Below are 57671 nucleotides of genomic sequence, written 5' to 3' on the forward strand. Positions count from 1 at the left end.
TTCGTCATTTTTATTTTAATGATAAGCATCTATTTAAGAAGCTTGCAAATTGAGCACGTGTAATTTGTGCATCTGGTCTAAATGTGTTATCTGGGAAGCCTCCAGTTAAATCATTTGCGACAAGTGCTTGGATATGGCTGTATGCCCAATGTGTTGATTTCACATCTGAGAAGCTTACTTTGCTTGTACCTGTTAATTTATAGGCTCTTGTTAAAATGGCAGACATTTCAGCACGTGAAAGCTGTCCGTTTGGATTAAACTTTCCTGCCTCTTGCCCTTTAATAATGCCAGCCTGCTCAACTGCGGCAATGGCACTGTATGCATAATGACTCTTACTTACATCTTTAAAGCTAGAATCCTTCGTAGTCGTTAGATTCAGCGCTCTGGCAATAATCGTAGCTGCCTCTGCACGTGTAATGGATGCCTCTGGTTTGAACGTTCCATTTGAGTATCCTTTAATAAGGGATTGATCGTATAGACTTTGGATTTCTGAAAATGCCCAATGCCCTTTTGTCACATCTGTATAAACTAATTCCTCATGATTGTCTTTATAAACTGCTTGTAACTGATCGAAATACAGCTGACCTTTCTTCTGAAGAGAAGCTGTTGGCTGAGCAACATACATACGCTCGAATTTCAATGGCAGAGGTAAGTCACTCGGAATATTCGCCGTTACGTACTTCCAACCACTCCAGTCTAAACCACCCTGGCTTGTAAAATCAATTGTATGCTTAGCTCCAGTACCATCAATGACAACGCCTCTTAGCCAATGCTTACCAGCATCGCCAAATACCCAAAGACCGATATTTTTAGGCTGCCCTGAAATAGCAATTGGTGTTTTCGTAACCATATAGGCTGCTTTTGTGCCTGTGCCTGCTGTTGTGAAATCATAGTTTAATTGTAAGCTAGCAGCTCCCTGTCTTGCATACTCTTTAGAGCTTGCTAATGAAGCATTAGCTTTCGCCACTTCTGTTGTCCAAGATGACGTATTATCAAAGCTATCTAGTACAATAGGTTTTTCTGCTAGATCTACTACTTTCACAGCTGTAGACGTACGAATACCTTCATACTCTCCAATAATTTTCCCTTCACCCTTTTGTGTTGCTGTGAAGGTTGCACCGTCCATCTTGCCAATATTACCTTCAACTGACCAGTTCATATTTGCTGGGTTGATGGTCATTGGATTCAAGTATTGATCATAGGCACTTACAACCTGCATATCTACAGAAGAACCTTTCATTACTTGACCAACGCTACTTAACGTAATGGATTTTACTTTCCCTGGTGGCGCTGTATTCACAACCTGTAAAATCGCTGACACACGACGCTCACTGCCCTCTGATGGTCTATTTACGAGATTGGCGAAATAACCCCCTGGATTACGCACGACCATTGCTGTAGAGCCGCCTCCATCTAGGTTAATAGCCGACGTAGCACCCACCGAAATTAAATGAGCAGCTAAATCTGATAAATTAACACCATTACTATGACCACTTATGCGACCATCAATAGTTACAAGAGATACCTTTGTACCTGTAGCATCGATAGCTACTGCTGTACGTGGGCTACGTGTGGAAGCAAACCCTGAATTCGTTGGCATAGAAATATCCACTTTGCCGTTACGCACAAGCATTGGTCCAGCAGCTAAAATGAACTGTGCATCCATCCATTTTTGATCGATCGATAAGCTGACATCCACGCTTGTACCTGCTGTAATACTACTTAATTCAGCAGCTAATTCTTTATTTTGTACAGAGATAACAAAGCCATCTGCTGGTACAGTCGAGTTACCTTCTGCTCCATAGGCTGTTACATGAGATACTGTGCCTGAGAACTGGTCACCAAAATGCAAGGTGCTTGTATCTTGGCTAGCGCCCGACACAACAAGTTCTACACCCCATGTATTTGTCCCTGTTGATCTTTTATCAGGTGTATATAAAACGTTTTTATTTGTTCCTCGTTCACTATTAATAAGATCAATAGGATAGCTTTTGCCATTCACTTGGAAAGTTAGATTCGTAGAATAATAGTCTGCTATCGCTTTCCCTGATTTCGATAAACCAAATGCAACTGGCTTTTGTGTTGGGCTATCATATGTATCTCCCAAAATACCATAGTTCACAATTTCATTATTTTCTGCTAACAAGTTCGCAGGCATACCATTTCCTAAAAAGTAAGAGGCATTAACAGCTCCAACAACGCGGTGCCCATCAAAGGTGTTTTGCTTAGCCATCGCTGATGTTGTCTTTAATGAATTAATAGGATTAGGCATACCAATTTCTAGTTTTGTATATGTATTATTTAAATTGACATCTAAAACATTTACAAACTGACGTATAGAACCTGACGTATAGTTTTGCTGTGAATGGATTACCTGTGGTGAAACCTCTGTTTTAACTTCACTGACTTTATTGCCTAAACCAGCAGCTTGTCCATTAATGGGGCTAACTGTTAGTGTAAGCATGAATAGGACAACAATAATCGTTATTAGTTTTCTTGCCATTTTTCACTCCGAATTAATTCAAAGTATGGCACGTACCATGTCACAAGGCCCGTGCCAGTGACTTTTTTATTTTGTTTCTACATAGATCGCTACTGGAAGATTGACACCACCAGCATGCATTAGTTCTAATTCAATCGTATCTTTCGAACCCTTCATCTTGAAATCTGGTAATTCAACATACTCTGCCCCTACTCTTAAAGAAGGCACTAAATACACTTTGCCATTCACCTTAATCGCTCCGCTGTATAATCCTCCTCGACCAGCTAGTTTCAGCTTAATCGTTTTTGTAGAGCCTGTTGGATTGACAACTGGAATGGAAACTTTGTAGTTCATACCGAAGTGACCTGGGTTTCCTACAGCACCATTAATCTGAGAAAGTGAATTTTCAGCCGTTTGTAGATGGTCTGTACGGCCATTAGAAATGTTATAGCCTACCTCAGGAGTATCTACTGTATAGGCTGGTAGCTCTGCTAGAATTGTAGCACTTGGCCACGCACCTCTTGGATGTTTCGCATACTCATCCACCGCAACCTGGTCCGATTTGATTGTTGTTAAATCCGTATTATCCTTTGAAAGCACTGTACGTATTGTATACTCAGGTTTTCCACCATTGACTGCTTGAATATCTAAATCATGTAAAAAGCCGATAATATAATCATAGTGTAGGTCATATGTTTCAATTAGCTTCGTTTCACCTGGTGCGATAACAATGCCACTACTCTCTGATTTTTTTAGTTTATTATTTAATACAGCATCCGCAATTGTTAAACCAATATCATGACCTACCCAGCTATTACCAGTTTTTTGGTTAATGCCTTTCGAGTCAGTCACTTTAATGCTCTCTGTCATAGACTTGTTTTGGACAGTAATGCCAATATTGACATCTGTTCCTAGCGTGTTATAGTGCCAGCCAAAGACACGGTGCTTATTCATTGCTGTCGTTGGTTTTACGTCGTATTGTGCAAGTGTTACATTATTTATTGGTACAAGCTTGCGTGTTAATGTTTCTGGATTATCACTAATAAATAGATCACGATCCCCTTCTAAACGAGCAGAAGGAACAACCTCTGGCGATGACGTAGTGCCGTATGATTTTTCAAGGAAAGAGCTTGTATACATATAACGATATACATAAATATACATTTCTTTCTTTTCTGTGATATAACGCAAATTCCCGCCTAATGCATCCACAAGAAACTTAGCAGGAACATACATTTTGCCCTTTTGTATAAATGGCTTTTCGATCATTGTCACTGCCTCATTGTTAATCAGAGCCTGATTGCTGTTATCATTGAAAATAAAGCTCATCCCACCAATTAACAATTCAAAGGAACCATCAGGTTGCCAAGTGCCAGATGAATCATCTAAATAATCATAAATATAGCTAGCAGGTAAATAGGTTCTTCCATCCTTTGAAACAATCGGATCTTTCATGACAATACGTTTATTATTGATATGTAAGATATATGGGTCTTCCTGCGGTGGTGCTGTTGTTTCATCTGATAATGTAATATCTACCGATTGGGTAGCCTCATCCCAATTCACAACACCATCAAAGTTTTCACTGACGAAACGTAATGGCATATAAGTACGATCCTTATACATAAATGGCGCAACATCCATTGCTACCTCTTGACCATCTACTAAAGCCGTCTTTGAATCGATCGTTAAATCAACCATCTTACCATTGCGAATCGCCGATGCAGTCAACGTTTCCTTATCCCAATCCACACTTGCACCAACCGCTTCATATAATGCACGCATTGGTAATAATAAGAAGTCCGACTTGTTTAAAATAGGATCATTAACATTGATTGCTTCTCCATTAATCGTAATCGAAACATTATTTTTTATCTGAATTCCCTTGTTACTAGTAGCTGATGCAGACGCTTGTCCTGGCAAAATCGTAGCCAACGCAACTGCTGATACAATACATGTAGTCTTTAGTTTTCTAAACATCTCAATCTCCTTTTTTCCTCTTAAAATCGTCTCTACCATCTTAACATGAACAAAGCCCAAAATGTGGGATTTTTATCGAATAAAGTAGAATTCGGTACTAGAGTGCTAGCCTTTCTCCTTCAAAAGCTTCATGTAGAACAAATGATATTCTAAAATACCATGAATATTTTCTATAAAACTTATTGTGGTTGGTTTCACACTATTAGAACATCCCTTTTAAGTAGACTTGTCATCCCCTCAATAAGTTACATAATTATTAATTTCCTTTTAAGAAATTAAAGATTGCGTCTTATTGCAGTGTTTAAAATACCATCTTCTGAATACTTCAAACGACTGTAAACTACAAGCTCATTACATAAAAAAATAAGAACTTCGTGACTCATTCGGCCACGAAACTCTTATTTTTGTTCTCTCTTAATTCAATCATTTTTGATAGTTAAATTGTAAATGGATGCCTTTATCCAACGTTTGATTATTTACGTTTTTCAATTTTGAATTGATGACAAGCGTGTAGGGGATACCTTCTATATAATTGTTTGTTGGCGTCACCGTAATCTTTTTGCCATCTACCCGAACAGAAATATCTATTGAGTCGCCAAACATATCAAGTAATACAATGTGCTTTAGGTTTTCAGGTGTGTTTAACACTTCTTGACTTAACTGAATTGTCCAAGGCTTCTTGACATCATTCACCTTCGGCACAGATGTCCAAGCTGTTGAGTCATTAAAGGTAAGTGACTCCATTTTTTGATATTTCTCTCGTATGAGCTTAATGTGCTGCTGTACTCCATTTGATAGTCGTAATTGCTCAGCTAGTGAGAGACTATCAAATAATGAAAATAGTTGCTCTGCCTTCGATTTAAAATCTTTACTTAGAAATACGACTTGATTCGACAATTCTGTAACTTGGTTAATTTTCGTATCATCAATAGGATTCTCTTGAAGAGTTTCACGATAGATTTCAACATTGTTATTATAAGCTACTAAATCGCTACCCTCTCGTGTGATCTTTGTCACTCGTTTGTTTGCAAGCATCGTACTATTTGAGCCATTAGCCTTCATTTTATAGAGATATCCACCATTCGAATAGTTACTAAAATATAACCAGTCATTTGCATAAAACAAATGTTGTACACGCGTATCGGATACCTTCTCTTCTTGTAAATTCATATTCCTTAAATCGAGCTTATATAATTTCTGGTTGTCAGAGCCATTTGGATAATATAAAACTTTATTAATTTGTATTGGGCTTTCCACGTTTCTCATTGCCACAAAACGCTCACTTGTTGCATTTGGATAGCCTAGATCATCAATTTGATGGTCTTGAAAAATAGCATTATCTGAAATTAAAAAGTATTTATAGCTAACATAATCAGACATGTCTCCCGCACTTGCAGAGAATACTGGATCATTCCAAGTTGTATCTAGATGATACCATTGGCCATCTACCTTTACGATATTCCATGCATGTGCCTCGCCAGCCCAGCCAGTAACATAGCGTACTTCCATTCCAGCCTCTTGCAATAAACGATAGGCTAGTAGAGCATATGCCTGACATACCCCTTTTCCTTCATTAAGAATGGCATAGGCTGCATGCGGTGTTGTTGATGAATTATAGGAGTATGTGGAGTTTAACACAATATAATCATTGATAGCCTTTACTTTTTCAAAATCAGACATTGACGGATTAATTTCTTCTTGTACAATCCGTCTCACCTCTGACTGAATAAAGGCCTCCTGCTCTGCTGTCGTATGATAGTTGAAATTTATACTAATGACTACATTATTAGCAGTTCCCTTATAGCCATATTTCCAACTTGCAACTGTTCCATTTAAATAATCATTGTTACGTAGGTTGTTTTTTATAATGCTATTGATTTGTTCCATAATGATTGAGCTATCGCCTGTGTATTGGATAGACATATTTGTCTGAAATTGATTCATTCCACTCTCAATAAGTGCGCTTAGTTCCTGAACTGTCGTTGCTGTTAAAGTCGGTACACTTTCAGCTAATACTTGTACATCGCTATAAACATTAACGTTAACACCATTCATGTCAGGATTTGCGATTACTTCACTTTCTTCATTAACCCAATCCTGATTTTCCGCAAGACTCTCTATAGGATGAACAACTGATACTGCTACAATTGGTACAGTCATAAAGGCAGACAATGCTAATTTTCGTTTGTTCAATGGAAGATCCTCCTTTTAAGTTACAAAGCTGAATTTTCTGAAATTTGATAATGATTGATCTATCTATTCTTACTTTTATTATCGGTAAATCTATTAAGTAATTAAAATGATTCACCAGCTTATTTAATCAGAGTTGTATGATAAGTAATATTAAGGTACTTATAACAAATTACTAAAAGGGTGGCAATTTAAATATGCACACCCTTCATTGACTTTACACTATTCTGCCAATTAATCTAACTCTACACTTGTGATTTCTTTTCCATCACGGATAATGGTAATGACTACTGAGAGATTGGGATATTCTTTTTTCAATTGTTCCGAATATTTTTCTGCAAGATGTTTTGCCTCGTCGTCTTTTACTTCTTTCCCTACAACAAATTTCCCACCTGCTATATCTAATTTTTCCATAATAAATAGCTGGTGCTCTATTATCGCCTTTTCATTCTCCACTTGCGATTCAAGTGTTTCATTTTTAGTAGTTTCTAATTGTTCTAGAAACTCTTCAGCTTCTTTTTCCTGCTTCTGTGGTGTTTTATCATCTGTGCATCCTACTGTTAATAGGACCACCATCATGAGGGCACTCATCAATTTCAATTTCACTTTTAAAACTTCCTATCTCTATATGGTCTACATCAATTCATTTCACCAAGATGAAATAACCAGTTGAAGATTTTCTCCTCAACTGGTCTCAAATTATTACTCAATTGATTCTACTTTAAATTCTGAGGTCTGCCCTCCGCCAATTATGTTTAAATATTCGGCTACAGTAATTTTAGAACTTTCTAACTGCTTATCATTCATTGTAAAAATATTTTTGGCTTCAACAAGTTGTTTCCCTAAAGAAACATAAACCCCATTCTTCATAAGTAACTTAGCTTTATCAGCAGTCTTTAACTTTTTAAAGTCTGCAAATTTAATATGATACTTCCCATCAACGTAAATACCAACCTCTAACGTATCACTTGCAGCAGAAGCGGTATTACTAGTAGGTAAAAGAATCGTAGTAAGCATGAAAATCGCTAAAAATAGTACACCTATATTTTTCTTCATACGTATCCTCCTGCTAATCTATTTCTTACTGATATTGTATATTTTAAACGATATTCTCTCTCTCCACAAGAACAGTATTGGCTAAATAATGAAATAACATTAAATTATGGTTGGTATATTAGTGTAAAAAATATACCATTTCAAAAAGGAATGATTGAGAGATTAACAAGCAACCTTATTCTTCTACTTTAATCGTAAAGTAATGGTAGACGTAAGGGTCCCAATAGTAAGATACACTTATACTTTGCTCTCCTGCCTTATTACCAGTGATATTGCCCATTTCATCGATAGAAATGATATTTTTCTTAGCGTAATCGGAATAGGTATAACTTAAGCCAATTTCGGAATACGTTAAATTGGAATCTATTGGAGTGTCAAAGGCAAATTGAACTTGTTCACCCTTTTTAATCTTGATAACTTTGTTGGTATCTTCATATGCGATATATTTACCTGTAGTTGGATCAATCACATAAACTTTCTTTATGGGCTGATCCGTTACAAAGTTGTAATCATCATTTTTAGGATACCAATGAAAATCCCTAGAGGTATTGATAGTATCATAACCATCACCATAAAAATTTTTCCAACTTAGAAAAGGTACACTCCAATAGCCAACTTGTAAGTTAGGATATTTATAACCACCCTGATAATAGCCACCCTCGATTGCTGCATTTGGAAAAACAGCCATCGCAATTGTCGCTACTTCTCGTTGGAAGTCTCGCAACTGCTTCTTCACCAAGGTAGCTTCTTCATTAGTGATCGGTCTGCCATACTCCAAAGCTTCTAGCTCATCATCATCATCATAATGCAAGGTATAAGGTGAACCACCTTGCCAACTCGTGACAATCCTTAATTTACTGTTCGGTGATCCTGATGATGTAAATTTCATTCCCCATTTTCCTACCGTAGTATCGAGCACTGAATAATGAGCATTTAGATAATTAGACAATTCTTCAGCTGTATGTATATTACCTATTTCACCTATGGTTGGATTGTCTATCGTTTTAAATTTTAAGACGGTAGGTTTATTCAGACTATTTCCGTTCTTGTCTTTTAGATTCTGTGTGAGATGCAATAAGTATTCAGTGGAATAGGTATATCCACTGGTACTAGATATCTTCACTTGATTTTTAGGTGTATTCATTTCATTCCCGAAAAAAGTACTGATTTTATTCCCGTAACGATCCGTTACATAAATGTTTTCGTTATTGACTGTCGAAAAATCAACCTCTTGATTAAACGTAATGGTCCACACTTTATCTAATGGAACATTCTCTTTTATAAAGGTCGGTTCACTTGCAAAAATAGTATGCGGATTCATAACAAAGAACAAGAACAAGCAACTTAATAACACAAATTTCCTCAAACACTCACCTCATTGATCATTTCTATTTGACAACATTATATGTAATTTTTACATAATCATAATTAAAATACAATCAGTTCCATGTAATATATAGTAAATTAATTAATTATTATACTTTTCAATCTTGCAATAAGAGATACATAAATTAGTTTTGTATATAAAAGGAGAAATTCATAAGTGATATCTTTTATTGTTTAACCTCTATCATTCCTTTTTCTACGGACTTCTTTCTATACTATAAATTCATTTACTATCTCAGACATCACCAGTTAATTTCTAAATTAAATAATAATTCAAAATGTGTTTGCAAAATAAAAAAAGCTCAATTGACCATTAGTAAATCATTTGAGCTAATTCAAGAAACGAGAAATATTTTTTGGATTCTAACCATTATATTATTTTTGTACATCTATCTCTGTCCTATCACCATTTACTAACTTCTTTACAAAAAAGTATGCTCAACACCACCTACTTTAAGTGAACATTTTATCATGAACAAAAGAAGTATCTACATTTATTCTAAAGACAGATTTGAATATATAAAGACTAGTCTTTCATTGACTCTTTGTATATTCCAACAAATCATTCAAAGAAGTAATCAAATCTATAACTAATTCTACCATCCTTTCGTACAATAAACATTTACCTACAATCTTTATTGGTAATAAGAACCTATAAGACCAACATTTACGCGGTTACAGATTCAAAAAATTATATTAAAATATAATAAGATATATAGAAGAACGTTTTAATTAAATTTATATATTGGATACTAAATGTTCATTAATACATTATTGCTCTACTATACATCTTATTTAATATTGTATTTCTATATTAATCGAAGATTTTGTATCGATACCTTAATAATATCATAATATTTTTGGAGTACGGCATATTTGAGAATTGAATAGTATAAAGAAAAAGCATCGAGGTTAACCTCAATGCTTTCAATAAATAATATATAATTATTTAGTAACTATAATATCTTTAAAGTCTAAGTCGTTGCCTGCTACATCTTTTACAGTGTTAGTTGATCCTTTTTTAACTGTAATAGTTTTAGCAAGATCGGCTTCTGTTAATTCTGTTGTTAATGTAACAACTACTTTTTTAGCTCCAGGAGAAGCTACAGCCGCTGTAGTATGAGCTGCTGTCGTTGTAGCATCACCAATGAAAATACCAAATTCATTAGCTCCACCAGTAATTTCAACATTTTCAGAGAATGTAATTTCAATTTTATCTGTTTCAATTACTTTTGCTGCTGTAACAGTAGGTTTAACGTTTTCTGTTAAGTTTACTACATCGTTAAACTCATCCATTGCAACTCCAGCTTTTGATTTAACTCCAGAAATTGAAATTGCGCGAGCACCTGATTGTTCATTTTTACCAATTGTTAATGTAACAGATTGTTTACCAGCAGTTACTGGTGATAGAACTGCCTTTTCAACTGTTAAGCCTGCAATTTTATAGTTTGCTACATTAGTAGCTGATGCACCATCAAGCTCTTTATCAAATTCTAGAGTAATAGTGTCCTGACCAGTACCAGTAATTGAAACTGGAGTTACTAAAGCAGGTTTGTCAGAGTTTGCTGCTGCATTGTATGTGAAGTTTACACTAATTGCATCAGATTTATTATTAGCTGCGTCTGTTGCTTCTACTTTGAATGTATATTCAGTACCATCTTTTAAAGCAGCTGCATCAAATTGAACTTCAGATAATTTCGCTTTAATACCTTTTTTATCCTCAGTAAGTGCTACAGAAGCCCCTAATGTAATATTTTTATTATTTACTGTTACATAATCTTTGAAAGAAGTTGCAGATCCGACAACTGGAGCCACCGCTGTTCCAACAGTTGCATGTAGTTCCTCGTCAAAGCCTAATACTAACCACTGCACACCAGCTTCTTCAATTATTTTAGTAGATACATGTTTTGGTGCTACTGTATCCTTCTTAATTGTTACAATTGCAGTATAGTCATCTGCCATTGCTTCGCCAGAAAGGTCAGTAATATTCGTTTTTACAATTTTTAAATTTGCAACTGCTGAATTAACACCAGCTTTTAATGCTGACTTATCTAATTTAATGATATATTTCTTTTTATCTTTTTTATCTTGAGTAATTGTATCAGCAACAGCGCCATCAAGTAAAGCTGCATCACCTGTCAAAGTAATATCCGCTTTATTTGCTGTGTTAAATCCTTGTACTTCTTCTGAGAAAACTACTTCAATTTCCGTGTCACTATTTGCCTTTACTGATGCAATAGTAGGTGCTACGCCATCTTTATCACCAACTTGGAATTCAAATGTTGATGGATTTGGACTGATAAGGTTACCAGCATGATCTTTTGCACCTAGTACTGTTGCTGTGATTTTCTTACCTGCGTATTTAGCTGTAGGAGCTTCAACAGTAATTGATTTATTATCAGTACCTGGAGTTACAGTAATATCACTAGAAGGAACTACTGTGCCATCTGCTAATTTATATGTGAATGTCACTTCAGATGCTGTACCTAAGTTTGCAATTGCTTCTGAGAAAGTCACTTTACTTGCTGACGCATTAACTTTTTCAACTGATACAATTGTAGGTGCAGTTTTATCTTTACCTAAGTTCAATACTTCATCATATTTAGGTAATTTTACTGATTTTGTTGATTCAACGTTATTAATTATTACTTGATAACGACCTTGGAATATTTCAGTAGTTTGAGGTGTAATTGTTAGAGTCTTACCATCTTCACTTAATACTGCATCAGCAGAAGCACCTGTGATAGTTTGTGCAGGATCTTCTAGAGTGTTGAATACAACATTAGTTGCATTTAATTTCCCTCCAGTTACTACAGTTGATTCTTTTACAGGCTGTGTAAATTTCACAACTGCCGTTTTACCATTAATCGCATTTACAGATTCTACTTTAAGTTCCCCAGTTTGATTTTCTCCACCAATTGGTTGACCTGAAACTAATTTGTTATCATTAGCTGCATTATAAGCATCAACAGTAACTGCAGAAGCATCTAATTGTGTATCATTTAGGCTAAGTACGTTAGCACCAGTGTAAACTTTACCAGCAACAACGATTACTGCACCTTCAGATGTTAAAGCTGCTGCTTTAGCTGTGCCTGAAAGTTTTTTGAAAGCGTCAAGTGAGTAAAAGTTTGTAGTTGTATAAACACCGTTTTCTACAGTGTTTTCTGCTGCGAATGCTGCAACTGGCGTTAATGCCGAGATAGCTAATGCTGCAGCTGTTACCGCTTTAAATCCTTTTTTCATTACTATGTCCTCCTATAATTAGGCAATTTTTATTAAAAATAAAGATATAAACCTAAAGTGGTTTATATCTTTATTCAATTATGATAATTAAGGTTGTACTTTTACTGTAACAGCTTTGTCAGCAGTAGCTTTGCCACCAACTTGAGCTTTTACTGATTTAACAGTACCAGTTGATACTGGTAATGCATCAGTGAATGCACCGTTTGTTACTGTTACTGTACGAGCTGGAACAGTAGTACCATCTTCTAATGTGTAAACAAGTTCAACAGAAGTGATAGCAGCGTCAGCTACAGTACCTGCTACAGCGTACTCAGAGTAGATACCTAATGCAGCAGCAACTGAGTTAGCAGCTTTTGCTTCGAATGAAGTAATTACTACTGATGTTAATTCACCTGTTTGTACAGTTAAGTTAGCACGTGCAGTGTTTAAAGCATCTTTAGCAGCAAGTTTTTGTGCGTCAGTTGAAGCACTGTTGCTAGCGATTGCTTTAGCATTTGTTAATGCAGCTTGGAATGCATCCCAAGAAGCTTGAGTGTATCCAGTGTTTGTTACAGCATCAGCAGCTTGGATAGCTTTTGCTAATTCTGAAGTTGCTGTAGCACCAGTTTCAACTGGTTTGTTACCTGTTGTAGCAATGCTGTAGATGTAGAATGTAGTTACGCCATCTTTTACTTCATAAGTAACTTGAACAGTACCAGTAGCGTTTTCTAATGCTTTTACGAAGTCATCAGCAGTTGCGATTGGTGTGTTGTTAAGACCGCGGTAGTATACTTTCTCACCAACATAAGATACTGAATCTTTACCAGCAAATTTAAGAGTTTGTTTGATAGAATCAAATGATTCTACTACACCAGTGTAAAGTGCAGGAACAACTGTTGAATTTGTGAATGAAACAGAAGCAGTTTGAGTTGGTAGGATGTTGCTAGCACCTGTTACGTTTACACTTACTGTATCAGCAGTGTCAGATGTAACACGTACAATTGCTTTACCATATGCATCTGATTTCACTTGGTAAGTTTTAGTGTTACCTAAGTTTTGAGATGGGTTTAATACTGTACCAGCAGCATTTGTTACTTTTGCATTACCGAATGTAGAAGTTACATCGAATGCTAAAGCATATTCGTAAACAGTGTTACCTGGGTTAGTGATAACTTCTTGTACCCATACGATTGTACCATCTGGTTGAGTAACTGGTTTCCAAACGATTTGAGTTGTTTGACCAGTTGAGTTGTAACCATTTGGACGGTAGTCGAATCCGTTTTGATCTACAGATTGGTAAGTGAAGATTGCATCTTTACCAGCAGTTGTAGATGTAATTGTACGGCCATACTCATCAGTAACTTTTAATGTTGCATTTGTTACTTCTGGAGCTTTGAAGTAAGTTACTTCAGCTACAGCTTGAACGTCAGCTTTGTCAAGCTCTACAGGAGCAGTTTTACCAGCTGTGTTTAAGAATACTGTTGGTTTTGCGAAAGCAGTAGAACCTTTACCAGCTACGCGGAATTGAGCTTTACCTTCTTTACCTACAGTTACTTTGTAAACTGTACCAGCTGTTACTTTAACAAAGTTTTCTTTAGCTGTTGAGAAGTAAACTGCATCAGTAGTGATAGAAGAAAGGTTTTCTTTATCAAATGTTACATAAGCAGCTGTACCTTCTGGAGCTAATTTACCATCTTTGTCAGTTACAGTTACAGTATAGTTACGTCCACCAACAGAGTTTTGGTCGTAAGCTACTGGTGTGTTTAAGAATTCTGCAGAATCTGCTTTACCTTCAGCAGCAACAGTAATCGCTAATTTATCGATTTTTGAGAATTTAACTGCTGGTGCTTCAGCTTGTAATGCAAGCTTAGAGTAAGAGAAATCAGTTGCAGTTTTGTTTACTGATGATGGTAAGTAAACGATTGGTGTTGCAGTTAAGTCAGAACCGTAAACAGTAAATGTTGCTTCACCGTTAGCGTTTGTTTGAACTTTTGCAAATTTCTCAGAACCAGTTGTTAATTCGTAAGGAATTACAAAGTTGTTTGAGTTTGCATGATCTTGTACATAAAGGTTTGTGATTTTATCTGGGTTTACATCAATGTTTTCTTTAACTGCTACATAGTAAGTTGTGTTTTTAGCGCCAACTACTTTGTATGATTTTTTAGTATTGTTAGCTAATTCATTACCAGTTGTGATTTCAGAAACTGCTAATTGAATTTTGTTAGCCCAGTATACTTTACCAGTAGAAGAAACTGAAGATTTGCTAGTAGCGTAAGCTGCTACGTTATCGTTGTGCTCGTAGTAACGAGTGTAAGAGTAAGTAGCTACACCATTTTCATCAGTTAAAGCTTCAACTTCGATTTTAGCGTTAACGTTAGCGTTATCGCTTACGATGTTGAATGTTACTGGGATACCAGCTTTAGATTGACCGTCAGCTACAGTAACTTGAGCTTTAAGAGTTACTTCTTTACCAATAACTCCTTGTACTGATGCAGTTGTTACATCGATTTTCGTAGGGATTACAGCTGCAATACCTTTGAATTTACCGATTTCTTCATCTTTGTAAGATAAAACGTATTCTTTATCAGCAGTTTGAGCTTCAGTAGTTAAAACAACCACTTTTTTGTTTGTTTGTTTAACAGAAGCGTTTTTCACTTCTAAACCAGCGATTTTGAAGTTAGCTGCTTTTACATCGTCAACGTTTACTTCTTCATCAAATGTTACTTCAACAGTTGTGTTGTTGATTGCTTTGATAGAAGCATCTACTGGAGTTTCAGCGTCAACTAGGTCAAGAGTACGTGCAAATACTACAGCAAAGTCTTGACGAGTGATTGAAGCGTTAGGGTTAAGATTTAATTTACCGTTTGTTTCAGAACCAGTGAAGATTCCGTTAGCTACAGCTGTTTCTAGGTAAGATTTAGCCCATGGTTTTACTGAAGAAGCATCAGCGAATTGGCTTAGGCTTTCGCTACCTTCTAAACCGAAAGCGTCAACTAGGATTTTAGCTGCTTCTGAACGAGTTAATGATTTGTTAGGTGCAAATTCAGTTGCACTAACACCTTCAAAAATTCCGTTTGATACAGCTGCTGCGATTGCATCGTAGTACCAAGCGCCAGCTTTAACGTCTTTGAAATTTACAGATCCATCAGCTTCTAATTCTAATGCTTTTGTGAAGATTGTTGCAGCTTCTGCACGAGAAATAGTTTTTAGTGGGTTGAAGTTTCCGTTAGCATCACCTTGGATTACGCCGCTGTCAACTAGTGATTGAACCGCTTCTTTCGCGTAACCTGAGATTTTGTTGTAGTCATTTAATTGAGCAGCAGATGCTACAGGAACGATTGCTGATGCAACTAATGCAGCTGTTGCTGATGCCGCGAAAAACTTACGGCCTTTGTTTTGCTTTGCCATTAATGTATTCCTCCCTAAAATTCCTTAAATTGATATTAATCCAACGAAAACTATAGTACCGCCTTATTAGTTACCTAAATGTATGTATTATAGCTTTCTTGAATAATACAAAACTAAAGCAAATTTGTTAGTAAATTTACTAGAAAAAGAGTAGTAGAATACCATTCTAGTAAGTTTATTCACTTTCTACAATAATATAACACTAACTTTTCCTAAATTCAAGCACTGGGACATAAATTTAGTTATGAAAGCTTATTTTACCATACCTATTAAGGTATTTAATAGATTCCAATAAGCTACCATCTATTTATTGCCTAAAATGTATTGGTAACATATAGTTCCGTTACCTATTATACCTTACTCTCAATAATAACCAAGCATTTTCTGGAATGGTTACTAAATTGTCAAAAATTAAAGACTCCCGTAATATTTTAGTTATAATTGTAAAGAAACAGAAATATAGAAGGCGTTTCTTAGCGAATTCTGCCTCTTTCCCACCGACTTTATGAGTTTCTTCTTTATTAAGTAAATAATGTCCCCATGTTGTAATAATAGATTGCCACTTTTTATGCTACACTTTTGATAGTTTGATAGAACATATCAGCTATTGAAGGGAGCTTAAAAAATGAAACGTAAATTTCCTCTTTATGGGGCCGTGCTGGCAGGCATGTTATATCTTGCGCCAACTTCCGCTTTAGCAGAAGATATTTCAAAGCACTGGGCCTACCATGAAATGAACTATCTTATTACCAACGATTTAATGAAGGGTGATGAATTCGGCAATTATCGTCCGAATGATGCTGTCACTCGTGCTGAATTTGCAGCCTTTCTTGTTAGAACACTGAACTTGCCAGCGGCTTCTAGTCAGGCAACCTTTACAGATGTTAAAAAAGGTGACTGGTATTACGGAGTAGTCGAGCAAGCAAGCTATCACGGGCTAATTAAAGGTGATGAGCAAGGCAAATTCCATCCGAATAATCACATTAATCGTCAGGAAATGGCGGCTATGTTAAAAAGAGCTCTTACTTATCAAAACATCAATACTTCTTCCTCCCCTATTGCTTTTAGTGATAATGCGCGCATTGCCAAATGGGCCTATGCAGATGTACAAGCTGTCGTCACAACAGGACTACTTGTTGGGAAGCCAAATAATCAATTTGCACCTCTTGCTCAAACAACTCGTGCTGAGGCAGCTACCGTGCTCTATCGTTTAATCCATCTAGAGGCGCCTGGGGCAGGTGGTAAGCAATACATGACGACGAATTACTCACATGATTACTCTTCTGTAGTGAGTAAACAAACAATGAATAATCCAAAGGTCGATGGTGCTGGCATTTTCACGGCTAGCGAGGCACTAGTGTCATACTATGTACACCCAAAAAGCTTTATGCAGGATAGCCCATCTTATTATCAATTCCTAAAATTATCTACTGTCGTTAATAACCTGAGTGCAAAAGAGCTGAACGATAAAGTACTTGCGAATAAAGGTAGCTTAGCAGGTACAGCGGATGCCTTTATCCAGGCTGGTGTAGACAATAAGATCAATGCTATTTATTTAGTCTCCCATGCCTTGCATGAAACAGCCAATGGGGCTTCTGCACTTATTAAAGGGATCGAGGTTGGCTTAGATACAAATGGCAAACCGATGATGGCGACACCAGAAAATCGCGATAAATTAACTGCTATTAAGACAACCTACAATGCTTACGGTATTGGCGCTATTGATGCTGATGCTAATAAGTATGGTGCGGAGCGTGCTTATACAAATGGATGGTTTACTGTTCAGGATGCTATTATCGGAGGTGCCCAATTTGTAAAGGATCAGTATATTAGCAAGGGTCAGGATACGCTTTATAAAATGCGTTGGAATCCTGATAATCCGACAGTCCACCAGTATGCAACACATGTGATGTGGGCTGTCATTCAAGCGAAGAAGATCTATGATATTTATGAATTAATTGGTGCTCATACGACAACTAACCTAGTGTTTGATGTGCCTGCATATCAAAGTCAATCTTCCGCTCCTTCATTACCGAGTCCATCGAAGCAATACGCATTGGATTTAGGGTTAGCTGGAGCAGCAGGTAAAACGACGATTAATCTCAATATGAGAACGTATCCGAATACAGCAGATAATGCTTCGATTATTACGAATTTGCCAAAGGATACCTCCTTTAAAGTTCTTGGTGAAAATGGTGGTTGGTTGAAAGTAAGTGTCAATGGACAAGAGGGCTGGGTGCTTGATGATTATGTGAGTCTTGAAAATGGCTTACAAATTGTCAATATGAACATTACACTCAATGTTCGAAGCGAACCATCTACTACAAGTGCTATTTTAGGTACTGTTAAACCAAATGGCTTTATTATCGGTGTTGTAGACGATAAAGGTGAGTTTATAAAAAATGGTGCCTGGTATCAGGTGCTTTACAACGGAAAAACAGGCTGGGTCCATGGCGATTATATTGTAAAAAAATGATTTTAATAGGATGCGCAAAACAAGAGTGCGATGATGATTCGCACTCTTTTTGTTAGTCATTTTTTATCACCTAGATGAAAGCGCTATATAATAGAAGAAACTCGAAATTTTAGGATATAATTTTCAAACTATCCTCCTAAAATTTAGTAGTTATCTACGTCAAAATAGTGTCCTAAAAAAGCTTAATAGGCGTGTGCTATTTCCTTTAACATTCGTTCAGTTATTAACGCTATACCCTAGTTAGTCCCCGTTAAACCCATTATCGAAAATTTCCTGTCAATATTGCTTTTATGGTATGATAGATTGCAGTGAAAATGGAATTACAGAAAGGTTTGAACACTATATGAGGCATGTAACGATTATGGGCATACCCTTTTTACATATTGGTCAGCAAGGGTTTGTTGATTTACTCGTTAATCGTATTGAACAGCAAGAAAAAACTTTCGTTGTGACAGCCAATCCTGAAGTTGTCATGCAGGCAAATGAAAATCCAACTGTCATGAATTACTTAAAGCAGGCAACTTACATTTGTGCGGATGGCATTGGTGTCGTTAAGGCAGCACAAATCCTTGGTGATTCACTTCCAGAGCGTGTAACAGGCTATGATACGATGGTACGCCTGTTGGAAGTTGGTCAGCAAAAGCGTTTTAAAATCTATTTATTAGGTGCTCAAAAGGAAACCATCGAAAAGACGGTTGCCAATATTCATAAGAACTATCCAAACGTTGATGTCGTTGGCTATCATGATGGCTACTTCGACTGGAATAATAATGATTTTGCAAAAGAAATTGCAACTTTACAGCCAGATCTTGTATTTGTGGCATTAGGTGTACCAAGACAGGAAAAATGGATAACGGAAAACCTTGAGAAATTTTCAAAGGGTGTATTTATCGGTGTAGGTGGCTCCTTCGATGTCATCGCTGGCACTGTAAAACGTGCTCCAGTACTTTGGCAAAAGTTAAATCTTGAATGGCTCTATCGACTGTTACGCCAGCCAAGTCGATTTGGCAGAATGCTTGTACTCCCACGCTTTGCTTTAAAGGTATTTGCATTAAAGCTTAAAGGTCAGGGCAAAACAAAATGAGTCAGTCAACATTTGTTAAAAGCACACTTATCCTAACGATAGCAACCTTACTTTCTAAAGTAATCGGTAGTATCTTCCGTATACCACTTCAAAATATTGCTGGTGATGAAGTACTCGGTATTTTTAGTCTTGTCTATCCTGTTTATATGGTAGCCCTTTATTTATCCGTTGCAGGTATCCCTATCGCTATTTCTAAGCTGATTGCGGAAGCCAAGACGAGTCAGGATACTGCCAAAATTAAGAAAATTTATGTGACTGCAAGAATCCTTGCATTATCCTTTGGCGTCATTAGTTTTACAATCATTTACGGCTTTTCAGAGCAGATAGCAAATGCACTTGGTGGGCCATCAACAGAGATCGCCTTAATTATTGTTGCCCTTACATTACTGGTAGCTCCTTATATGGCTGTCTATAGAGGATTTTTCCAAGGCTTTGGGGATATGCGACCTACTGCCATCTCGCAAGTGATTGAGCAGTTAGTACGTGTTGCGTTAATTTTAATCGTTGCTTATTTCCTAGTAGCAATGGATTATTCAAATGACATCGTAGCTGGTGGAATTATGGCAGGCTCTGTATTAGGAGCTCTAGGGTCACTTTTCTATTTACTCTTTAAATATTTCCGTTCTTCGGTAAAAGTGACGAGTAAGGAGAAATATTCTGGTAAGGATTTCTCTAAATACAGTAAAACCATTTTAAAAATTTCTATTCCAATTGCGATTGGTTCTGTCACAATGGCACTCTTTAACTTTGTTGATTCCTTTACGGTTACATATGGCTTAAGAAGTGCTGGTGCAGATGCGAGTGAAATTAGCTATCTTTATGGTATTTATGGTCGAGGACTAACATTAGTTCAAATTACGACTGTTTTTGCTTCTTCGATTATCTTGCCGCTTGTACCTTTGATTACAACGAAGCTAGCTGAGCGTAAATTGGATGAAACACGCACTATTATTGAGCAAACTCATCGTATGACACACCTTATTTCATGGCCAGCTGCGATTGGGCTACTAGCCTTAACCTTGCCTTTAAATCTAGCTCTTTTTAAAGACTTAGAGGGAAGCTTAATGTTAGCCATCATCAACCTTAGCTCTGTCTTTACATCTCTGACTTTACTTGGAACAGGTATTCTTCAGGGTATGAATGCTGCCAAAACAGGAGCCCTCATTATTTTGAGTGGTGTTGTCCTTAAGGTGTTTTCTAACATCTTCCTTATTCAGGCATTCGGTTTAGATGGTGCTGCCTATGCAACTTTGCTAGTGTATTTTGTGTTATTTATTGTGAATTCTGTCTTTATTTATCGTACGATTCGCTTTACTGTCCTTGGGAAAGATACGGTGAAAATGATTGTGTCTTCAATTGTAATGGGAGCAGCAGTTGGATTACCAACACTTTGGCTTGACTTTACACATTGGTCAAGAATGTTAGCTATGGGCTATCTAACTGTCGCAATCGTAGTTGGAGGGGCTCTTTACTTCCTTCTACTATGGCTAATGAAAGCTATTCATAAACAAGATTTAAAGAAAATCCCTGTTATCGGAAAAAGATTTTCATAAATAAGAGAGGTAGGACACTTATGTCAAAACAGAAATGGCTTTGGGGGATCATTGTTCTTTTACTCGTCGTTTCCTCTACAGGTATCATGATGAGGTGGAATGCAGAGCAATCGAATGATGCTTATGAGATTGTTATTCCCTATGATGAAATACAAACCGCAGAAAAAAATAGCGATCTAACAATGGATGAAATCCTTTCCTCCTTAAAGGATGCTGGGCTGAATACTGTGAGTCTAGAGCCCTTAACATTAAAGGAAATGGACAAACAAAACTTAATTACCGTTTATAAGGAAAGTGAGTTAGCAGCACAATTATTGTTTACACCATTTAAAGATGCTGTTGATATCTCAAATAGCGGATATTATATTCGAGTACCTGAAAATGAAAGCTACCAAAAGCTGATCATGGAGAGCGTTACACCAGAGGAAGTACAAATAGGTGAAGAAGCTTTTTATTTCCTTCCTGCTTCTAACCACAATTTTGATTTAAAAACACCGATTGGCTACGATCAGCCTGCGATTGACATGATTAGTAAGCATGGACTGGCTCATATCTTTAAGGTGGAAAATGCAGATAATGAAGTAGCTAATGAAAAGTTGGTTAATCAATTAGTCGCTTTAAAAGAGGCTTCAGCAGGCCGCTTACTTGGCCAAGGTGATGAAGCCATTGGATTTGGACAAGAAAACGGCAATCAATTAGTTGAAAAATTAAATGATGCTGGCTATTACTTCTACACAATTGAAAGTAACCCACTTAAAGGCGAAAGTAAAATCGCTCAAATGACGGATTACAATATGATTCGTTTGCATAGCATCAATGTGAACAGAGAGACTAAATTAAAGCTAAATGCAAGTATTGATCGTACAACACGAGCTGTCAAAGAGCGTAATATTCGCTCCATCTTCTATCATATTAAAACAACAGGCAATGCCAAAGAAAATGTTGAAGAAACGATTGATTACTTAAATGGTGTGCATGACACAATGCCAGATCATTTCAAAGCAGGTGAACCAAAGCTATTTGATAAAGTAGTAGTGCCAGCTTGGGTCACAGCATCCGTATTAGTAGCAGGTATTTTATTTACCTTTATCATTTCAGAATTAGTAAAATGGATGCCTCTTCGTATCGCGGCAGCTGGCTTTATGGCTGTATTAGCGATTGCGTACTTTATTCTGAAAAGTACTCTATTCTTACAAGCATTTGCACTCATTATTGCTGTCCTTGCACCAACCTATGCAGTCATCAAATCAGCGCAAGGTTCTACAAAGCTCTCTAACATAATTGTCCAATATTTAAAGGCAGTAGCAATTAGCGTTATTGGGATCATTATTGTCATTGGCTTATTGAATGGTAATGCTTTTATAACAGGCTTTGCTGTATTTAAAGGGGTTAAGCTAGTTTATCTTATTCCAATTATGGGTGTCTTATTATTTACAGTAATTGAGATGAACCGACTAGCTGATCAAAACATTAAGAACTCTTTATCCAATACGGTAACATTGTTAAATAAAGAATTAAAATATTGGCATGTGCTACTACTCATTGTATTGGCTGGTGTCGGATTATTTTACATTAGCCGAACAGGAAACTCTGGTTCTGTAAGTGATATGGAATTAGCCTTTAGACAATGGCTAGAAAATACATTGTATGTTCGACCAAGAACGAAGGAATTTTTAATTGGCTTCCCATTCTTCATTTTAGCGTTATATGTAATGGGTATTAATCGTAAATGGGGTAGTATTCTCCTTGTACCAGGTGTTATCGGTTTCCTATCCATCATGAATACATTTACTCACCTACACATCCCAGTAGCTGTTTCTGTGTTACGTACACTATACAGCGTATCTCTAGGTCTTGTAGTAGGACTAGTGTTTATCCTAATCTTCAAAATCGGTTATCGTTGGGTTTCTAAGGCAATCGCGAGGTGGTCATAATGCACGTTGTTTTATCTGGCTATTATGGATTTGATAATGTCGGAGATGATGCCATTCTACTGTCCATTATCCAATCATTAAAAAAGTGGCAAAGTGATATAGAGATCACGGTATTATCGAATAATCCAGCAGCTACTGAGCAAACATATGGTGTCAAAGCCGTTAATCGTTGGAAAATGAAAGAAATTCGCCAATTACTTAAAACAGCGGATGGACTGATTAGTGGTGGCGGTAGTCTTATGCAGGATCAAACAGGCATGAAAACTATTCCTTACTATGCGGGCGTTATTCAAATCGCAAAATGGTTGAAGAAGCCAGTATTTGTTTACGCCCAAGGTATGGGTCCGATTAATCATCCACTTAGTAAATTCATTGTTCGTACAGTCTTTAATAAGGTTGAGCAAATAACGGTTAGAGATAGAGCCTCTCTAGCTCTTTTAACAGAGATCGGTGTACGAAAAGAAACAAAGATCGTACCAGATCCTGTGATGGGATTAAACGGTAATAACTTTCATTGTGATTGGCTAGAAAGTGTTTCTTTATCAGCCGATAGCTATATCTCTGTAAGTGTTCGTGATTGGCCTTCCGCTGTTGCCTACAAAGAGAAAATTGCACATAGCCTAGATGAATTAGTGCGTCAGGGTGAGCAAATCGTCTTCCTCCCTATGCATGGTGAGCATGATTTTATCACTTCACAGGAAGTAGCAGCACTTATGAAGGAAAAGAGCTTAATTGCTCCTGCTGATTTATCCATTGAAGAAAAAATCGCAGTGATTGGTCAATCGCAACTATTAATAGGTATGCGACTACACTCCTTAATTTTCTCGGCAATCTATGCAACACCATTTATTGCGATTTCCTATGATCCGAAAATTGATGCGTTTGCTGATATCGTTGATCAGCCCGTCATCGGTCATGTTGAGGTTGATGATTGGAATGGTGTGACATTGTTTGAACAAGCTGTGGCAATCCTCGAATCCTATACAACGGTTCAAGAAAAAATGCGCCAGGCTGTCATCCCATTACAAGATGAAGCAACAGCAACAGCTAAATTAGCAATTGATGCTTTTTCAAAATAACCATTAAAAAATGATGAATTTCAAATAATATTGAAATTCATCATTTTTTTCCTACTTCTAATAATTTTAAAATGGATTGTGCCTGTTGCATATGCATAGCTAACACATATTGACCTGCCTGCATCAAAATTTGAGCCTTCACCATATTCATCATCTCTTTTGCAATATCTGCATCTCGAATACGAGACTCTGCTGCTTGTAAATTCTCTGCGGTGTTCACATTGGCATTATAGGCATGTTCCAAGCGGTTCTGATAGGCACCAAGTCGTGAGCGTTCGTTGGAAACACGTTTTAAGGCTTCATCCATTGAAGACATAGCTTTTTCCGCTTCCTCACGAGTAGCAATGGAAGCATCCTTCAATCCAAGTGCCTCGGACCCCATTCCATTGATAAATAATTCTATACTTTGCCCTGCATTGGCGCCTGCTTGAATCTTAATGCCATTTGTTTCATAATCCCCATTGAGTAATGTCTTCGTATTAAATTCTGTATCGGTCGATGTGCGCTGAATTTCCTTTTTTAATTCCTGAAATTCCAAATCTAACTTTTTACGATCATCATCCGTTAATGTATCATTGGCTGCTTCCACTGCTAACTCACGCATACGCTGAATCATGGCATGTGTTTCATTCAGTGCCCCCTCTGCCGTCTGCACAAGAGAAATACCATCCTGTATATTCTTAGCTGCCATATTCAAGCCACGAATTTGTGCACGCATTTTTTCAGAAATCGCCAGTCCAGCTGGATCGTCAGCCGCACTATTAATGCGATAACCCGAAGAAATTCGCAGCATAGCTTTACTCATCGCCCCATAATGATGATTCATATTATTCAGGATTGCCATCCCCGTTGCTGACCACTTACCAAGCATGATTTCACCACCTTCTTAACCTATATATCGGTCCATCATCTCATCTATTGACCTTTCTTGGAAATAGTTTCTAATTTTTTATGAGTTATTAACATATTATAGTTAATCAACTACATCATAAAAGCACCTGCTTGTCATTTATGAAAAGTAGGTGCTTACTGGACATGCCTTCTATTCAATTTTGAAACCCCCATGTTGATGGTTCTTTTGCTGTAGCAATTCGAAAAAGAGTGCTTTATCATTCTCTAGTAATGCTTGATCAATTAAATGATCCAAATTTCTGTCCTCTAGCTCTGCGATAAGCTGATCGATTTCGCCAACTGTCACAGTAGAAACCATCGGAATTTGTTGCTTTGGTGTAGCGCTTTCAAGTATTGGTGCTAAATGCTCATGTACATTGGTAATAAGCAATAGTTGATAAAGTGGTAATCGAATAAAGCGATTTCCTTTTTGGAAAACAAATACCTCAGATAAATTTTCAATCTGCTGTGTCTTCATGTTGATGATCATCTCTTTACCTTCTATGGGAATGAAATGGAAAATCTCATTCTCTTTTAAAATAGAGAAATATTGATAAGCAAATACGAGACGTAATTTATCTCCAGTAACTTTTGTGTAAAACGGCTTCATGTATTGAACTTGCATCATCCTTCATCCCTCCCTAGTTATCTGATTATTCAGATTTTAACACAAATCAAAAGCCTTGTTAACTATCTTTAACTCATTTTTTTCTTTCTGATCATTCAGCTTATCATTACTGCATTTTAATCGTATAATGGAAGGACAGTCTTTTTTTCCTTTTTTACAATTAACTATGTTAACTATAGCCATACATGATGAAAGGAGTGAGGTTATGGCATTGTCAATATCGCAATTAGCTAAGGAACATCAAGCATTTGTGCTGACTAAACTAAAAGAAGCTGAACAAGGGTTACATCCTTCCTCCACAGAAGATGAGGAACTAGTGCGCCGTGCTGTCTTTTCAGTAAGGAATAAATCCATTGTTTTTGAACGATTTAATGGAGCAAGTTCTATATTATATGCAAGTGTTCAAGATGTCAGACCCGCTTTTGTTGAAATTGATTTTTCCAAGGAAGAGCTACACTGTAGCTGTCCCCAAGCAAAATGGTGCCGACATCAAGTAGGTGCTTTACTCGCTCTCTACCAATATTTTGATTCTGTTCAAAATTGGTCGAGTGCTTGGCGTGCTCAAAAATCAGTTCAGTTAAAATCTTTAGCAGATGAACGCAGCCCGCAAAGCTGGTCGATGATGGTGGATGAGGTGATGAAACGATTATTACCGTCTGGGCGTATACTAGAGGGCTATGGGCTTTCCGCTGTAAGAACCGATGCTTTAGAGCGTCTTCGTCGGCATATGCCCTTTGAGCGTGAATGGCAACCCCTTTATAAGCTCTATATGGAACTAGCCATTTTAAATTCGATATGGCGGCATTTAAATGAAACACCTGGTCATTCTTTAGATTCATCTTATATGAAATATTTTATCGATCAAAGCACTCAATCTTTTGAGAGCATTCTCACAGAGCTTTCTAATCGGTCACGTCTGTTTGCGACTGATCCATTTTATGACGCCATCCAAGAGCTAGTAAGAGAATTTTTATTAGAACGACAAGGGCTTTTCGCCAACCGAATTCGTCTATACATGCTGCTATGGGCAGTGCTTTTTTATGAGAAGCCTCGACGTGAAAAGGAATTGGCATATATAAATAATCTTGATCACCCTTCAGCAGAAATTTCTCTACAATCGCTAAAATTATTATTTTATGTGCTATTACAGAAAGAGAATTTGCTGCTTGAAAGTTTGGCACAAATTGATTTACCACAAATGCAGGACTTGTTTGAACTGGCTACTTTTGCTCAACGTGCAGGAGAGTCCTATTCATTAGCAGTCATTTTACGAGCAATTTTACCTTTGACTGAAGTATTTCTACAGGAGGTCGTTCCGGTCGTTCAACGTGCCCAATACGTAAGGCAATTCCAACTTCTATTTGATGAGATCCAGCTTACGGAGGAAGAGGAAGCAATACTATACAGTGCCTTTGGTGTGTATGGACTACAGCCGTTCTCAAGTTTTTTAATTAAAAAAGGTCGCTATCGAGAATGGGCAGCCCTACATCAATTAAACCCATCCTCTCTATCCTATTTAGAAATGTGTGGATTAAAGGATGTATTGCAGATTGAACCTGCAACTGTTTTACCTTTATATCATGTCTATGCAATGGCTGAAATTGCTCAAAAATCACGCTTAAATTATAAACAGGCTGTGCGTATTTGGAAAAGTATGCGGAGTGCTGCAAAGCGAGCTGGCAAAGCAGCTTATTTTGAAACATATATGCAAACCATTCGTGCAGAATATAAACGACTACGTGCGTTACAAGAAGAAATTGAGAAAGGAAACTTAGTATGATGACAATAAATGCTCCTTCCCCTTTTTCCAAAACACAACAGCTCCGTATTGAAGTAGCTCGGGAAGGATATTTTACGTTGCAGGGTTTTACTGCAAATGGTGCAACAATTGATGTTGATACACTAATTTCTTCGCTATTCTTTACTTATGAGGCAAATGTTTATGGATTATTAACAAATCGGACTGATTATACAATTGAGGTTTCTACAGCTGAGTTACTAGATATTTTTTCAACAAGCTTCCAGCACCCTTTCATCAATTGGATTGGTGCAAATGAAGAAAGTATGGAATGGCTGAAAAAGGTATTCGCATTACAGGAATACTGGCAAGAGCCGTCCCTTTGGTCACATGCTGTGATTGCAGAGGATTTTTTATCATTAAGTTTCCCTATTGATCATATAGATTCAGCATTATTGGAAACAGCTGTACAGCAGAAGCTTTCTCAGGTTGGTCTAATACTAGCTGATTTACCAAAGTTACTACCTTTTTTCCTACGAGGTGGCTGGCCATTAGATCAAGCTCGTCAGGCTGGAGCCGTTTCCGTTTCTTTACGGTTAAGTGAGCCCGAAGAAGAGGCAGATGTATGGTTATTAGAAACGGTCCTAAGCACGGCTACAACCAAAAACTATTGGACACCTGCTATTCGTAAACAATCTTTACCTATAGAAGAGGCACTACCTACAAAATGGCGAATGTTTGCAACTGAAATTGCGCAGCAACAACAACAAATTGTAGAACTTCTATCCACTGATACGATCAATAGTGATATCTTTATTCGTGTGACACTGGAAGATTTAGAAGTTCGCTCATTCCTACGTGAAGATCTCGCTAGATTACAGGCCCTTGGTTTCGATGTTGTACTCCCAGCATGGCTAAAGGATTTAAAACAATCTAAAATTCGAGTACGCGTCACAACTAGCAATGTCTCTACAAGGAAGGTAGCAGGTTTAGATGATATTTTAACGTTTAAATGGCAATTTTCTATGAACGGACAAACGATTTCGGCTGAGCAATTTAAAAAGCTCGTGGATGAGAAACGTGAATTTATTCGTATTGGTACTGAATGGTTCCGAGTAGATGCCAATTGGATGCAAGAAATGCGTGAATTAATGCAGCAGGCAGAAGATGAAAGTTGGACTGTTCGAGAATTATTATTTAGAGAATTACCAGAAGACTTGTCTGCCCCTCTTGAGGAAGAGGATGCAGATGATGCACTGAGAGATGATCCAGTCTTTGCACTAGAAATACAACAATCATTAAAAGCATACATGGAGCAGCTTCTAGAGAAGAAAGGCTTGCCTGCCGTTTCAATTCCATTGTCCTTACAAACCGAATTACGTCCCTATCAATTAGAGGGCTATGAATGGTTAGCCTTTATGCGCCAACAAGGTTTCGGTGCATGTCTAGCTGATGATATGGGCCTTGGAAAAACGGTTCAATTGATTACCTATTTACTTCATATTTATGAGTCATCAACTGATTATACAAAGCCATCCATCATTATTTGTCCTACTTCAGTGCTTGGGAACTGGCAAAAAGAACTTGCTCGATTTGCCCCGTCTCTAATTGTGCATACACATTATCAAACAAATCGAGCAAAGGATGAAGAGTTTAAACAGCTAGTGACAGCAGAAAGACCACATGTCATTTTATCAACCTATGGTACTGTGTCACAGGATACTGAATTTTTACAGAATATCGATTGGGCAGCAGTTGTACTTGATGAGGCTCAAAATATAAAAAATATGCAAACATTACAATCAAAAGCCATTCGTAAATTGCTAGGTGACCATCACATTGCTCTCACTGGGACACCTGTAGAAAATCGTTTATCTGAGTTATGGGCTATTTTTGATTTTATTCATAAGGGCTATCTAGGTAGCTTTGGCCGCTTCAATGAAGAATTTATTTTGCCTATTGAACGGGACGAATCAGAGTCGCATAAACAGAAGCTTCGAGCAAAAATTCAGCCGTTCTTGTTACGTCGTACAAAGCGTGACCCACATTTACAGCTTAACTTACCAGATAAGCTAGAATCGAATGAATATTGTCCATTAACAACAGAGCAGGCTTCACTCTATGAGGGCTATATTTTAGAGACGCTTGATCAGCTAGAGCAATTAACAGGCTTTCAAAAAAAGGGGCGCGTCTTAAAGATGCTCAGTAAATTAAAGCAACTATGTAATCATCCTGCCTTATATTTAAAGGAACCTTTCGAGGATGCCAAAACAATGCTTGCACGTTCAACTAAGCTAGAGCGCATTGTACAAATGGCAGCAGAGATTGTGGACAATGGAGAGCAATGTCTCATCTTTACACAATATATTGGAATGGGACAATTACTACAGCATTGCTTTAGTGAATTATATAATGTAGATGCACCGTTTTTAACTGGTGCTATGCCTAAGCAGCAGCGAGACCGCTTAGTAGAGGCTTTCCAGGCAGGAGATTTCCCTATATTTATCCTTTCTTTGAAAGCTGGTGGAACAGGACTTAATCTAACAGCAGCCAATCATGTTTTACATGCAGATCGCTGGTGGAATCCTGCTGTTGAAAATCAAGCAACAGATCGTGCTTATCGCATCGGACAGACACAATTTGTCCAGGTCCATAAATTCGTGACAATTGGCACGATCGAGGAAAAAATTGATAAGATGCTGGTGCAGAAATCTGCATTATCCGAAGAGCTTATTCAGTCAAGCCAATGGTTGACCGAGTTAGAAGATCAAGAACTCCGCGATTTAATAACATTAGATATATAATAATGAAGATGCGCCAAGAGCAAATTCTTGGCGCTCTTTTAGTGGAACTTGCTACTTCTTTTCCCTACTTACTTCATCATTCATATTTAGTTGTGTTGAAAATCCCATTGCTGTGCGGTCTTCAGCAATGTTTATTATTAGGGGTACACATCACATTCCTTTCTGTCGTTACGGTGCAAGAAATATAAGGAGAATGGCGGATCAGACAATGAATATTCTCTTGCCCCGTATGTAAACTTTCTTGCTAAGGTAATACAAAATCCTTTAAGTGCTCTTGTTCATTCGGTGGCTGTGACGGTACAGTAACTGCTTCGTCACTATCTCTTTGTTTAAGTTGATAAAATCTAACATCCTCAACCACTACCTCTGTCATAAAAATCTTTGTGCTTTCCTCATTTACAAATGACCTTGTTTGAATACGGCCATTGGCACCGATTAACGAACCTTTACCGCAATATTTAACGATATTCTCTGCAAGCCTTCCCCAAGCTGTACAGAAAACAAAATCTGTATCTACTTCCCCTTGATTGTTTTTAAAATTACGATTAATGGCTAGTGAGAAATGAGTCTGCACACGATTTCCAGATAAGTAACGTAACACTGGGTCTTTTGTAAACCTTCCAACCAATCCGACTTGATTCATTCGTTCACCTCCTTTGTTTTTGATTGCTCTCATCTTACAAAATGATTCCAGCATTCGCAAAAATCAATATTGTTAATTTCCTTCAGTTATTGAGCATAAATTGGGTAAATTAGCAATTTTAATTTTCTATTTTTTATTAATTTTTTAACTGAATGCTTTAGGCTGTAATGGCAAATGCTATTTCATGAAATCTGCAATTTCGCAGTTTTTGAAAAATCGTCACAGGTGCGCATCACAAACAACTGCTACCTCATGTGTTATACTAAAAGAATGACAGACTTAGGAGGAATATACATATTGAAAACCTTTAAAATGCTTTCCTTTGACCTTGTCACAGAAGATGGCGTGCAACCATTCCCTTTAATCGATGGCATCATTATTAATCAGGAAAATAGCCATCAATCTTGGGTACTTGAATTGTTTATGGAAAAACAATATCGCTCAACCTTTGATGAGCTCTTAGCGAATGCTACAGTCTTCAATGTACGTGCAGTTATTTCATTTCCAGATAATGAACCTGCTCCTTTTCAGGTGATCGTACATACTGTTGAAGAAATCGGTGATCATGTTTCAGTACTATTAAAAGGTACTCTTAAAATTAAACGCTCAAAATATGCAGAACAATTACTTTCAGAGCTACTTGCTGAGGGCGTCTCTCTAGAGGATTTATTGGATCGCTTTACGCAAGATATGAAAAAGCGACCAAAATTAAAAAATGACTGACGATGCGAATTTTTGCATCGTTTTTTTATTGGACAAGCAGTAATTTTTTTGTACAATACAATTTAAAAAAGGAGGGTACTATTTGGTGATTACTATGAGGGAGAAGCCTTTACAATTATTATGGCTTGAGGCTTTGATGAGGCGCCTTTTAAAGGATGATGTAGAATTTCATTATTATCAAGAGCAGTATCGTCGACTAGCTGCAGGGTTTGCTGGCGAACAAAAAGTTGATCGCATATGGCATGAATTTATATACCCAAATACCTTTTTTGTCTTACATAATTTATGTCTTAATAACACTGCTCAACATCTGCATCAGATTGATACGCTTTTTATTTGTCCTCAATTTATGTTGGTTGTAGAAATCAAAAACATACATGGTCGTCTTGAATTTGATCAACACACACATCAATGCATACGCACAAGGGTTGATGGTACTGTTGAGGGATTTCCAAATGCTCTTATTCAAACAGAGCGTCATATACGATTTCTTAAAAATCTTATTGCAAGTTATTCCCTTCCTGTTGAAGGGGCTGTTGTTATAGCAAATCCTTCAACAATCATTGTCAATCCAGCTGGTACTCTCCCCATTTTTCATGCGTCCGGCCTTCATAAGTATCTTCAGTCGCTTTTTAAAAAGCACCCTAAAAAATTAATGACGGATAATCATTTAACCAAATTAGTGCACGTGCTACTTTCTAAACAGATGCTTCCTCAAATTCATACATCGATTGCCCCATCACGATTTCGACACGGTGTTCTTTGTCCAAAATGCGCCTATCAAAATAATATGTATTTCCATCGCGGCATTTGGAAATGTTCGTTTTGTCATTATAGGAGTATAGAAATTTTCGCAGAGGCTATGCTTGATTATCGGTTATTGATTAGTCATTCTATTACCAATAAACAGTTACGAACGTTTTTTAGAATTAGTTCTAACGATGCAGCTACTCGATTGCTACGGAAGTTTCAGTTTCCATATACCGGTACCTATAAGAATCGTGTTTACCATTTACCAGAAAATTTACTGGAGCATATGAAGAATTTTTTTTGATGGGGGTTTTGCTTAGCTTTTAGGTATTCACCCTGCTTCCGCTGGTATTCGCTTTGCTTCCGCTGGTATTCGCTTTGCTTCCGCTGGTATTCACTCTGTTTTCGCGGGTACTTACTCTGCTTCCGCGAGTATTAGGTCTGCTACCGCGGGTATTCACTTCGCTTTCCTCTAAATTGAAAAAAGAGTGTTTTCCACATAGGAAACACTCTTTTTATGTTATCGGTTGTTCATACCATCACGGTACTTTTCAGTGTTGTTAACTTTATCGTCGACAACATTATTATTGTTATTGCTGTTTATGTTGTCATTACGTTCAACACCGTTTACACCGTTTGCATTTGGTGTGTTGTCATAGCCGTTTGTGCTGTTGATATCAGCATTAGAACCAGGTGTTGTTGCTTCAGGTAATGTTGTATTATCGTTTACAGTACCTCGATCAACACCATTCCCATTTACATTATTGCGATCGTATGCATTATCTCGTCTATTCGGATCTAATGCATCCTCGACGTTGTCAACACCACGACGTACGTCATTCTCGGCTTCTCGAACAGGGTGATCTTCTACTGCATTATTTCCCCAGTTACAACCTCCAAGGAATGCAGTGGCAAGAATAATGGTTAAAAATGACATTTTCCACATAGTAAAAAACCTCCTTTCTTGGGTACTATGTCATCAAATACATTAGCTGTATTTGTGATCCTACATAGATTGCCCGAGAAAGGAGGGAACTATCCGATTTTTGTACAAACTATTTTTGTTTTTCTTTTAATAACTGTTCAATATATGCTGCCTCTGCTTTACAGTCGTAGCTATAGTTTGTGCCTAGCTCTTTTTGCAATGCTTCGATTGTTTCGATTTGCTGCGCTGTTGGTTCTTCATTTAAAATTTTGGCAATAACCTCATCGATTTTTTGTGCCATTTCTTCATGAAACTGTGCGCTCATCAATGTATCGGCAGGGATTTTTTCGATCCATGCGGCATTCTCCTGAAAATAAGTCTGCCAGCTTGCAATGAAGTCTTCCATGGAAAAGCGCTCTTCATCCCAACCAATACTTGCTAAGTATGCTTCAAAAGATGTTGAAATCGAACGAGTAATGCTAATTTTAATACCTGAAGACAATTCCTTATACATCTTAATAATCCTCCTACGTTTGTAAAACCTAAAAATTACATCTATTTCAATTCACAATCGCTTATTTACCATCGCAATTTAAGAACCTACTAATCTATTTTTGACTTGACTTTATCTATTTTATATCTTTTGGTCTACAAATGCAAATTAAGCTTGTTTAGGCTGTTCAGGCCCAATTGCAAATAGAATATCGGCCTCACATACAAGTTCTCCATCTACAGTTGCTACACCATGACCTTTACCCATTGCGCCACGAAGTTTTACAAACTCCACTTCCAATTTAAGTTGGTCGCCTGGTACGACTTGACGCTTGAAACGACAATTATCAACACCCGTTAAAAATGCTAAACGGCCCTTAAATTCTTCTGCATTTAATAAAGCCACTCCACCTACTTGAGCTAAAGCTTCCACAATTAACACACCTGGCATAACTGGATAACCTGGGAAGTGCCCATTAAAAAAATCTTCGTTGATTGAAACGTTTTTTAATCCTACTGCACGTTTCCCTTCTTCTAATTCAATGATGCGATCAACAAATAGAAAAGGATAGCGGTGTGGTAAAATTGCTTGAATTTGTTCTGCTGTTAACATGTCATTTCCCCCTCAAAAATTAAGTATGTATACACAAAGTAAGGTAAAGAATAATGTTATTCTTTACCATTCATAATATCAAATATATGCTGCCATGTTTCTCTTTTAAAAATATCCATAGCATTGCCTTCTCCAATAACGCTAAAGCCAAACATTGCGCCTAATGTTGCGGCAACAACGACTAAGATGAGAACAATTACAATGCGTAACCAAATCGGAATCAGTCGGATTTGCACCCATCGAACCTCGCGTTGCTCTCCAGTTGAGCGGCGTTCTTTCTTTTCTGGTTGCGGTTGCGTATCGGTTTCTTGTGTCGGCACAGAACGTCGACGTGAATCGTTTGTCATAGATTGTACTCCTCTTCATTCCTTACTATGCGTTTTTGGATGACTTCCTATCGAATGCCATTAATGAGTCCAAGCATTTGATCTGCTAATGTTACCGCTCTTGCGTTGAATTGATAAGAACGTTGTGTTTGAATAAGTTCTGTCATTTCCTTCGAGAGGTTAACATTGGACATTTCTAGTGTACCATTTTGCATGCCAATTTGCTGACGGTTCGCTCCAACAAGCTCTGTTAGAACTTCCGCCTGCGTATAGCCAAGTTCAGCTAAATTATTAGGTAATCCCATATAAGAACCAGCAACATTCTCCATTAATTGCGGCTTTTGGAATTCCGTTACAGCTAAATCTGTACGAATGACATTTCCATTTGGATAGGATGCTTCTAATACACCACCATCTCGAACAGCAAACTTTTGAACCGTGTCTGGTAATGTAATGGCTTGTCCTGCAGCGTTTGCTACAGGGTAGCCCTCTGCTGTTACAAGCATAACTGTTCCATTATTCAATGGAGATAAATAAAAGTCACCTTGTCGAGTATACACTGTTTCCGTTCCATTTTCACCATTTGGCATCAAAATATTGAAATATTGTTTCGCTTTTGTAAAAGCTAAGTCTAAATCACGATTAGTTGTTTGTAATGAACCTTGCTTTTCATTGGATTTAATTTGCCCAATCATTGCACCAGTTCCATAACGAATACCAACAGGTGTTTGACGTTCCGCACGATCCTGCTTATCATTATTAAATTGCTGATACAGTAATTCATTAAAGGATGCTTCCTTTGTTTTATAGCCCGTTGTATTACTGTTAGCAATGTTGTTACTAATTGTATCAAGTTTATTTTGTAATTGACCCATTGTGTTTGTAGCTGTAATCATTGTACGTAGCATTGATAAAAGCCTCCTGTTCGCCCATTAAATTTTTCCGATTTCATTCACAGCCTTTTCCATGCTACGATCATAGGCTTGTAATACTTTTTGATTTGCTTCAAATGCACGGTAGGCTGTCATTAAATCTGTCATTGTGCGACCAGAATCTACGTTTGACCCTTCTAAAAAGTTTTGACGTAGTGTAAAGGAAACACCATTCACGCCATAGGCTGTTGGTAAGTTCTCACCATTTTCTGTACGAATGAGGCCATTATCTTGTTTTTGTAGCATGTTCGGGTTTGCAGCAAATGATACCCCAACACGTGCTACTTGTTGATTATTTACAAAGATAGCGCCACTTTCATCTAAACGAAAATCATCATTTGGTAGCTGGATACGTTGTCCTGCATCATTTAGTACATATAATCCTTGACCGTTAACTAAATAGCCTTGACCATCTAACGTGAAATTACCATTACGTGTGTAAGCCTCACCACCAGCAGGATGCTCAAGTCGGAAGAAAATTGAACCTGTAACACCATCTTCATTTTGTGGTAAGTTTCCATCAATCAATGCCATATCTGTTGTAAAATCAGTGTTATAGATTTGGCCCTGTATGTAATTTGGTAATGTTTCTTGTAAATATGTCCCTGTATTTAAAGCTCCTACTTGACTCATATATTCAGCCCCGGCTTGTTGGTGAGCAGGAGCATTTGTTTTTCCAATGCTAGACATTAGCATGTCTGGGAATGAGCGAATAGTAGATTGGTCTGCCTTAAATCCTGGTGTATTCGCATTTGATAAATTATTGGTAAGTAATTCTGTTCTTCTTTGTTGCGTGATCATACCTGTTGCAACTGTATAAAATCCTTTAAACACAGAAATCACCTCATTTTAATTTTATAAGGATGCTGGCACACGATCAATATTCTCAAGCATGATACCTGTACCAATGGCTACACAATCCATCGGTCTCTCTGCAATAAAAACAGGTACCTTTAACTCTTCTATTAATAGCTGGTCCATTCCATGTAACAACGCACCGCCACCAGTTATAATTACTCCACGATCAATGATATCAGCTGATAATTCAGGTGGTGTTTTTTCTAAAACATTTTTAGCTGATTGAACAATCATCGCTACTGATTCATGTAGTGCACGTTCAATCTCCTCAGACTCAATTGTAATTGTGCGTGGTAAACCTGTTACCATATCACGGCCACGAATATCCATTGTATCATTACGACTACCTTTGAAAACTGTACCAATTGTTATTTTGATTGCCTCTGCAGTACGTTCGCCAATTAGCAATTTATATTCTTTTTTAATATATTGCAAAATATCGTTATCAAACACATCGCCTGCTACTTTAATGGATTCACTTGTTACGATATCACCCATCGATAGAACTGCGATATCTGTTGTTCCGCCCCCGATATCGACTACCATATTTCCACTTGGTTGGAAGATATCCATTCCAGCACCGATTGCTGCTACTTTTGGCTCTTCCTCTAAATATACTTTTTTACCACCCGATTTTTCAGCCGCTTCACGGATTGCCTTTTGTTCAACACTCGTAATATTCGTCGGACAGCAAATTAAAATGCGTGGCTTCGCCAAAAATCCTTTTACATTTAATTTATTGATGAAATGTCTTAACATCGCCTCTGTCACATCAAAATCTGCAATGACTCCGTCTCTTAATGGGCGAATAGCTGTGATATTCCCTGGCGTTCTCCCTACCATTTGGCGGGCTTCTTCCCCTACCGCTAATACTTTATTTGTCTTTTTATCGATCGCCACAACAGATGGTTCATTGAGGACGATCCCCTTCCCTTTAACGTGGATTAATACGTTCGCAGTTCCTAAGTCAATGCCAATATCTTTCGAAAACATTCTATAATTTCTCCTTCCCGCCAGTTCCAACTACATAACGTTCATTTTATCTCTTTATCTAGAATATTTTATCATATACTATTGGTAATTTCACCTAAATTTAGTGAATAAGACTGTTTTCTTTTTAGGTTGTGAACGGCTATAATATAGAATTACTATTCCTTAGAAAATCACCACTTATACTTGTCCAACACAACAAAAAAGAACGAATCATTCTTGACTCGCTCTTTCTTTCCACTTGTTTTTCGTTGCTTCTCCTCCGCGAATATGACGTACGGCCTTATGGTAGGCGAGTATTTCTTTCACTTGGTCAGCTAATCCTTCATGAATTGTTGGTAATCGCTCTGTTAAATCCTTGTGCACCGTACTTTTTGAATAACCAGTCATTTTCGCGAGGACACGCACAGTCTCACGCGTCTCAATCAGTAATTCACCGAGGCGTATGCAGCGCTTCCGAATGTGCTCATGCACGTTCTTCGTCCTTTCCACACAATTTCACAAAATGCTTTGGCAATCAGATGCACATTTGCGCATTTCTTCACCTTATGTGAGGACAAAGCTATTCAGAACACGTTTTGCATTTTCTTGATAAATTGCTGACTTTTTATGCGTTACTAGCTTTTCTCATTAAAAAGCTAGTAATTTTTTCGGATTGATATATTTTCCGTTTTCAAGAATTTCGAAATGCATGTGGACGCCAGCCGCTTGATTCCACTCGTTGTCAGTCGCTTTTCCTAATGCTTGACCTTGTGTAACCTCATCGCCTTCTTTAACAGCGATATCCTTCACAGAGCTATAATGTGTCTGCATACCATTTGGATGCTCGATCACGATCTTATTGCCTGTAAATGCGTCTAGTTTTACCTCTAGTACTTTACCACTCATAGCAGCTAGTACTTCAAATTCTTCGCCATTCATAGCAATAGAGATTCCTGAAGATGTAGTAAATGTTTGATTAAATACCATTAGTGCATTTTCACGAGACTCTTCATTTGCCTCTAACTCGTAAAATTCTTGTAAGACTTGTACTTTACTAAAATTCTCTTCTTTGAATGGATACTTCATGCTTTCAGTTCGTGCATTTGTTTCCACTACAGGACCTGGATCTACTTCAGCTAAATCTGGTAAAGGAGCCTCTTCTACTTTTGATACGAGACTATTGTAACCAAATAACAATCCTGCTAGAACAAGTGCACCACCTGTGTAAACTACTGGCCAAAACCACGGTTTCTTTTGTAATTGGCCATTTTCCTTTTGATTTGGATCTTGGTTTTGAGAAGCTTTGTTATTTTTATCCTCTCTCATTTTCATCACCTCTAGTTGCAGTGTGAACAACTAGAAGTTATTTTAAACATGCATCTATTTTTTTTATTTCAATATCTTGATAATAATAGTGTAAAATTTCGGCAGCTGTTTTCCCTTCATTTGCCATTGCCTCAGCTCCATACTGACTCATGCCCACTCCATGACCATAACCCTGAGTTTTCACTTGAACCTTTCTTTTATTGGCATTAAAGATGATAGTGAAATCAGTTGATGGAATACCAAGAAGCGTTCTTACCTCTCTCCCTGTCCAGACATTATTTCCTAATTGTAAACGCTCTACTCGCCCTGAGTCATTATAAAATAACTGGATACGATTAAAATCACTAGGTTGCCATTGGATAGGCCAGAGCTTATTCCATTGAGCTAAAGTCCACTCTTGCACAGCCTCAAACTTTGGTGATGCTTGATCTGATATACTTGCAACACTTTGCAAATATGGAATATCATTTCCACCATATCCATAAGCGCTTTCTGTTTTACCGTTACTTGTTGAATGAAACATGGCTGTAATCAATTCATTATTATAAAGAATAACTTGTCCTTGCGTTTCATTGATAGCTTCGACAATTTTCTTTTCATTTCCCAGGAAATTGCTAGCCCAATTCGCCTTTCTTTGCTCTTCATCATAGAAGACTTGCTTTGCCACAGTAGGAGCAATCGCAATTTTTCCGTAATTTGTCGTTTTCAACGCATATGTGCGTGCTGCAATGGCTTGTGCCTTCAGTGCCTCTTTTTTAAAAGAAACAGGCATTTCTGCAGCAACTACCCCTGTAATATACGTTTCCAAAGGGATTTTTTCTTCTTGCCCCTCCACTTCTATAAATATTTCACAAGCATTCTTATCACTAGCTTGAGGTTTGATAGCCTCTTGTCTTTCACTAAACCCTACTATAGGAAGCATATATAATGCCCCAATTAAGCAAATGACACCAATACTAATCATCCATTTTTTCATAAGGAATAATATGCTAGATTTCTTTTAGTTATGAGAAAACAAAAACCCTCTGCATAAAAGCAAAGGGTTTTGAAATCTATTTAATTTGTAGGCAATTCAACTGTTACATCTTCAATTGTCACCACTTCTTCTGTAATACGTTCAATATTCGCACCAAGTGATGCTAATTTGCCATGGAAATCAACATAACCACGATCTAAATGGTGAAGCTTTGTAACACGTGTCATGCCTTCAGACACAAGACCTGCTAAAATTAATGCAGCCGCAGCTCGTAAATCCGTTGCCATAACCTCAGCTCCCTGAAGATCCACAGGCCCCTCGATAAACACAGAACGTCCCTCTATTTTAGCGCCAGCATTCATGCGACGAAACTCCTCAACATGCATAAAGCGGTTTTCGAATACCGTTTCTGTAATAATACTCGTACCTTCTGCAGTAAGCATTAACGCCATCATTTGTGATTGCATATCTGTTGGGAAACCAGGATGTGGCATTGTTTTGATATCAACTGCTTTTAGGGTTTGAGGAACTCGTACACGGATTCCTTCATCCAACTCTGTAATTTCTACGCCCATCTCACGCATTTTAGCTATTAAAGCAGTCATATGCTCAGGAACTGCGTTTTCAATCACCACATCTCCTCTAGTAATGGCTGCTGCTACCATAAATGTACCAGCTTCAATACGGTCTGGAATAATATGATGCTCTACTCCATATAATGTATCGACTCCTTCGATACGAATCGTATTTGTCCCCGCACCGATTACACGGCCACCCATACTATTAATAAAGTTTGCAAGATCCACGATTTCAGGTTCCTTCGCAGCATTTTCAATTACAGTTGTCCCTTCAGCTAAAGATGCAGCTGTCATAATATTTTCAGTTGCCCCAACACTCGGGAAGTCCAAATACACATTTGCCCCTTTTAAGCGACCCTCTGTCTTCGCCTCTACATAGCCATGGCCAAATGAGATTTTTGCACCCATTGCTTCAAAGCCTTTTAAATGTAATTCAATCGGACGTGATCCAATTGCACAGCCTCCAGGAAGTGCCACACGAGCATAGCCATTACGAGCAAGTAGAGATCCCATTACTAAAATAGATGCACGCATTTTACTAACAAATTCAAATTGAGCTTCACTTGAAAGTTCTTTTGTTGCATCTATATATACGGCATTATCTTCAGGTATATATGTAACTGCTGCGTTTAAACTTTTAAGTACTTCATTTATTGTAAAGACGTCTGCTAAATTAGGGACTTCTTTAATTACATTTTCTCCTTTTGAAGCAAGTAAAGCTGCTGCAAGGATTGGTAACACTGCATTTTTTGCGCCCTCTACACGTACTTTTCCCTGTAGTTTTTGGCCGCCAGTCACTATTATTTTATCCACCCTATGTCCCTCCGAATTCAATCTATTAACCTATCGAATTTTTATTTTAATAAAGAAGTATAATGTCATAATCAGTAAACAAACAACTCTATAGTACAACTTTTCTAACGCTCGTTCAAGCGTCCAAATCACTATTTTAAGCCATTATTAGATATTTTGCTATTTATTTATTGTACGCTGCCAATTTTTTTTTGTGAATGACCAATAACCCGTTCGCTTCTAATACATACCCAAAGATATATGAATAAAAAACAACTTTTCACTTAATTTCTATAAAAAAAGTGGTGGGCACCTATTATCGTACATTTATCAATGGCTATCTTGGTAGCTAATAGCGTAAAACTTATAATAATCTAATGTGTTGGCGTCATTAGATTGCGTATCCAGTGTTGATCAGTCTTTTTACATAGTTCAAAGGGCCACACAAAGGGTATTATAAAGTCCTTTGAAGCATGTAGACATATGAATTTATTTAAAAGAGAAACGAATTCTTTAAAATAAATAAGGAAGTTTGCCTGACCAGCTAGAGATTTGAAGAAAGAAATTAGATACTGCTGAGCCTATCGCAATACTAAGTAATATATAAATGAGCTGAATTTGAAAAACTCGATTCTTTTTAAATAGTTTTTCGATCATAAAAGCTTGTAATGCGTAAAAAGTAATAGCAATAAAAAATAGATGAGATAAAATTCCCAATAAAGCTTCTTGCCCTATCGCTTCATATATTTCCATGCGGCATCCTCCGTTTCTCCTACAATCACAATCTGTTTATTCACCTTAAAAAACGGGCAGATGCGATATCTGCCCGTTAAAAATGAATTAGATATTACCCTCATGAACGTTGATACGATTCAACGCACGTTTTAATGCTAGGTCAGCACGTTTGAAATCAATGTTGTCTTGTTTACTTTGAAGACGTCCTTCAGCACGTTTAACGGCTTCTTTAGCACGTTGAACATCGATGTTTTCAGCAATTTCAGCAGACGGCGCTAAAATTGAGATTTTTTCTGGACGAACTTCAATGAAACCACCGCTTACAGCAACAATATCAGTCGAACCGTTTTCTTTTTTAAGCTTCACTGCACCAATTGCAAGTGGAGCAACCATTGGAATATGGCCTGCAAGAACACCGATTTCTCCTGAAGTTGTTTTAGCGATTACCATTGATACTTCAGAATCGTATACTGGGCCGTCGGGAGTGACAATATTGACTAGAACTGTCTTCATATTTTTTCCTCCTCGTCCCTAGTATTAAACCTCTACGCCCATGCTTTTCGCTTTTTCAACTACTTCATCAATTGAACCAACTAGACGGAAAGCATCTTCTGGTAGGTGATCCCATTTGCCATCAAGGATTTCCTTGAATGAACGAACAGTTTCTTTTACAGGTACATAAGAACCTTTTTGACCAGTGAATTGTTCCGCAACGTGGAAGTTTTGTGATAAGAAGAATTGAATACGACGAGCACGTTCTACTGTTTGTTTATCTTCATCAGATAATTCATCCATACCTAAGATTGCAATGATATCTTGTAATTCACGGTAACGTTGGATTGTACGTTGCACACCAGTAGCAATTGCGTAGTGCTCAGCGCCTACGATTTCAGGTGATAATGCACGAGAAGTCGAAGCTAATGGGTCAACCGCTGGATAGATACCCATTTCAGATAATTTACGCTCAAGGTTAGTTGTTGCATCTAAGTGGGCGAAAGTTGTAGCTGGAGCCGGGTCAGTATAGTCATCGGCTGGTACATAAATCGCTTGAATAGAAGTTACAGATCCTTTGTTCGTAGATGTGATACGCTCTTGTAGTTTACCCATTTCAGTAGCAAGTGTTGGTTGGTAACCTACCGCAGAAGGCATACGACCTAATAGGGCAGAAACCTCAGAACCTGCTTGTGTGAAACGGAAGATATTGTCGATGAATAAAAGTACGTCTTGGCCTTGCTCATCACGGAAGTATTCCGCCATTGTAAGACCAGTTAAAGCTACACGCATACGTGCACCAGGTGGCTCGTTCATTTGACCGAATACCATCGCTGTTTGCTTGATAACGCCTGAATCGCTCATTTCGAAGAATAAGTCGTTCCCTTCACGAGTACGCTCACCTACACCAGCGAATACAGAGATACCAGAGTGCTCTTGTGCGATATTGTTGATTAATTCTTGGATTAATACAGTTTTACCTACACCGGCACCACCGAATAGACCGATTTTACCACCTTTGATATATGGTGCAAGTAAGTCTACTACTTTGATACCTGTTTCAAGAATTTCAACTGTAGTTGAAAGATTCTCGAAAGTTGGTGCTTCACGGTGAATTGAATCACGACGTGCGTCTGCTGGAATCTCTTCACCTAAGTCAATTACTTCTCCAAGTACGTTGAATACACGACCTAGTGTAACTTCACCAACTGGTACTGAGATAGCTTTTCCTAAGTCTGTTACTTCTGCTCCACGTTGTAAGCCATCAGTAGATGACATCGCAATTGTACGAACAGAATCATCACCTAAATGAAGCGCAACTTCTAATGCAAGAATTGTTGGTTCTTCATTAGGACGTTCAATCTTAACAGTTAAAGCGTTATAGATTGCTGGTAATTGGCCATTGTCGAATTTAACGTCAACAACTGGACCCATTACTTGAATAACATGTCCTTTATTCATTACTGTGTACCCTCCTATCGTATTCTTATACGACATTGGGAAGCTGCTTGCCTATTCTAAGGCTGCAGCTCCACCAACGATTTCTGTAATTTCTTGTGTAATCGCCGCTTGACGTGCACGGTTATATTGCAAAGAAAGGTCTGAAATAAGATCAGTTGCATTATCTGTTGCATTTTTCATAGCCGTCATACGAGAAGCATGTTCACTTGCTTTTCCATCTAATAATGCGCCATAAACTAAGCTTTCCGCATATTGTGGAAGTAAAACTTCTAGAATTGCTTCACCAGATGGCTCGAATTCATAAGAAGCAGTACCGCTTGCAGGGGCAATATCTGTTAATGGAAGAAGTTTTTTCTCTGTCACTTCGCTAGCAATAGCGCTGACAAAGTGATTATAGTACATATAAAGTTCGTCATACGTACCATCAATGAACATACCAACAGCATTACGAGCGATTTCTTTTATATCAGCAAATGTCGGTTGGTCAGGTAGACCGACAACATTACTGATGACATTATGATCACGTTTCACAAAGTAGTCACGAACAACACGACCTACTGCTAAAATAACGTATTCGTCTTTTGATTTATGACGCTCGTTAATTGTACGTTGTACTTGACGTAGGATACTTGAGTTGTAAGCACCTGCAAGACCACGGTCAGAACCAATGACTAAGTAAGCCGTTTTCTTAACAGGACGAGCAGTTAACATTGGATGTCCGCTGTCTTTTGTGCCTGAAGCGATCGCGCCTACTACGTCCTGAATTTTTTCCATGTAAGGAACGTAAGCTTTAGCATTTTGCTCTGCACGACGTAACTTAGAAGAAGAAACCATCTGCATAGCTTTTGTAATTTGCTTCGTACTCTTTGTTGAAGTAATACGACCTTTAATTTCGCGTAAGTTTACCACTGGTATTTCACCACCTTCTGTTTTTTAATCAAGTGACTAGCTAGAACTTATTCTGATTTAGCGAAAGTTTTTTTGAATGCATTGATTGCTGCTTCATAATCCGCATCAGGAGCAAGCTCTTTAGTAGTACGAACATGATCTAAAACGTTTGTGTGGTTTGAATCTAACCAGCTTAAGAATTCTGATTCGAAGCGAACGATATCTTGTACTGGAATATCATCTAAATGACCTTTAGTTAATGCGTAAAGGATCGCAACTTGTTTTTCAACTTTTAGTGGTTTGTTAAGGTCTTGTTTAAGAACTTCAACCGTACGTTTACCACGCTCAAGTTTAGCAAGTGTTACTTTATCTAAATCTGAACCAAATTGAGCAAATGATTCAAGCTCACGGAATGCAGCTAAGTCAAGACGTAGTGTACCCGCAACTTTTTTCATCGCTTTAATTTGAGCAGATCCACCTACACGTGATACAGAAAGACCGGCGTTAATCGCTGGACGTACACCTGAGTTGAATAAGTCAGATTGTAAGAAGATTTGTCCATCAGTGATTGAGATTACGTTAGTTGGGATGTATGCAGAGATATCCCCAGCTTGTGTCTCAACGAATGGAAGAGCTGTAATTGAACCATTTTGATATGTTTCATTTAACTTCGCAGCACGTTCAAGTAAGCGGCTGTGTAAGTAGAAAACGTCACCAGGATATGCTTCACGACCTGGAGGACGGCGAAGAAGAAGTGAAAGTTCACGGTAAGCTGATGCTTGTTTAGAAAGATCATCATACACGATTAATACGTGTTTACCTTGTAACATGAATTCTTCAGCCATAGATACACCAGCAAATGGTGCTAAGAATAATAATGGAGCTGGTTGAGAAGCAGAAGCTGTCACAACGATTGTGTAATCTAAAGCGCCATGTTTACGAAGAGTTTCTACAACACCACGTACAGTAGATTCTTTTTGACCGATTGCTACGTAGATACAAATCATGTTTTGGTCATTTTGGTTAAGAATTGTATCGATAGCCACAGATGTTTTACCAGTTTGACGGTCACCGATGATTAACTCACGTTGACCACGACCGATTGGTACTAATGCGTCAATCGCTTTAATACCAGTTTGTAGTGGTTCGTGTACTGATTTACGAGCCATTACACCGAAAGCAGGACTTTCGATTGGACGAGATTTTGTAGTGTTGATAGGACCTTGTCCATCCACTGGTTGTCCAAGTGGGTTTACAACACGACCAATTAGTTCTTCACCAACTGGTACTTCCATGATACGACCTGTACGACGAACTTCATCGCCTTCTTTGATGTCAGTGTATGGACCTAAGATTACGATACCAACGTTACCTTCTTCTAGGTTTTGAGCCATACCCATAACACCATTAGAGAACTCTAGTAGTTCTCCAGCCATGGCGTTGTCGAGGCCATGAGCAAGAGCAATACCGTCACCAATACGGATAACTGTACCAACTTCGCTTACTTTAAGTTCAGATTCATAATTCTCAATCTGTTGTTTAATCAGACTGCTGATTTCTTCAGCCTTGATGCCCATGTATGTCACCTCTCACATTTCTAAATTATTAACCGATTAATTCACGTTTTAGACGCTCTAGTTTGTTTGCTACTGAGCTATCATAAATATGGTTACCGATTTGAACACGAATACCACCAAGTAAAGATGGATCAACTTCGTTTGTAATATTTAATGATTGTTTTCCAACAAGTTTCGCGAACGCTGCTGAAATATTAGCGCTTTCTTCTGCAGAAAGTGCACGTGTTGAAAATACTGTTGCATCTGCAGTGCCTTGTGCTTGCGCAGCAAGTTCAGCATATGCCTTAGCAATTTGTGTCATCTCGTTTACACGTTTTTTCTCGACTAGAAGTTGAACAGTGTGTAAAACTTCTGGTGTTGCACCATTAAAGATGTCAGCTACCATTTGTTTTTTTCGTTCGACGGAGAACTTAGGTGCATTTAAAAGCGTTAAAAAATCAGGAGATTCTTTTACTACTTTTGTTAGTTCACTTAAGTCTGCTCCTACTTCAGTAAGAATATTTTTTTGTTGCGCCAATTCAAAAAGCGCTTGAGCGTAACGTTTTGCTACAGTTGAATTACTCATCGAGCTTCCCCTGCCTTCGCAATCGTCTCTTCAATTAGAGCACGGTTGTCTGCCTCAGAAATCTCTTTGCTAAGGACTTTAGATGCTGCAAGTACAGATAATGAAACGACTTCATCACGTACAGCTGCAATAGCTTTTTCTTTTTCAGACTCGATTTCACGTAAAGCCGATTCTTTTAAGCGGTTTGCTTCATTACGAGCTACAGTAAGAATTTCTTCTTTTTGTAATTCGCCTTGCTTCTTAGCGCCCTCAACAATCGATTGTGCTTCTGTACGAGCTTCCTTAAGAAGGCTCTTTTGTTCTTCTAAAAATTGGTGCGATTCTTTGCGCGCTTTTTCAGCTGCTTCGATTTCACTCGCTACTAATTCTTCACGTTGTTGCATAATGCCCATAAGTGGACCCCAAGCGAATTTCTTAAGTAGTAACATTAATACTATGAAAATAACTAATGTTGCGATGATATCTCCACTATTTAACGAAGCACCGCCTGCACCTAGTACAAGATTATCTAAAAACACGATTGTTTCACTCCCTTCAAGAGCTTTAACTTCAACATAATATAGTGACTAAAAAACTACCTATTTTAAAAAGCTATATTTACACATAGCTTTTATCCGTTCCAAAATGAAGGGCGAAGTTTCATCTGGAGAATCCTGCTTCGCCACTAGTAAAATTCAGTGTTCAACTGAATTATTTGTTCATTACGATGAATGCTACTACTACTGCGATGATCGGTAGGGCCTCAACTAATGCAACCCCGATGAACATTGTAGTTTGAAGAACGCCACGAGCTTCTGGTTGGCGAGCGATACCTTCTACTGTTTTTGATACGATAAGACCGTTACCAATACCTGCACCAAGTGCACCTAAACCGATTGCGATTGCTGCTGCTAATAAACCTAATGAACCTGTCATTTGAAAATTTCCTCCTTGGAATTGTTTGTTTTTGTTGTTCAAGCATAGGGTATATGCTTTATATTAATGGTCATCGCTCACTTTATGAGCCATGTAAACCATTGTTAACATTGTAAAGATAAAGGCTTGGATAAAGCCGATGAAAATTGAGAAACCTTGCCATGCCATCATAGGAACGATTGCCCCGATGAATCCCACAGCACCTGATGATGCTAAACCTGCAAGTAAGCCAAGTAAAATCTCACCCGCGTAAATGTTACCGTAAAGACGTAAACCTAATGTTAATGTGTTTGCAAATTCTTCTACTAATTTAAGTGGGAACATGAATGACATTGGTTTGAAGAATGTACCTACATAATGACCTGTACCCTTCATTTTTACACCATAGAAATGCGTTAAGACTAATATCATTGCTGCTAACGTCATCGTTACTGTAGGGTCAGCTGTTGGTGATTTCCACCATAGCTCATGCCCATAGACAATTGAGAAAGGAAGACCTAGTAAGTTAGATACTGCGATAAACATAATTAGTGTGATACCTAGAACGTGGAATCGACCACCAGTTTTCCAATCCATGTTGCTTTTAATGATATTCTTAACGAAATCCATAATCCATTCCATAAAGTTTTGCATACCAGTAGGTTTTAACTTTAGGCTTCTAGTTGAAATAAAGGCAATTAAAAATACGATAATTGCTGCAACTAGTAACATCATAACTGTCGATAAGTTAAATGTTAAAAAACCGACTTCTAGTAACGGAGCTTCATGATTCATTGTTATTTTTCACCTCTCTTTCTAATTTAAAGCACATTAGCGGTTCCTTACATGTGACACAATTCTCTCGACAAAGAGAAAAACGTACGGAATCATTAGCCCTATAACCGTGCTAATTAAGTGAAAATAGTTTGGCAACGAAATGGCTATTGCGACTGCCGCAACACCTGATCCAAAGCGAAGCGCTGTACCAAGTGAGCCTATTTTCTTCCCTTCACTAATGGATCTGTCAAACTTCTCCATACGCCGAACTAGAATCCAAAAATTATACGTACCAAAGAATGCACCGACTGCGATGCCCGCAAAAACAGTTTGATAGGGGGTAAATCCCCAGCCTAATGCGCAGAGTGCAAGCAAAAAAAATAACGCCCTCTTCTGCACAGCAAAAATGTGATGCAAATCTAGCATTGGTTGTAATCTCCTGAATCGTTTTTTCGAGTAATGAAAACGTTTGCTGACCACTATGTGAAATCAGAAAAGAGCAGTGAAAAGCACTACTCACAGCGGAATAGTAATGGGAGAGTCATTTCAATTACAGGTGTAAATGCCCAAAAAAATAACTTACACCCCTTACCGACTCGGTAAAAACCGAAACGCACAAAACGTTGCAAATCGACAGTCTTATTTTGAACTGTCAATTTAGTAGAAAGTTGATATAACAAGTGTTTCAACGTCCTATTTATGAACAGAAACCCTTATCATTCTTACCCTTTGTAAGCATACAATAGGTGATATTTGAAGTCAATTGGTAAAGGAGAAAAACTTCACAGCCTCTATACTCTTGTCAAATTGTTGACAAATTTGTGTATGAAATTTCATAGTTTCAAAATTTCTCAACCTTCTCACGCATAAAAAAAGCTAATTTACGACAAGATTATGCTCGTAAATTAGCTTACCCATTTCAACAGGTACATTAGACTTATTTTTAATATAAAATATAGTATTTTAATTAGTTTTTTTCAAAAATCCTAGCAATGCTTCAACAATACGCTTAGATGCATGTCCGTCTCCATATGGATTTGATGCTTTAGCCATTGCTTCATAGGCATTATTATCTGTTAGTAATTCCTTTGCTAAGGCGTAAATTGTTTCCTCTTCTGTTCCTGCTAGCTTTAATGTTCCTGCTGCAATCCCCTCTGGACGTTCTGTCGTATCTCTAAGAACAAGCACTGGCTTCCCTAATGAAGGTGCCTCTTCTTGTACACCGCCTGAATCCGTTAAGATCATATATGAATTTGCCGCAAAGTTATGGAAATCAAATACTTCAAGAGGCTCAATTAAATGCACTCGTTTATTATTCCCTAAAATTTCATTAGCAATTTCTCTTACAGCCGGATTCATATGAACTGGATAAACTACTTGAACATCCTCATGTTCTGCGAGTATTCTAGTGATCGCTTTAAACATATGGCGCATTGGTTCACCAAGATTTTCGCGACGATGTGCCGTTAATAAAATCATGCGATCCTCGCCAATTTTATCTAATACAGGATGCGTGTAGTGTTCACTGACTGTTGTTGCTAATGCGTCTATTGCTGTATTACCTGTAACAAAAATCGTCGCTGGATTTTTGTTCTCATCTAAAAGATTCTTTTTAGATACTTCAGTTGGCGCAAAATGTAAATCTGCCATCACGCCTGTTAGTTGGCGATTCATTTCCTCTGGATATGGTGAATATTTGTTCCATGTTCGAAGTCCCGCTTCTACATGTCCTATAGCAATTTGGTTATAGAACGCAGCGAGGCTTGCAATGAAAGTCGTTGCTGTATCACCATGTACCAAAACGATATCTGGTTGTGCTTCCTTCATTACTTTATCTAAACCCTGTAATGCGTTTGTCGTTACATCAATTAATGTTTGGCGATCCTTCATTATATTTAAGTCATAGTTTGGTGTAATACTAAACGTCTCTAATACTTGATCGAGCATTTGGCGATGCTGTGCTGTTACAGTTACAATAGATTCTATTTGCTTAGGATACTTTTGTAACTCCAAAACAAGAGGAGCCATTTTAATTGCTTCTGGTCTTGTACCAAAAATCGTCATTACTTTCCATTTCTTTGTCAAAACGATCTGCACCGTCCTTTTTGTTATTGTATAGTAAGATCAATCTCCTGTTGATGAGGGATTACTTACCTACACATACTATGAAACGCCCTTCAATTTGAAGGACGCTTTCACAAATTATTAGTTTCCTAAATGAGGAAATTTCATGTATGGATTTTTATTTTGTACCGAATAGACGGTCTCCGGCATCACCTAAGCCTGGTACAATATAACCATGGTCGTTTAATTTTTCATCAAGTGCAGCAATGTAAATATCTACATCCGAATGTTCTTCTTGAATAGCTTTCACACCCTCTGGTGCAGCGATTAAGCACATGAATTTAATGTTTTTAGCTCCACGTTTTTTCAGTGAATGAATTGCCTCCACTGCAGAACCACCAGTTGCAAGCATTGGATCTACAATGATGAAATCACGTTCTTCAACATCTGCAGGAAGTTTTGCGTAATATTCAACTGGTTTTAATGTTTCTGGATCACGGTAAAGACCAATATGACCAACTTTTGCAGCAGGGATAAGCTTTAATACGCCATCTACCATACCGATACCTGCACGTAAAATCGGTACGATTGCAAGTTTTTTACCAGAAAGTACTTTTGTTTTTGCAATTGTTACAGGTGTTTCAATTTCAATTTCCTCTACTGGCATATCACGTGTAATTTCAAATGCCATTAGTGTTGCCACTTCGTCTACTAGCTCACGAAATTCTTTTGTTCCTGTATTCTTGTCGCGAATATAAGTTAATTTGTGTTGGATTAGTGGATGATCAAATACATAGACTTTGCTCAAAGGGATTCTCTCCTCACCGTTCGGATTCATTTTTATCTCAACTAGTATAACAGAAAAAAGGAGTCGCCTCAAAAATAAATTTAGGACAACTCCATTTATCATCTATTCTTTTGTCAAAACTAAGTTATTGATCAAGGATTATATCTAATTGTTCAATTGGCATTGGCTTGAAATAGAAGTATCCTTGTCCTACTGTGCATCCTAGCGCACGTAGAATCTCAACCTGTTCCTCTGTCTCTATACCCTCTGCCACTGAAATCATCCCTAAATTTAATGCTAACTGAATGATAGAGCGAACAATAGCAAGTGTTGCTGGATCTTCAATAGCATTGATGAAGCTACGATCAATCTTTAGTTCAGCAAACGGTAGTTGTTGTAAATAGCTTAATGAAGAAAAGCCTGTTCCAAAATCATCTACGGATGTTTTAAAGCCATAGCTCTTCAGCTCTTGAATGATCTTATAGGCTGATTGGAAATCTACTAAACCAATATTTTCTGTCACCTCTAAGATAATATAGCTAGGGTCAATATTATACTTCCGCACAAGTTTCAGTGTATCCTGAACAAAGTGCGTGTAGTAAAAATGGTCAGGTGAAATATTGACAGCTATTTTCACTAATTTCCTTCCCAGGCGTTGTCGTTCTGAAAGCCATGAGAGTACCGTCTCTAAAATAAGCACATCAATTTCTCGAACCTTACCAGCACTCTCAGCTACTGGAATAAAGACTGCCGGCGAAACAAAACCCAATTTTGGAGAAATCCATCTTGCAAGTGCTTCAATACTTTGAATTTCCCCATTGCGTAAATCTACTTTAGGCTGTAAGTGGACTGTTATTTCTTTATTTTTGATGGCTTCAGACAAATGATTTAAAACCGTCATCTTCTGTACAAGCACATCATTTTTCTCTGTTGTAAATATTTCAGTATGTGTGCCTGGCCTATCGATTGCAAAGGATAACGCATTATCTGCAAAACGAATCGCATCATTAATATTTATGTCATCATTATAGGAAGCAATACCTGTTTTTAATGTAATATAGATTTGCTTTCCTCCTATAATAAAAGGCTGGCGAATCGTTTCTTTTATTCTCATCTCATAATCATTCAAATCTTCATGAAGTGACATTGTAGTCATAATCAAACTAGAGCTAGTGAATCTAGCAACATACTCATTACTTTCTGACTTGTCTTGCTCAAGACGTTTGGCAAGTTGTCTTAATAGTTCATCACCAATTTCACGGCCATATAATTCAACTACTTGATGAAATTCACTAGGTTTTAATATTTTAATAAAGCCGCTTTGCCCCTGTTGAACTTCCCTTTCAATCGTATTAACAAAGCTGTGACGATTAGGTAAACCTGTTGTAATGTCTGTATAGGCTAAATCCCAAATTTTTTTCTGCGTCCTTGCATATGAATAAGCCAATGCAACAAGAGCACCCATTTTTCGAAACATATTTTTAAGCATTTGGTCACTTTGTGTTTTTTGGCTAAATATCGAGAAAACACCTATTACTTGCCGCTGTTGATTACGTATAGGTATAAACCATCCATGCGGCTTTTTAGCTAGCGAAGCATATTGCTTATGTTCTTTAGGGATATTCACTTCATCTAAATTTTCTATGAAAGTAGACGTTTCTGATTGCATGACCTTATTAAAGAAATCATTGTTTGTACAACATTTTGGTACGCTCTCTGTTTGATTATCTCCTATGAAAACTTGTAATTGGTTTACTTCTGTTTTTATAAGCACCATACTTGCAATATTTGGCATGAAAAATTCATCGAGGCCTTGACAAATAAGCTTCATCTTTTGCTCAAAAGTAAACTCCTTCTCAATTGCCCTGTACATATCATTTTCTAAACGCATTAAGAAGTCTTCCGTATGATAATATGTAACATCCTTCACTAATACTAAAACAAATTGCGTTATATTTGCATCATTGCAAAAAGGTAATGCTTGTATTTCTGCCCAAAAGGGAGGTTTATCGATGCCGTTATGATATAGCTTCGCCTGCACCATTATGCCGTTATGTATTTTTTCTTTAATCATTTCAATGGTTGTCATTTTTTCGTCCATTGATAGCCATGAAAAATAATCAGTATTTAGAATTTGTGAACGTGCAGCATTAGTAAGCATACAAAAAGAATCATTACACTCTACTATGTAATGATGCTTCGTCGCATCAAAAATAACGTAGCTTTCTTTCGAATTATTACCTAATTTGCGAATGCTGTTTAATAATACATCATAATCTGTGTTTAACGATTTAGTGACCATCCAACCCCTCCTTTTCTATCACTTCATCTCATTTCCATTGTACATAAAATTTAATTAAATTTTCACTTTTATTAAAAAAAACTTCTTTTCTAGGACACTATCTGTCCTCTGACTACTATAATATATCCCTTTATACCGTTTTTATGTAAATTTATTCAAAAATAAGAGGATTATTCTACTTTATTAGAAAAAAGATGTTTTTTACAGTTTAATCCTCCATTCCCAAAATAAAAAGCTGTATTTAAAGTAAATTTTGTACCTTAAATACAGCTATTATTCTATTGATTATACATATAGTGGATGCTTATCAGTTAATGCCTTCACACGATCTTTTGCATCTACTTTAACTGCCTCATCTTCAGGGCTTTTAAGAACAGCTGCTATAATTGCTCCTACTTCTTTCATATCTTCCTCTTTAAAGCCACGAGAAGTGACCGCTGGAGTACCAATACGAATTCCAGAAGTGACAAATGGAGATTCAGTATCGTAAGGGATTGTATTTTTATTTGTTGTAATACCTACTTCATCTAGTGCGTGCTCTGCTACTTTACCTGTTAAACCAAGAGATTTAACATTTAGCAGTAATAAATGGTTATCTGTACCACCAGAAACAATTTCAACACCCTCAGCAATTAATACTTCTGCTAAAGCCTTTGCATTAGCTTTAATTTGTTTTGCATAGTCTTTAAATTCTGGTTGTAAAGCTTCTCCAAATGCTACAGCTTTTGCAGCGATAACATGCATTAATGGGCCACCTTGAATTCCTGGGAATACAGATTTATTTAATTTTTGCTCCCATTCTTTTGAAGCAAGAATTAAACCACCACGTGGTCCACGTAATGTTTTATGTGTAGTTGATGTAACAAAATCAGCATATGGCACTGGTGATTGATGTTCGCCAGCAGCAACAAGTCCAGCAATGTGTGCCATATCCACCATGAAATAGGCTCCAACTTCGTCTGCAATTTCACGGAATTTAGAGAAGTCAATTTCACGTGGATAAGCAGATGCACCAGCAACAATCAGTTTCGGTTTATGCTCTAAAGCCTTTTGTCGTACATCTTCATAATCAATCACTTGTGTATCTTGTGTTACACCATACTCTACAAAATTATATAGAATTCCAGAGAAGTTTACTGGAGAACCATGTGTTAAGTGACCACCATGCGAAAGGTTCATACCCAGAACTGTGTCACCTGGTTCTAGAATCGTATGGTAAACAGCCATGTTTGCTTGTGCACCTGAGTGTGGTTGCACATTTGCATATTCTGCTCCGAAGAGTTCTTTTACACGATCACGTGCAATGTCTTCTACTACGTCTACATGCTCACAGCCACCATAATAGCGTTTACCAGGATAACCTTCAGCGTATTTATTTGTCAGTACTGATCCTTGCGCTTCCATCACTGCTTCGGATACAAAGTTTTCTGATGCAATCAATTCAATATTTGCTTGCTGACGTGTTTTTTCTGCAAGAATTCCATCTAGTACTGCTTTGTCTTGTACTGCTAATTTTTCATATGCCATGTTTGAAAAAGCCTCCTAAAGTATCGTTATTCATCTCTACCACTAAATAGGGTGGTAATTATTTATATACTGCACGTTCTCCGCCAATTAGCTTAGGACGTGTTGTTGCAATCGTCACAACAGCTTCTCCTACCATTTTTACCGATGTTCGAACAGGTACAGCTACTGCTTTCAAATGCATACCGATTAATGTTTGTCCAATATCAATACCTGCATGTGCCTGTATTGTTTCAACAATCACTGGGTTATCAAATTGCGTATAGGCATATGCTGACATTGAGCCGCCTGCCGTACGTACTGGGACAACCGCTACTGGATCATAGCCAAATTTTTCAGCTGTTGATGCTTCCATAGTAATGGCGCGATTTATATGCTCACAACCTTGGAATGCTAAAAGCAATTGATGCTTTGCTGCAAATTCTTGTAACGGCTCAAAAATAGCTTCTGCTATCTCCAACGCTCCCGCTGTGCCAATTTTCTGACCAATCACTTCAGATGTAGAGCACCCTACTACAAAAATTGTATGGGGTCGTAACGTTACCTGCTCTTCAAATTCACTGAGTAACTGAGTCAAATGTGTTCGTATTTGTTTTACAACCATTAAGCTCAGCTCCTTCATCTATATCCATTAAAATCACGCCATCTATGACATCCTATACGAATGCCATAGATGGAATAACAAAACTACTATTGCTCTAGTTCAGTAATTTTTTCAATTCGGCGCGCATGGCGGCCACCTTCAAAATCAGTTTCTAGCCATGCTTGTACAATTTCACGTGCAAGACCAGGGCCAATAACACGCTCACCCATTGCTAAAACATTCGAATCATTATGGCAACGCGTTGCCTTGGCACTAAATACATCGTGTACTAATGCACAGCGTATGCCCTTGACCTTATTAGCGGCTATGGACATACCAATTCCTGTGCCACAAATTAAAATGCCTTTATCAAATTCTCCGTTCGCAACACCTTCAGATACAGGTTTTGCATAGTCTGGATAGTCTACTGAATCCGCAGATTGTGGACCAAAATCTTCGTAGCTAATTTGAAGTTCATCTAATAGCTGCATAATCTCACGACGTAAGTTATTGCCTCCGTGATCAGAAGAAATTGCTATTCTCACTGGGTTCCCTCTTTTCGAATTATAGTCAACCTTAGTGTACCACTTCTTTCTGAAGAATAACACGATTTTTCTTGTATTTTTACGCTGATTTTTCCTGAAAGACGAACATTAATTGTATATTAACATAAAAATATTCACTTTTAAACCTATATTTTTGTGGATAATGTGAATATCATGTTAATAAGTTCGGATAATGGTCTTTTGTTGTAATATTCCATCTTCTGAAGTTTTTTTAGCTTTTTACTTACAGTGGACATAAATTGTCCTCTAATAAAAAAGGTTATACATAAATCCGATTTTTCATGGATTTATGTATAACCTTTAGGACTATGCTTGTCTATCAAATTGTTGAATCATTTTATGCAATGCTTCCGATTGCTTTTTCAAACTTTGAGCCAGATGCTCGACTTGCTCAATTGCATAGGCTTGCTCTTCAGCAGCACTACGAACTTCCTGTGCACCCGCTGACGTTTGTTCTGCAATGGCAGCAACTTCCTGGGATTGTCGAGCTGTCGTTTCAATATTATGCATTTGCTGTTCGATTAAAGAAGAAATCTCAACAATTGATGATGCCATTTCATGTACATTAGAAGCCATATTTTCTACTGCTGTCGTTGTTTCAGAAACTCGATCAGCTTCCTTTGTAGCAAAGGCTACTTGTTCATTCATTTGTTTCACAACTACTTCTACGTTTTGCTGCATGGTTTGAATTAAAGCTGTAATCCCTTGTACTGCTTTTGCACTTTCATCAGCCAAACCACGGACTTCCTCAGCCACTACCGCAAAGCCCTTTCCATGCTCTCCAGCACGGGCAGCTTCTATAGAGGCGTTTAGTGCCAACAGATTGGTTTGTGCTGCAATGTCACCAACTAAGCTAATTATACGTTCTACCTGTCCCGCGTTCTCTTCTAGCGCATGAATGCTTTTTAATGCCTCATTATTGCCTGTCGCAATTTGTTGAATACTATTCACTAATGTTTCGATGGCTTTTGTTGTTGTCGATAAATTATGTAGAATCTCTTTAGTTTGTGATGCTGATGCCTCTGCCCTACTATTTACCTCTGTTGCAAGCGTTCTTACATCTTCAATTGCTTCAGCAGTATCTTGTACAGCTGTTGCAGATGCTTCTGCTCCTGTAGAAATATGCTTTACGGTAGACGCAATGCCTTCTGCCTTCCTTGTCGCCACTCCTGCTTCATCTGAAAGCTGGATAATCGATTGATTCGTTTGTTGGAAGTTATGATCAATACTTTCCACCATTTGACGTAAGTTTAACACCATTTGTTGGAATGCCTCTGCAACAGATCGAATCTCATCATTTGTATTAGGCATTTGTACATCCTGTCCTATTTTTCCTTCTGCCACAAGTGTTGCTGAGTGTTCAAGCTGCTGTAACGGCTTGATGAGGATTACACTTAAAAAGGCAGCTAATATCCCTGACCAAGTGATGCCTAACGCATACGTAATCACTTCAAAAACTTTTCGATTTGTGTCAGGGAAGAAGGTAGGTTGTAAAAACTCAATGAATATAAAACTGACACTGTAGGTGATTAGTGCAAGAACACTAACAAATAACACCAACTTTAGGCGTAAACCAAATTGTTTTTTCATAGGACCCCTCAATTCTTTTCTAGTTTTTGTATTAATTGATCAACCAGTT

General features: G+C 37.7%; 50 protein-coding genes (1 of these 50 only partly in view). 10 read left to right on the forward strand and 40 right to left on the reverse strand.

From position 1 onward, the window contains the following. Positions 1-10 precede the first annotated feature (10 nt). The 8 genes from V1L66_RS19530 to V1L66_RS19565 all read right to left on the reverse strand — a co-directional run bounded on the left by V1L66_RS19530 (position 11) and on the right by V1L66_RS19565 (position 15724). Positions 11-2503 (reverse strand): S-layer homology domain-containing protein, encoded by a 2493-nt coding sequence (locus tag V1L66_RS19530; protein ID WP_333006208.1) that lies wholly within the window; start codon positions 2501-2503, stop codon positions 11-13. Between the two features lie 66 nt (positions 2504-2569). Then, positions 2570-4462, reverse strand: a complete 1893-nt coding sequence (locus V1L66_RS19535) for a stalk domain-containing protein (protein ID WP_333006209.1) — start codon at positions 4460-4462, stop codon at positions 2570-2572. A gap of 423 nt (positions 4463-4885) precedes the next feature. Next, positions 4886-6655, reverse strand: a complete 1770-nt coding sequence (locus tag V1L66_RS19540; protein ID WP_333006210.1) for a transglutaminase domain-containing protein — start codon at positions 6653-6655, stop codon at positions 4886-4888. Between the two features lie 231 nt (positions 6656-6886). Next, positions 6887-7258 (reverse strand): hypothetical protein, encoded by a 372-nt coding sequence (locus tag V1L66_RS19545; RefSeq protein ID WP_333006211.1) that lies wholly within the window; start codon positions 7256-7258, stop codon positions 6887-6889. A 96-nt stretch (positions 7259-7354) separates the two neighbouring features. Next, positions 7355-7708, reverse strand: a complete 354-nt coding sequence (locus V1L66_RS19550; RefSeq protein WP_131520813.1) for a hypothetical protein — start codon at positions 7706-7708, stop codon at positions 7355-7357. A 175-nt stretch (positions 7709-7883) separates the two neighbouring features. Next, a complete protein-coding gene (locus tag V1L66_RS19555) occupies positions 7884-9074 on the reverse strand; it encodes an Ig-like domain-containing protein (RefSeq protein ID WP_333006212.1) in 1191 nt (396 codons plus the stop codon). 965 nt (positions 9075-10039) lie between these two features. Beyond that, on the reverse strand, positions 10040-12337 hold the full coding sequence (locus V1L66_RS19560) for an Ig-like domain-containing protein (protein ID WP_333006213.1): 2298 nt from the start codon (positions 12335-12337) through the stop codon (positions 10040-10042). A gap of 87 nt (positions 12338-12424) precedes the next feature. Then, positions 12425-15724, reverse strand: coding sequence for an S-layer homology domain-containing protein (locus tag V1L66_RS19565; protein WP_333006214.1), 3300 nt, complete (start codon positions 15722-15724; stop codon positions 12425-12427). Between the two features lie 625 nt (positions 15725-16349). Here V1L66_RS19565 and V1L66_RS19570 point away from each other — a divergent pair. The 5 genes from V1L66_RS19570 to csaB all read left to right on the forward strand — a co-directional run bounded on the left by V1L66_RS19570 (position 16350) and on the right by csaB (position 23850). Next, positions 16350-18200, forward strand: a complete 1851-nt coding sequence (locus tag V1L66_RS19570) for an S-layer homology domain-containing protein (protein ID WP_333006215.1) — start codon at positions 16350-16352, stop codon at positions 18198-18200. 343 nt (positions 18201-18543) lie between these two features. Next, the gene (locus V1L66_RS19575) at positions 18544-19284 is read left to right on the forward strand and encodes a WecB/TagA/CpsF family glycosyltransferase (protein WP_026023336.1); all 741 of its coding nucleotides are present in this window, start codon (positions 18544-18546) and stop codon (positions 19282-19284) included. After that, the gene (locus V1L66_RS19580; RefSeq protein WP_333006216.1) at positions 19281-20837 is read left to right on the forward strand and encodes a polysaccharide biosynthesis protein; all 1557 of its coding nucleotides are present in this window, start codon (positions 19281-19283) and stop codon (positions 20835-20837) included. The genes V1L66_RS19575 and V1L66_RS19580 overlap by 4 nt, the downstream gene beginning before the upstream one ends. Before the next feature lie 20 nt (positions 20838-20857). Continuing rightward, entirely contained in the window at positions 20858-22771 is a 1914-nt protein-coding gene (locus V1L66_RS19585; protein WP_333006217.1) for a DUF5693 family protein, read from the forward strand. After that, the gene (gene csaB / locus V1L66_RS19590) at positions 22771-23850 is read left to right on the forward strand and encodes a polysaccharide pyruvyl transferase CsaB (protein WP_333006218.1); all 1080 of its coding nucleotides are present in this window, start codon (positions 22771-22773) and stop codon (positions 23848-23850) included. Before V1L66_RS19585 ends, csaB begins: the two co-directional genes overlap by 1 nt. 40 nt (positions 23851-23890) lie before the next feature. On the opposite strand, the gene V1L66_RS19595 is transcribed toward csaB, so the two are convergent. Both V1L66_RS19595 and V1L66_RS19600 read right to left on the reverse strand, forming a co-directional pair. After that, a complete protein-coding gene (locus V1L66_RS19595) occupies positions 23891-24721 on the reverse strand; it encodes a flagellin (protein WP_036076112.1) in 831 nt (276 codons plus the stop codon). 171 nt (positions 24722-24892) lie between these two features. Next, positions 24893-25369 carry a transcriptional regulator gene (locus V1L66_RS19600; RefSeq protein ID WP_333006219.1) on the reverse strand — a complete coding sequence of 159 codons (477 nt, stop codon included), beginning with the start codon at positions 25367-25369 and terminating at the stop codon, positions 24893-24895. 205 nt (positions 25370-25574) lie between these two features. Here V1L66_RS19600 and V1L66_RS19605 point away from each other — a divergent pair, with 205 nt between their 5' ends. The 3 genes from V1L66_RS19605 to V1L66_RS19615 are packed head-to-tail and all read left to right on the forward strand — an operon-like array spanning position 25575 to position 30099. Further along, positions 25575-27149, forward strand: a complete 1575-nt coding sequence (locus tag V1L66_RS19605) for a hypothetical protein (RefSeq protein ID WP_333006220.1) — start codon at positions 25575-25577, stop codon at positions 27147-27149. Beyond that, the gene (locus V1L66_RS19610) at positions 27146-29911 is read left to right on the forward strand and encodes a DEAD/DEAH box helicase (RefSeq protein WP_333006221.1); all 2766 of its coding nucleotides are present in this window, start codon (positions 27146-27148) and stop codon (positions 29909-29911) included. Before V1L66_RS19605 ends, V1L66_RS19610 begins: the two co-directional genes overlap by 4 nt. A gap of 2 nt (positions 29912-29913) precedes the next feature. Beyond that, positions 29914-30099 carry a hypothetical protein gene (locus V1L66_RS19615; RefSeq protein ID WP_333006222.1) on the forward strand — a complete coding sequence of 62 codons (186 nt, stop codon included), beginning with the start codon at positions 29914-29916 and terminating at the stop codon, positions 30097-30099. A gap of 56 nt (positions 30100-30155) precedes the next feature. Here V1L66_RS19615 and V1L66_RS19620 read toward each other — a convergent pair whose 3' ends face one another. Continuing rightward, positions 30156-30554: a single-stranded DNA-binding protein gene (locus V1L66_RS19620; RefSeq protein WP_016991811.1), complete on the reverse strand. Its 399-nt coding sequence runs from the start codon at positions 30552-30554 to the stop codon at positions 30156-30158. Positions 30555-30851: 297 nt separating this feature from the next. Between V1L66_RS19620 and V1L66_RS19625 the strand changes: the two genes are divergently transcribed. Then, the gene (locus V1L66_RS19625) at positions 30852-31277 is read left to right on the forward strand and encodes a YwpF family protein (protein WP_274771552.1); all 426 of its coding nucleotides are present in this window, start codon (positions 30852-30854) and stop codon (positions 31275-31277) included. A gap of 85 nt (positions 31278-31362) precedes the next feature. Then, on the forward strand, positions 31363-32331 hold the full coding sequence (locus V1L66_RS19630; protein ID WP_333006237.1) for a nuclease-related domain-containing protein: 969 nt from the start codon (positions 31363-31365) through the stop codon (positions 32329-32331). A 216-nt stretch (positions 32332-32547) separates the two neighbouring features. On the opposite strand, the gene V1L66_RS19635 is transcribed toward V1L66_RS19630, so the two are convergent. The 29 genes from V1L66_RS19635 to V1L66_RS19775 all read right to left on the reverse strand — a co-directional run. Beyond that, on the reverse strand, positions 32548-32973 hold the full coding sequence (locus V1L66_RS19635; RefSeq protein WP_036076101.1) for a hypothetical protein: 426 nt from the start codon (positions 32971-32973) through the stop codon (positions 32548-32550). Between the two features lie 109 nt (positions 32974-33082). Beyond that, positions 33083-33466 (reverse strand): hypothetical protein, encoded by a 384-nt coding sequence (locus V1L66_RS19640; protein WP_016991807.1) that lies wholly within the window; start codon positions 33464-33466, stop codon positions 33083-33085. Positions 33467-33613: 147 nt separating this feature from the next. Then, complete coding sequence (gene fabZ, locus V1L66_RS19645; RefSeq protein ID WP_016991806.1) at positions 33614-34057, reverse strand: 3-hydroxyacyl-ACP dehydratase FabZ; 444 nt, start codon at positions 34055-34057, stop codon at positions 33614-33616. A 56-nt stretch (positions 34058-34113) separates the two neighbouring features. Further along, positions 34114-34404 carry a DNA-directed RNA polymerase subunit beta gene (locus V1L66_RS19650; protein WP_036076100.1) on the reverse strand — a complete coding sequence of 97 codons (291 nt, stop codon included), beginning with the start codon at positions 34402-34404 and terminating at the stop codon, positions 34114-34116. A 47-nt stretch (positions 34405-34451) separates the two neighbouring features. Then, entirely contained in the window at positions 34452-35291 is an 840-nt protein-coding gene (locus V1L66_RS19655; RefSeq protein WP_312123841.1) for a flagellar hook-basal body protein, read from the reverse strand. A gap of 24 nt (positions 35292-35315) precedes the next feature. Beyond that, the gene (locus V1L66_RS19660; RefSeq protein WP_333006223.1) at positions 35316-36149 is read right to left on the reverse strand and encodes a flagellar hook-basal body protein; all 834 of its coding nucleotides are present in this window, start codon (positions 36147-36149) and stop codon (positions 35316-35318) included. Positions 36150-36170: 21 nt separating this feature from the next. Beyond that, a complete protein-coding gene (locus tag V1L66_RS19665; protein WP_036076094.1) occupies positions 36171-37166 on the reverse strand; it encodes a rod shape-determining protein in 996 nt (331 codons plus the stop codon). Between the two features lie 210 nt (positions 37167-37376). Continuing rightward, positions 37377-37637, reverse strand: a complete 261-nt coding sequence (locus V1L66_RS19670; protein WP_004269485.1) for a sporulation transcriptional regulator SpoIIID — start codon at positions 37635-37637, stop codon at positions 37377-37379. Between the two features lie 156 nt (positions 37638-37793). Further along, positions 37794-38471, reverse strand: coding sequence for a M23 family metallopeptidase (locus V1L66_RS19675; RefSeq protein ID WP_016991803.1), 678 nt, complete (start codon positions 38469-38471; stop codon positions 37794-37796). 37 nt (positions 38472-38508) lie between these two features. Beyond that, positions 38509-39447: a stage II sporulation protein D gene (gene spoIID, locus V1L66_RS19680; RefSeq protein WP_036076092.1), complete on the reverse strand. Its 939-nt coding sequence runs from the start codon at positions 39445-39447 to the stop codon at positions 38509-38511. 80 nt (positions 39448-39527) lie between these two features. Next, positions 39528-40838 carry a UDP-N-acetylglucosamine 1-carboxyvinyltransferase gene (murA, locus tag V1L66_RS19685; RefSeq protein ID WP_036076091.1) on the reverse strand — a complete coding sequence of 437 codons (1311 nt, stop codon included), beginning with the start codon at positions 40836-40838 and terminating at the stop codon, positions 39528-39530. Positions 40839-41330: 492 nt separating this feature from the next. After that, positions 41331-41570 carry a DUF1146 family protein gene (locus V1L66_RS19690; protein ID WP_004269481.1) on the reverse strand — a complete coding sequence of 80 codons (240 nt, stop codon included), beginning with the start codon at positions 41568-41570 and terminating at the stop codon, positions 41331-41333. An 87-nt stretch (positions 41571-41657) separates the two neighbouring features. Continuing rightward, a complete protein-coding gene (locus tag V1L66_RS19695) occupies positions 41658-42065 on the reverse strand; it encodes a F0F1 ATP synthase subunit epsilon (protein WP_016992762.1) in 408 nt (135 codons plus the stop codon). 24 nt (positions 42066-42089) lie between these two features. Beyond that, positions 42090-43505 (reverse strand): F0F1 ATP synthase subunit beta, encoded by a 1416-nt coding sequence (gene atpD / locus V1L66_RS19700; RefSeq protein WP_004269479.1) that lies wholly within the window; start codon positions 43503-43505, stop codon positions 42090-42092. 51 nt (positions 43506-43556) lie between these two features. Further along, positions 43557-44414 carry an ATP synthase F1 subunit gamma gene (gene atpG / locus V1L66_RS19705; RefSeq protein WP_004269478.1) on the reverse strand — a complete coding sequence of 286 codons (858 nt, stop codon included), beginning with the start codon at positions 44412-44414 and terminating at the stop codon, positions 43557-43559. 47 nt (positions 44415-44461) lie between these two features. After that, positions 44462-45970, reverse strand: coding sequence for a F0F1 ATP synthase subunit alpha (gene atpA, locus V1L66_RS19710; protein WP_004269477.1), 1509 nt, complete (start codon positions 45968-45970; stop codon positions 44462-44464). 28 nt (positions 45971-45998) lie between these two features. After that, on the reverse strand, positions 45999-46535 hold the full coding sequence (locus V1L66_RS19715) for a F0F1 ATP synthase subunit delta (protein ID WP_036076089.1): 537 nt from the start codon (positions 46533-46535) through the stop codon (positions 45999-46001). Further along, positions 46532-47053 carry a F0F1 ATP synthase subunit B gene (atpF, locus tag V1L66_RS19720; protein ID WP_016992759.1) on the reverse strand — a complete coding sequence of 174 codons (522 nt, stop codon included), beginning with the start codon at positions 47051-47053 and terminating at the stop codon, positions 46532-46534. Before atpF ends, V1L66_RS19715 begins: the two co-directional genes overlap by 4 nt. Positions 47054-47225: 172 nt before the next feature. After that, on the reverse strand, positions 47226-47450 hold the full coding sequence (gene atpE, locus V1L66_RS19725) for a F0F1 ATP synthase subunit C (protein ID WP_004269474.1): 225 nt from the start codon (positions 47448-47450) through the stop codon (positions 47226-47228). A gap of 63 nt (positions 47451-47513) precedes the next feature. Continuing rightward, positions 47514-48224, reverse strand: a complete 711-nt coding sequence (gene atpB / locus V1L66_RS19730) for a F0F1 ATP synthase subunit A (RefSeq protein WP_016992758.1) — start codon at positions 48222-48224, stop codon at positions 47514-47516. Positions 48225-48260: 36 nt separating this feature from the next. Beyond that, positions 48261-48632, reverse strand: coding sequence for an ATP synthase subunit I (locus V1L66_RS19735; protein ID WP_004269472.1), 372 nt, complete (start codon positions 48630-48632; stop codon positions 48261-48263). Between the two features lie 537 nt (positions 48633-49169). Then, positions 49170-50291 (reverse strand): non-hydrolyzing UDP-N-acetylglucosamine 2-epimerase, encoded by a 1122-nt coding sequence (gene wecB, locus V1L66_RS19740; protein WP_333006224.1) that lies wholly within the window; start codon positions 50289-50291, stop codon positions 49170-49172. A 157-nt stretch (positions 50292-50448) separates the two neighbouring features. Next, entirely contained in the window at positions 50449-51078 is a 630-nt protein-coding gene (gene upp, locus V1L66_RS19745; RefSeq protein WP_004269470.1) for a uracil phosphoribosyltransferase, read from the reverse strand. Positions 51079-51202: 124 nt separating this feature from the next. Next, the gene (locus tag V1L66_RS19750) at positions 51203-53359 is read right to left on the reverse strand and encodes an EAL domain-containing protein (RefSeq protein ID WP_333006225.1); all 2157 of its coding nucleotides are present in this window, start codon (positions 53357-53359) and stop codon (positions 51203-51205) included. Between the two features lie 285 nt (positions 53360-53644). Continuing rightward, positions 53645-54886, reverse strand: a complete 1242-nt coding sequence (gene glyA, locus V1L66_RS19755) for a serine hydroxymethyltransferase (protein WP_319839908.1) — start codon at positions 54884-54886, stop codon at positions 53645-53647. Positions 54887-54944: 58 nt separating this feature from the next. Beyond that, a complete protein-coding gene (locus V1L66_RS19760; RefSeq protein WP_016992753.1) occupies positions 54945-55487 on the reverse strand; it encodes a TIGR01440 family protein in 543 nt (180 codons plus the stop codon). Between the two features lie 86 nt (positions 55488-55573). Then, entirely contained in the window at positions 55574-56011 is a 438-nt protein-coding gene (gene rpiB / locus V1L66_RS19765; protein ID WP_036076084.1) for a ribose 5-phosphate isomerase B, read from the reverse strand. Between the two features lie 327 nt (positions 56012-56338). Beyond that, a complete protein-coding gene (locus V1L66_RS19770) occupies positions 56339-57622 on the reverse strand; it encodes a HAMP domain-containing methyl-accepting chemotaxis protein (protein ID WP_333006226.1) in 1284 nt (427 codons plus the stop codon). 8 nt (positions 57623-57630) lie between these two features. Continuing rightward, a protein-coding gene (locus V1L66_RS19775; protein WP_054548714.1) for a low molecular weight protein arginine phosphatase crosses the window boundary here: on the reverse strand, positions 57631-57671 show its final stretch. Its footprint extends 400 nt past the window's final position; the window shows 41 of its 441 coding nt (coding positions 401-441); its start codon lies beyond the right edge, outside the window; the stop codon is at positions 57631-57633.

Source organism: Lysinibacillus sp. IITD104, assembly GCF_036698265.2.
In the GTDB taxonomy this organism is placed as follows: Bacteria; Bacillota; Bacilli; order Bacillales_A; family Planococcaceae; genus Lysinibacillus; species Lysinibacillus boronitolerans.

Coding starts and splice junctions, on each gene's coding strand:
- V1L66_RS19585 (WP_333006217.1), top strand. CDS start 20,858: ATGTCAAAACAGAAATGGCTTTGGGGGATCATTGTTCTTTTACTCGTC.
- V1L66_RS19595 (WP_036076112.1), bottom strand. CDS start 24,721: ATGCTTGGTAAGTGGTCAGCAACGGGGATGGCAATCCTGAATAATATG.
- V1L66_RS19640 (WP_016991807.1), bottom strand. CDS start 33,466: ATGTATAAGGAATTGTCTTCAGGTATTAAAATTAGCATTACTCGTTCG.
- V1L66_RS19715 (WP_036076089.1), bottom strand. CDS start 46,535: ATGAGTAATTCAACTGTAGCAAAACGTTACGCTCAAGCGCTTTTTGAA.
- spoIID (WP_036076092.1), bottom strand. CDS start 39,447: ATGAAAAAATGGATGATTAGTATTGGTGTCATTTGCTTAATTGGGGCA.
- V1L66_RS19770 (WP_333006226.1), bottom strand. CDS start 57,622: ATGAAAAAACAATTTGGTTTACGCCTAAAGTTGGTGTTATTTGTTAGT.
- V1L66_RS19620 (WP_016991811.1), bottom strand. CDS start 30,554: ATGAATCAAGTCGGATTGGTTGGAAGGTTTACAAAAGACCCAGTGTTA.
- fabZ (WP_016991806.1), bottom strand. CDS start 34,057: ATGTTAACAGCAGAACAAATTCAAGCAATTTTACCACACCGCTATCCT.
- V1L66_RS19750 (WP_333006225.1), bottom strand. CDS start 53,359: ATGGTCACTAAATCGTTAAACACAGATTATGATGTATTATTAAACAGC.
- V1L66_RS19695 (WP_016992762.1), bottom strand. CDS start 42,065: ATGAAGACAGTTCTAGTCAATATTGTCACTCCCGACGGCCCAGTATAC.
- V1L66_RS19735 (WP_004269472.1), bottom strand. CDS start 48,632: ATGCTAGATTTGCATCACATTTTTGCTGTGCAGAAGAGGGCGTTATTT.
- V1L66_RS19535 (WP_333006209.1), bottom strand. CDS start 4,462: ATGTTTAGAAAACTAAAGACTACATGTATTGTATCAGCAGTTGCGTTG.
- V1L66_RS19550 (WP_131520813.1), bottom strand. CDS start 7,708: ATGAAGAAAAATATAGGTGTACTATTTTTAGCGATTTTCATGCTTACT.
- V1L66_RS19530 (WP_333006208.1), bottom strand. CDS start 2,503: ATGGCAAGAAAACTAATAACGATTATTGTTGTCCTATTCATGCTTACA.
- V1L66_RS19665 (WP_036076094.1), bottom strand. CDS start 37,166: ATGTTTTCGAAAGATATTGGCATTGACTTAGGAACTGCGAACGTATTA.
- V1L66_RS19610 (WP_333006221.1), top strand. CDS start 27,146: ATGATGACAATAAATGCTCCTTCCCCTTTTTCCAAAACACAACAGCTC.
- csaB (WP_333006218.1), top strand. CDS start 22,771: ATGCACGTTGTTTTATCTGGCTATTATGGATTTGATAATGTCGGAGAT.
- atpE (WP_004269474.1), bottom strand. CDS start 47,450: ATGACAGGTTCATTAGGTTTATTAGCAGCAGCAATCGCAATCGGTTTA.
- V1L66_RS19600 (WP_333006219.1), bottom strand. CDS start 25,369: ATGATGCAAGTTCAATACATGAAGCCGTTTTACACAAAAGTTACTGGA.
- V1L66_RS19560 (WP_333006213.1), bottom strand. CDS start 12,337: ATGAAAAAAGGATTTAAAGCGGTAACAGCTGCAGCATTAGCTATCTCG.
- V1L66_RS19675 (WP_016991803.1), bottom strand. CDS start 38,471: ATGAGAGAGGATAAAAATAACAAAGCTTCTCAAAACCAAGATCCAAAT.
- V1L66_RS19580 (WP_333006216.1), top strand. CDS start 19,281: ATGAGTCAGTCAACATTTGTTAAAAGCACACTTATCCTAACGATAGCA.
- V1L66_RS19690 (WP_004269481.1), bottom strand. CDS start 41,570: ATGGAAATATATGAAGCGATAGGGCAAGAAGCTTTATTGGGAATTTTA.
- V1L66_RS19655 (WP_312123841.1), bottom strand. CDS start 35,291: ATGCTACGTACAATGATTACAGCTACAAACACAATGGGTCAATTACAA.
- V1L66_RS19615 (WP_333006222.1), top strand. CDS start 29,914: ATGAAGATGCGCCAAGAGCAAATTCTTGGCGCTCTTTTAGTGGAACTT.
- atpA (WP_004269477.1), bottom strand. CDS start 45,970: ATGGGCATCAAGGCTGAAGAAATCAGCAGTCTGATTAAACAACAGATT.
- V1L66_RS19570 (WP_333006215.1), top strand. CDS start 16,350: ATGAAACGTAAATTTCCTCTTTATGGGGCCGTGCTGGCAGGCATGTTA.
- V1L66_RS19760 (WP_016992753.1), bottom strand. CDS start 55,487: ATGGTTGTAAAACAAATACGAACACATTTGACTCAGTTACTCAGTGAA.
- atpB (WP_016992758.1), bottom strand. CDS start 48,224: ATGAATCATGAAGCTCCGTTACTAGAAGTCGGTTTTTTAACATTTAAC.
- glyA (WP_319839908.1), bottom strand. CDS start 54,886: ATGGCATATGAAAAATTAGCAGTACAAGACAAAGCAGTACTAGATGGA.
- atpD (WP_004269479.1), bottom strand. CDS start 43,505: ATGAATAAAGGACATGTTATTCAAGTAATGGGTCCAGTTGTTGACGTT.
- V1L66_RS19575 (WP_026023336.1), top strand. CDS start 18,544: ATGAGGCATGTAACGATTATGGGCATACCCTTTTTACATATTGGTCAG.
- V1L66_RS19565 (WP_333006214.1), bottom strand. CDS start 15,724: ATGGCAAAGCAAAACAAAGGCCGTAAGTTTTTCGCGGCATCAGCAACA.
- V1L66_RS19605 (WP_333006220.1), top strand. CDS start 25,575: ATGGCATTGTCAATATCGCAATTAGCTAAGGAACATCAAGCATTTGTG.
- V1L66_RS19650 (WP_036076100.1), bottom strand. CDS start 34,404: ATGACAAACGATTCACGTCGACGTTCTGTGCCGACACAAGAAACCGAT.
- V1L66_RS19635 (WP_036076101.1), bottom strand. CDS start 32,973: ATGTGGAAAATGTCATTTTTAACCATTATTCTTGCCACTGCATTCCTT.